Consider the following 57671-nt stretch of genomic DNA (forward strand, 5'->3'; position numbering starts at 1 on the left):
GGTTGTCCAAATCGACACCCCGCCTTGTGCGCCGGGGGGGGCGCAGGTCCATTCGTTTCCCCCCGTACTTACAAGGGTGTACTTTCTGCCGCTTCTACACACCTTCCCGCGCGGCGGAAGCTTGTCGCCGCCACCGGAAGCTCCCGAAGCCCCGGAAGCCCCGGCTGCCCCCGCGGCGCCGAAGATCACGTCGGAGGCTTTGCCGCCGATGCCGCCGGTTTTGCCGGTTTTGTCGGTCGCGGCCGGTGCCTGCGGGATGAGTGCTGCTAGTCCGCGGCCGAGGCCGCCTTTACGCTCTTGTGCCATGGTTATTCCTCGCCCTCGTCAAGTTGTTGGGCCACCTGCGGGCTGACTCCGATGGGCCCCGTGGTGGCGTGTGGTTGGTAGTCGCCGCGTGTTGCCAGTTCGCGGGCGGCGTCGTAGTAGGCCAGCGCTCCGCTGGAGAGTGGGTCGTAGTCGATGACGGTTTGGCCGTAGCCTGGCGCCTCGGAAACCTTCACGGAGCGCGGGATGACGTTGCGCAGCACCACTTCGCCGAACTGGTTGCGCACTTCGCCGGCGACGTCGGCCGCAAGCCGCGTGCGGGCGTCGTACATGGTGAGCACGATCGCGGAGATGTGCAGGTTGTGGTTGAGGTGCTCGCGGATCATGCTGATGTTGCCGAGCAGCTGGCCGACGCCCTCAAGCGCGTAGTACTCGCACTGGATGGGGATCATGACTTCGTCGACGGCGGTCATGGCGTTGATGGTGAGCAACCCGAGTGATGGTGGGCAGTCGATGAAGACGTAGTCGAAGTTGTGTTCTTCGAGGAAGCCGCGCCGGATGGCGTCGTGCAGCCGGTATTCGCGGCGCACCATGGACACCAGCTCGATTTCGGCGCCGGCGAGGTCGATGGTGGCGGGGATGCAGTAGAGGTTCTCGTTGTTGGCGTGCGCCTGCAGTGCTTCCTCGGGCGTTGCTTCGCCGATGAGGACTTCGTAGCTGGAGGTGGTGCCGGAGGTGTGCTCGGCGCCGAGCGCGGTGGAGGCGTTGCCCTGCGGGTCCAGGTCGATGACGAGGACGCGCATGCCTTGGCGGCTGAGTGCCGACGCCATGTTCACCGATGTCGTCGTCTTGCCGACGCCGCCCTTCTGGTTCGCAACGGTGAACACGCGGGCGTGCGCGGGGCGTTGCAGCGTGGCGTTGTCCATGCTGGTGGTGTTCCTTTCCGCTATTTCCGCACGATTCGGATGAGGGTGGTCGGCTGGTCGAGGACGTCGGCGCCAACCTGGAAAATGTTCGGCGTGATCCCCCCGGCTTTCTTAATCGCCCGCGCGTCGCGTTCTAGTTCTTCTGCAACACTAGCGCCTTTCAGCGCCAACATCGAGCCCCCGCGGCGTACCAGTGGAAGACTCCAGCCGGCCAGCTTGCCCAGGGGTGCGACGGCGCGGGAGGTGACCACGTCGAACTGCCCGCCGGGCTGCTCCTCGGCGCGGCCGCGGACGACGGTGACGTTGTCCAGTCCCAACTCGTTTTTGACCTCGGCGAGGTACGTGGAGCGCTTCAGCAGCGGCTCGATGAGGGTAAAGGAGACGTCAGGGCGGGCGATGGCCAGTGGGATGCCGGGCAGCCCTGCGCCGGAGCCGATGTCGGCGACGGTGGTGGCGTCGTCAAGTGCTTCGGAGACCACCGCACAGTTGAGGATGTGCCGTTCCCACAGGCGGCTGACTTCTTTGGGGCCGATGAAGCCGCGCTCGGCGGCGGTTGTGGCGAGCGATTCGTGGTAGGCCTCGGCGAGCGGCAGGCGGTCGCCGAAGATGGTGGCGGCGGCTGTGGGTAGTGCTGACACGGCTGTGTACTCCTTTGAATTTTTAGTCTGGCATCGACTCTAGTAAAAGTAACGCCCCCAGCAAACACTTGCTGGGGGCTGGGGGCTGACTAGGGGGCCAAGCTACTTGCCTTGCTGCTTGCGCTGCTTCTTGCTGCGCTTGTCCACCTTGCGGGCACCGACAACGGGAGCGGAGGCGCGCTTGGCTTCCGCCTTGGCGCGCTCCTCGGCCTCTTCCTCGGCGTCCATCTTGGCAAAGACGATGCGGGTCTGGAAGAAGGTCCACACGTTGTTGGCCAGCATGTAGAACAGCAGGCCGATGTGCCACAGGAAGCCGGACGCGATGATCATGACCGGGAAGACCCAGAGCATCATCTTGTTCATCATCTGCATCTGCTGTTCCATCATGGCGGCGTTGTCACCGGATGGGGAGTTGACCTTGCCGGCGGCGCGACGTGCGGCCTGACGGTTCATGGACATCCGGGCGTTGAGGTGGGTGAACGTCGCGGAGATGAGCACGAGCGGCAGGCACACCATGATGATGTTGGCGCGGGTGAAGTCCAGGCCGGTGAACGCCGCGAAGGCGTCTTCTGGCATGGACATGTACGCGGAGAGCGGCACGCCGAAGAAGTCGGCGTCCAGGAAGGAGCGGACGTCTTCTGGGGAGAACGCGTAGTTGGCCAGGTTGCGGTTTTCTTCAACGCTGAGGCCCAGCTGGTTGGGGCCGGTGCCGGTGCGGTTGAAGGAGCGCAGCACGTGGAACAGGCCGATGAACACGGGCATCTGCGCCAGCGGGACGATGCACGAGGCGAGCGGGTTGGTACCCATCTCCTTGTACAGCTTCTGCGTCTCTTCCGCCATTTTCTGCTGGTCGTTCTTGTATTTTTGGCGGATTTCCTGCATCTTCGGCTGCATTTCCTGCATCTTGCGCATGGACCGCATTTGGTTGACCATGGGCTTGACCAGCAGGGTTCGCAGGGTGAAGGTGAGGAAGACGATGGACAGGATCCATGACAACGCCGAGTCTGGCGAGAGGATGAAGCCGAATACTTTGTGCCAGAACCACAGCACCCAAGAAATCGGCCAGTAGATGAAATTCAGCACTTTGGGGTGTTTCTCCTCGTTGGTTACTTGGTGGTCGTTCCTGTGGACGCGTCCGTACCGCTGCCGGGTACTGGGTCGAACCCGCCGGGGTGCCAGGGCCCACATTTGCAGACGCGGGCAACGCTGAGCAGGGTGCCTTTGATGGCACCGTGTCGCGCGACCGCTTCGAGTGCGTAGGCGCTGCACACTGGCATGAAACGACACGTCGCACCCATCTTAAGGGGTGAGAGGTACTTTTGGTAGCAGCGTACGGCCTTCACGAGTGCCCGCGCGGCCGCGGTTGGTGGTGCGGGGATGCGTTGGCCTAGGAAGTTGTAGTACGCCATTTGTCCAGGGCTTTGCGCAGCGCGGCGTCGTAGTCGTGTGCGAGTTGCGCGCTCGTGGCGGTGGCTGAGGCGGGCAGGGCCCTCACCACGACGTCGTGGTGCAGCTCCAGCTTATCGACGCCCCCTCGCAGCACATGCCGCAGTTTCCGAGACACCGCGTGCCTGGTCACCGCGTTACCGACCTGCTTGGACACGATCAGTCCGAAGCGCGGCCCGCCGTGCAGCGCGATGGTGTCCTCGGCCCGGGAGCGGACGTGGACGATTAAAGTGCGAGACCCCGCGCGCACTCCTTTCCTCATGGTCTGCCGGAAGTCGGCAGAGGAGGAGAGTTTGTGCGGGCGGGGTAACACGATGTCGCTGCGCTTCGGGCGTTTATGCCGTCAGGCTTGCGCGGCCCTTCTTGCGGCGCGCGGAAACGATTGCGCGGCCGGCGCGGGTGCGCATGCGGGCACGGAAGCCGTGCTTGCGTGAACGACGGCGGTTGTTTGGCTGGAAAGTCCGCTTAGACACGGTGGACTCCTTATAAGAGGTCACGACGGCCAGCGGGAACCCGCCGCGGTGTGCGACGCATTCCCTCCCGGGGTAGTAGCCGTCCCGGAATTGCAATGTTCAGGTTGAGATTGCCCGGCCGCGGCGCGTTGTGCGCGTTGACCTGCATGCATCACCTTCGCTGACTCGCCCTGGGTGGGCGGCCCGGTGCACTGCGTAGATGGTGCTCTCAAGCACACCGTGGGCATGTTGCTTCGCGCCCGTAGTGTGACAGACTACGCCAGACTACGCGAAAAACCGCTGGTTGTTCAAATCGACACACCGCCTTTTGCGCCGGGTGGGGCGCAGGTCCATTCGTTTACCCCCGTAATTACAAAGGTGTACTTTCGCGCAGGTGGTTGCATATTTTCGAACACCGGGGGCCGCGCTATCACCGGCCTGACGCGCGATTACTTCCCAACACGCGTACGCAATGTTCGAGATTTCCTGTGAATCACATCCGCGAAACGAGTTATCCACAGGGTTGTGGCGTGCGGGCTGTTAGACATTGCAAGCTCACACCGGGTAACAATGATAAAGCACCACAATTACACACGTTCTTTCTCCACATCGCTGTGGATAACTGTGAACAACAGGTTGAGACTTTGCGGCGTAATTTGTAATTACAGCAGGTCACAGCCGGTAAAAGTTCCGTGAAAAGTTATCCACAGGGGAGGGGAGAGACTGTGGACAACTTACTCACCGAAGTTATCCACAGGTGTGGACAAGTCTGTGGAAGATACTGGTGAGACGCAGGTTTTGGAATTACAAAATCTGTGAAACAGCGGTGGAATGTACGTGAAATTCCACAGCTGTGACGAACGTCACTAAATGACATGTCGGATTAGGAGGAGAGCGGGACGTTGGCAGAGCAAGACATCGAAACGCTATGGCGCACCATCGTCGCTGACCTGCTGGCGCTGTCCACGCAGCCCAGCTCACAAGTCCCGACGCTCACCCCGCAAGAACGCGCGTACCTTCAGCTCGTCCGCCCCGTCATGCTTGTCGACGGCTACGCCATCCTCTCCGCACCCCACGCCGCCGCGAAAACGGTGGTGGAGCAGTCCCTGGCACCGCACATCACAGCGCTGCTGGCCTCCCACCTGGGTAAACACTGCACGCTGGCCGTCTCGATCCAGGCGCCAGAAGCCCCGGCAGCGCCTTCAGCGCCACCAGCCCCCGAGGCCGTCGACCCGGCCCACATGACCCCCGGCGAGCAAATCCCAATGGGCCTCGACGAACTCGCCGAGATGCACGCCCGCCAACAGCAACAACACCAGGCGCCGGCGCACCCGACCGTCCCTAAGCGAATCCCCCGCGAAAAGCCTGCCCACGACCCCGAGCGCGAGACCAGCCTCAACCCGAAGTACACCTTTGAGAACTTCGTCATCGGCTCCTCGAACCGCTTCGCCAACGGCGCCGCCGTCGCCGTCGCCGAGAACCCGGCCCGCGCCTACAACCCCCTGTTCATCTGGGGTGGCTCGGGCCTCGGCAAGACGCACCTGCTGCACGCCGCCGGCAACTACGCGCAGGTCCTGCAGCCGAACCTCCGCATCAAGTACGTCTCCTCCGAGGAGTTCACGAACGACTACATCAACTCCGTACGCGACGACCGCCAAGAAAGCTTCAAGCGCCGCTACCGCAACCTCGACATCCTGATGGTCGACGACATCCAGTTCCTCGAGGGCAAGGAAGGTACCCAGGAGGAGTTCTTCCACACCTTCAACGCGCTGCACCAGGCGAATAAGCAGATCATCCTGTCGTCTGACCGCCCGCCGAAGCAGCTCACCACCCTCGAGGACCGCCTCCGCACCCGCTTCGAAGGCGGCCTGATCACCGACGTCCAGCCACCAGACCTGGAGACCCGCATCGCCATCCTTATGAAGAAGGCGGCCGCCGACGGCACGCAGGTCGACCACCAGGTGCTCGAGCTCATCGCCTCGCAGTTCGAGTCGTCGATCCGCGAGCTCGAAGGCGCCCTCATCAGGGTCTCGGCCTACTCTTCCCTTATCGACGAGCCCATCACCCTCGACGTCGCCCAAGTCGCCCTTCGCGACATCCTTCCCGACGAAGGCGACATCAACATCAACGCCTCCACCATCAAGGAGTACGCCGCCGAATACTTCAACGTCACGATGGACCAGCTCATCGGCGCAGGTAAAACCCGCCAAGTGGCGCACGCCCGCCAGATCGCGATGTACCTGTGCCGCGAACTGACCGAACTCTCCCTCCCCAAGATCGGCGACGAGTTCGGCGGCAAGGACCACACCACCGTGATGTACGCGGACCGCAAGATCCGCAAGGAGATGACGGAGAACCGCGGCACCTACGACGAAATCCAGGAACTGACCCAAATCATCAAGGCCCGCGCCCGCACCCTGCGTTAGTTGTTGCCTCCGTGCGCGGCCTCCCGCACCAAATTCCCTCACGCACCCCCAGCGACCTGGGGAAACACAAGCCCGACTCCCCAAATCCCGGAATTTGGTGCCCCTACCTGGTCTCTCAGTGCCAAAAGACGCACCCACTTTTGCCTAGCCCTTTTTCTGCCAGGCACTTTGAACACCTAGTCCATATCAGATTGCGACATTTGGCACTCCCACCTCCCGCACCCTAAAAATCCATCCACAGACTTATCCACACCTGTGTAATTACACCGCTGTAATTCACATTCAGGGGCAAAACACCTAAGTGACCCGCACCACAAAGAGACCCACATCACACACCACAGGCCTTGTGGATAACGTGTGAATCCCCAGTGGACAACCCTTCCTGAGTTGTGCACAGATCAAATGACAGAGAATCTATCCACAAGCGCTCAGAGTTATCCACATTTCTTCCACAGGCAATTGCACACCCTGTTTTCGCGTTCCGACCACGGCGAATTCGTGTAATTCCACAGATTGCACAGGACTTATTGTTGTTCCCAAGGTTTTTACTTGTAATTCCTAGAGTAGAAAGGGGAGCTGTGCAGAACGGCGCACAAACGACCGACGCCCCAAAAAGCCATGAGCCAGGCGTGTGAAAACTCGAATGACAAAAAGCGTGTCCCCGCCTAAAGTGAGTACGTAATTACAAGAATCTCTACGTACTGCAAGGAGCCCGTGTCACTATGGCGGACATCCAAGACAACTTGAATTCCAACGTTTCCTTCCGCGTGCACAAGGAGGACCTGTCGGACGCGGTGGCGTGGGTTGCTCGGATGTTGCCTACGAAGAACACGCAGCCGATTCTTCGCGCGGTGTTGATTACGGCGTCGGATGAGGGTTTGGAGTTCGCGGGCTTCGATTATGAGGTGTCGTCGCGGGTGCGGATTGCGGCTGAGGTGGATACGCCTGGTCGCGTGGCGGTGGCGGGCAAGTTGTTGTCTGACATTGTTGCGAATATGCCGAATCAGCCGGTTGAGGTTTCTACGAGTGACACAAAGTTGCTTCTCGACGGCGGCTCCGCCCACTTCGAGCTGCCTTTGATGCCGTTGGACGATTATCCGCAGTTGCCGCAGTTGCCTGAGGTGACGGGCACGATCGGTTCGGAGGACCTGAGTGGTGCGGTGATGCAGGTGGCTGCCGCGGCGGGTAAGGATGACACGTTGCCGATGCTGACCGGTATCCACATTGAGGTGGAGGGTTCGACGTTGCACTTGACGGCGACGGACCGTTTCCGGTTGGCGTTGCGTTCGTTGGAGTGGTCGCCTGCTGGTGAGGGGGTGCGGGCGAAGCTGTTGGTGCCGGCGAAGACGTTGTTGGATAACGCTCGGACGCTGGATACACAGTTGGAGGAGCCGGTGCAGATTGCCGTTGGTGGCGTCGATAATGTGGGCGCGGACGGTTTGTTTGGTTTGCATGCGGGTAATCGTGAGACGACGACGCGTATGTTGGATGCGGATTTCCCGAATGTGCAGCCGTTGTTGCCGAAGGCGCATACGTCGATGGCGTCGGTGGAGGTGGCTCCGTTGCTGGAGGCGATTCGTCGTGTGTCGTTGGTGGCGGATCGGAATGCGCAGTTGAGGTTGCATTTTTCGGAGGGTCAGGTGACGTTGTTTGCGTCGGGGGCTGATTCTGGTGAGGCGTCGGAGTCGATTCCTGCTCAGTTTGTGGGGGAGGATGAGCTGCTGATTGCGTTTAATGCTGGTTATTTGCGTGATGGTTTGTCGGTGATTGGGACGGATCGTGCGGTGTTTGGGTTTACGGAGTCGTCGCGTCCGGCGATTATGATTCCGGAGCCGGAGTCGTTGCCGGAGAAGGGTGATGATGGGTTGTTCCCGACGCCGGAGACGAATTTCACGTATTTGTTGATGCCGGTTCGCCTGCCGGGCTAGTTTGCCGCGATGTACGTTTCGGAGCTTGACCTGCGTGATTTCCGTTCGTGGCGGGAGTTGCATGTGGATTTGGAGCCGGGCGTCACGGTGTTTTCGGGCCGCAATGGGCACGGGAAGACGAACATTGTGGAGGCGGTGCGGTATACGTCGATGCTCGGGAGTCACCGGGTGGCCACGGACGCTCCGCTGATCCATTCGGGGGCGAGTGATGCGCGTGTGTCGGCGACGACGGTGAATGAGGGGCGCGCGCTGACTACTCATGTGTTGATTAAGGCGAGTGGGGCGAATCAGGCGCAGATTAATAGGACGCGGTTGAAGTCGGCGCGTGAGTTGCTGGGTGTGTTGCGGACGGTGATGTTTTCGCCGGAGGATTTGCGGTTGGTGAATGGGGAGCCGGGGGATCGTCGCCGGTTTTTGGATGCGTTGGCGGCGGTGCGTACGCCGCGTCATGGTGGGGTGAAGGCGGATTATGACAAGGTGTTGCGCCAGCGTAACGCGTTGTTGCGTTCGCAGAATATGGCGCTGCGCCGCGGTTATGGGGATGCGGCGGGAGCGGGTGCGTTGAGCACGTTGGATGCGTGGGATGCGCAGTTGGCGCGCTATGGGGCGCAGGTGTTGGCGGGCAGGCTTTTGCTTGTCGACGCCCTCTCCGAGCCCATCACGGAGTCGTATGCGTCGGTGGCGCCGGAGTCGCGTGCGGCGTCGGTGGAGTATACGTCGACGTTGGATAGGGCGGTGTTGGAGTTGACGGGGGAGGCGTCGCGGGATCCGCAGGTGTTGGAGGCGGCGATGTTGTCGGAGTTGGGGAGGCGTCGAAAAGAGGAGATTGAGCGTGGCTCAACGCTGGTTGGTCCGCATAGGGATGACCTGGTGTTGATGTTGGGTCAGCAGCCGGCGAAGGGGTATGCGTCGCATGGGGAGACGTGGTCGTTTGCGCTGAGTATGCACTTGGCGGAGTACCGGTTGTTGGCTGGCGAGGGCACGGATCCGGTGCTGATTTTGGATGATGTGTTTGCGGAGTTGGACGCGAAGCGCCGTGAGCGGTTTGTGCACGTGGCGGAGTCGGCGGAGCAGGTGTTGATTACGGCGGCGGTCGGGGATGACTTGCCGGGGAACTTGGATGGGGCGGTGACGGCGCGGTATCACGTGCGGATGGAGGAGGGGGTGTCGCACATTGAGCGAGCGTGACTTGGTGGGCACTACCTTTGACCAGTTGCGGCGCACGGCGAAGCGGCGCGGCGGGAGGTTGCCGGATTTGTCGAAGCAGGGAACGAGCGTGGTGCCGCGCCGCAGCCAGGGCAAGGGCCGTCCGGTGAAGGATATTACGGTGCCGGGGCTGCACTTTGAGCAGGAGGAGCGCAGGCCGTGGCTGGAGCGGGGCCGCCCGACGGGCAAGGATGGCCGGGCGTTGCCGCGGAGTTACAAGGTGAAGTCGTTTTCGTCGCTGCTGGGTAAGGAGATCCGGAAGCGCGATTGGACGGAGAACATGGCGTACGGCTGGGTGATGGGCAACTGGGAGGGCCTGGTCGGCGCCACGATCGCGGAGCATACGAAGGTGGAGATGATTAAGGATGGCGAGGTCTTCATCACCTGCACGACGACGGCGTGGGCGACGCAGCTGAAGTACATGCAGTCGACGGTGCTGCGCGCGATCGCGGAGAAGGTGGGTCCGGATGTGATCCGGAAGCTGCACATTTATGGGCCGCGGGTGAAGAGTTGGCGCTATGGTCCGCTGCACGTGAAGGGGCGGGGTCCGAGGGACACGTACGGGTAGTCGTGGGGTTTGGTGTCCTGTTTTACGTGTAAGATGGGACGGGTTAATGACATTTTTCAGGAGGAGCGTCTTTTCCAGTGGCTGATCAACAACCTCATTATGACGCGTCGTCGATTACTATCCTCGAGGGCCTTGAGGCCGTCCGGAAGCGCCCAGGTATGTACATTGGGTCGACCGGCGAGCGTGGCCTGCACCACTTGGTGTGGGAGGTCGTGGATAACTCGGTCGATGAGGCGATGGCGGGCTATGCCGATCGCGTCGATGTGACTCTGCTCGCGGATGGCGGCGTAGAGGTCGTCGATAATGGTCGTGGTATTCCGGTGGAGATGCACCCGTCTGGTGCGCCGACGGTGCAGGTCGTGATGACGCAGCTGCACGCGGGCGGTAAGTTCGACTCGGAGTCGTACGCGGTGTCGGGTGGCCTGCACGGTGTGGGTATTTCCGTGGTGAACGCGCTGTCCACGCGTGTTGAGGCGGACATTAAGCGCGATGGCAAGCACTGGTACCAGCGGTTTGTGAACGCGCAGCCGGAGCCTCTGGAGGAGGGCGGCAATGCCCGCGGCACGGGTACGGCGATTCGTTTCTGGCCGGACCCGGAGATTTTTGAGACCACGGAGTTCAAGTGGGACACGATCGCGCGTCGTCTGCAGGAGATGGCGTTCCTGAACAAGGGCCTGACCATCACGTTGAAGGATGAGCGCGTCTCCGAGGAGGAGCTTGAGCTCGAGGCGATCGCGGAGGAGGGTGAGACGGCCGCTGCGGTTGGCTCGGACTCGTTTGACGACGCCACCGAGGGTGACACATCTGCAACCCCGAAGAAGCGCGAGAAGAAGGTCACGTACCACTACCCGGACGGCCTGATTGATTACGTCAACTACCTGAATAAGTCGAAGACGGCGATCCACCCGACGATCGTGGGCTTTGACCAGAAGGGTGACGGCCTTGAGGCTGAGGTGGCGATGCAGTGGAACAGCTCCTTCAAGGAGTCTGTACACACGTTCGCGAACACCATTAATACGCATGAGGGCGGTACGCACGAGGAGGGTTTCCGCGCGGCGTTGACCACGCTGATGAACCGCTACGCGCGTGAACATAAGCTGCTGAAGGACAAGGAGCCGAACCTCACTGGTGATGACTGCCGTGAGGGACTCGCGGCCGTGGTGTCTGTCCGCGTGGCGGACCCGCAGTTTGAGGGCCAGACGAAGACGAAGCTCGGCAATACCGAGGTGAAGGGCTTCGTGCAGCGCGCCGTGAACGAGAATCTGTCGGATTGGTTTGATGCCAACCCGGCGGAGGCGAAGGCCATTATTTCGAAGGCTGTGTCGTCGTCGCAGGCGCGTCAGGCGGCGCGCAAGGCGCGTGACTTGGTGCGTCGTAAGTCGGCGACGGACTTGGGTGGCCTGCCGGGTAAGTTGGCGGACTGCCGTTCGAAGGACCCGAAGCTGTCCGAGCTGTTCATTGTTGAGGGCGACTCAGCAGGTGGTTCGGCGAAGCAGGGCCGCGACTCGATGTACCAGGCGATTCTCCCGCTGCGCGGCAAGATCCTGAACGTGGAGAAGGCCCGCATGGACCGCGTGTTGAAGAACGCGGAGGTCCAGGCGATCATCACCGCGCTGGGTACGGGTATTCACGAAGAGTTCGACATTTCGAAGCTGCGCTACCACAAGATTGTGCTGATGGCGGATGCTGACGTCGACGGCCAGCACATCGCGACGCTGCTGCTTACCCTGCTGTTCCGCTTCATGCCGGAGCTCATCGAGGAGGGCCACGTCTACTTGGCGAACCCGCCGCTGTACAAGCTGAAGTGGGCGAAGGGCGAGCCTGGCTACGCCTTCTCCGACGCGGAGCGTGACCAGTTGCTCGCGGAGGGCCTGGAGGCCGGCCGTAAGATCAACACGGATGACGGCATCCAGCGTTACAAGGGTCTGGGTGAGATGAACCCGAGCGAGCTGTGGGAGACCACGCTTGACCGGGATCACCGTATTCTGCGTCGCGTTGATGTGGAGGATGCCCAGCGCGCTGATGAGCTGTTTAGCATCCTGATGGGTGATGATGTCGCGGCTCGCCGTTCCTTCATCACCCGCAAGGCGAAGGACGTCCGCTTCCTGGACGTCTAGCTTTCCATCTGCTTTTCGACGACCTCTCCGATCCGCGGCAGCGCAGGCCCCACAATTTTGGCGGCCTTGCTGCGGAAGGTGGCGTAGATCTTCTGTACGCCGGCTGGCATGGAGTCGCGGAGGTTGTCGCCGAGTGAGACGAGTTCTGTGACCACGTCGTCTTCGTGTTGTGCGAGGTATTCGCCAAAGGCGGCGTGGTCGCTGTTTTTGTAGTCTTCCCAGCGGGGGTTGAGCTGCTCGAGCAGCTGGGGGAGTACGGTGTTGATGCCTTTGTGCAGGATCCGGGCGTCGACTTTCTTTACGCCCGCGATTGCGGAGCGCAGCGCCATGCCGGTGAGTCCGCTTTGGTCTGCGACGGTCTGGTCGACCACTCCGGCGAGCGCGTCGACGATTCCTGGGCGGCGCCCATTGTGCAGCAGTGCGTTGAGTCCTTGTGGTGTTTCCATGCCGTTGATTGTATGACAAATGCGACCTGCCCCCCGGCAGGTCGCATTGTTACGTTGAGCGTTGCGGCTCTTCCGCCACAGCAGTCACACAGGACACTGTAACCACAACAGGAACAAACTTATCATGAGTCACAGCGGTTACATATTTGGGGTGGGGTTTAGACCTTGGGCAGCATCTTCTGCAGCTCGTTGAGGTCGATCTTGGAGAAATCGAAAATGCGGTTACCCTGCGAGGATCCCATCACGCCCGAGAGTCCTGCCTGGCGCGCGAGGTCGTCGACGGCTGCGCGCAGTGGGGGGACGGCGTCGACAATGACTTGGCCAACCAGCAGCGTGAGCAGCGCAGCGATGGTCAGCGAGACCGGCGCCGAGCCCGTGTATGCGCTGCCGAGCGGTGGCTGCTTTGGTGGGGTGACGGTCGGCGTGATCACCGGCGTCGGTTTGGAGGATCCGGAGGACCCCGATGGAGCGGTGGTGGCTTGCGGCGCGACGATCAGCGACGCCGCAAGCCCGCCAGCGAGGACGAGAGCACTCATTTTCTTCATAGTGCTTAGAATATCGTCCCCGCGCGAACGGTGTTAGCGAAGCAGCGCGTTGATGTCGACGTACTGCAGCACATAGTTCGCCGCGCCGGCCAGCAGACCGAGCAGCGCGAGCACGCCAACCACGATGCCGATGGTCGCACCCGTGCTCGAGCCCTCCTCGTTCGAGGAGGAGCTGCTGGAGCCTGAGCTCGAGCCCGTGTCACCACCCTTATCGACGTCCACTCCGCCCTCAACCGTGGCCTTCAGCTTGTAGTCCTTCGTCGACCAGTCGGGGAACGTCGCGGTGACGGTGTAGTCGATGGAAGCGCCAGGCTTCGCGTCCGCCGGAGGAGTGATGGTGACCTCACCTGTGCTCGGGTCAGTGGCGAACTTCCAACCGTCGTACGTACCGTTCGGGCCCGTGAACTTGGTGCCTGCGGGAACGTCGCCGCTCGGGCGCTGCACGATCGTGCCGCCAGCGTTCACCTTCTGGTTTTCAAAGTCGACGTCGGTCTTGTCCGCCTGGGACTCCTTCGGCTTTGCTGGCGTCGTGGTGCTCGTCGGCTGCTCGCTGGTCGGTTGCTCGCTGGTGGACGGCGCCGTGGTGGTGCGCTCTACGTAGACGGTGACTTCGTGAATCTGCCTTGACTTGTCTGGGAAGACCACGGTGACAGGGAAGCTCACAGTGGTACCAACCGTCGCGTCCGCTGGTGCAGTAATTCGAATCTCACCAGTCTGACTGTTCGTGGTGGCGGACCATCCTTGCTGCGACCCGCTCGGCCCGTTGAACTTCGTGCCCGCCGGGAATTCGCCCTTCGGCTTCAGCGTCACCGAGTCACCCGCGTGCACCGGCGTGCGCGCGTATTCGATCCTGGTCGTTTTAGACAGTGGCGTCGAAGGCTTCGTCGAGGTAGTTGGAGTCGTCGGAGTCGCCTCGCTTGTCGACGCCTCTTCGGTTGTCCGCGGGGCGGACTCCTTCGTGGTCGTCGTTGCCTTGGTTGTTGGCGTTGCCTTGGTAGTCGACGTGGCCGGGGTGGTCGTCTCCGGGGTGGTGGACTTCTCGGTTGTCCGCGGCGCGGACGTGGTCGGCTCTGTCGTCTTGTCGGAAGTCGTCGGCGTAGTCGTTGACGGGTCGGTTGTCCGCGGCGCGGACGTGGTCGGCTCTGTCGTCTTGTCGGAAGTCGTCGGCGTAGTCGTTGACGGGTCGGTTGTCCGCGGCGCGGACTCCTCCGAAGTCGGCGTGGACTCCTCAGACGTGGATGGCTCTGTCGTCTTGTCCGAAGTCGTCGGTTTCGTCGTCGTAGCCTCTTCGCTTGTCCGCGGCGTGGACAGTTCCGTGGTTTTTTCCGAAGTCGTCGGGTCGGTTGTCCGCGGCGCGGACTCCTCCGAAGTCGGCGTGGACTCCTTGGTGGAGGTCGTCGGAGTAGTCGTCTCCTTTGCCTTTACGGTGACGTGGAATTTCGTCTCCTGCTTGGAGCCGTCGCGGAAGAAGATCTCGAGGGGAACCGTGAAGTCGAAGTCACGGGCGTGGCTTGGTACTTCAACGGAGACAGCGCCGTCCTTGTCGGTATTGACTTTCACGCCGTTGACGCTCTGGTTCTTCGGGCCGTTGACGGTGGCACCGGTAGGTAGTGCTTCGGTTGGTTTGAACACGCGGTTCTCGCCGGCTTTGACGGTCACGTCCTTGTAGGTCACCTTGAACTTCTCGGCTTCGGGATTGGTTGGTGCCTCGAAGAGGACGACCGCGTTGGTGACGGTGCGGGAACCGTCGGGGAACTCGACGCGGACAGGCACGTTAATCTGGGTGCCTGCGCGGGTGCCCTCTGGGGCGTTGACGGTCACTACACCGGTCGAAGGCGCGATGCCGATCTCCCAACCCGTTGGTGGCGTCGCGTTCATGGCGAACTTGGTGCCCTCCGGCACATCCTTGAGCGCGGGGGTGATGGTGGCGGTTTCATCGGCTGGGGATTTCTCCACCGGGTAGTCGACGCTGGCCTTGCTGGACTGCCACACGGGGTCCTTGGTCACCTCGACCTTGGCCTGTACGAAGTCTTGGGATTCGTCGGAGTAGGTGACGATGACGGGCACATTCGCGACGGCACCGGCAGCGAGCGGCTGCTTTGGTTTCGCGGTGATGGTGCCGGTGGTGGCGTCGATAGACAGGTCCCACAGCTTGGACTCGCCCATGATCTTAAAGTTGGTGCCTTCGGGCAGCTCAGCGGTCTGCTTGAGGGTGGCCGTTTCGTTACCCGCGATCTGCGCTGTGGTGTACTCCGGTGTGTGCTTCGCGGCGAGGCGGTCGGATGGCGGGGTGGTGTTGCCGTGCTGGTCGGCGACGGTGACTTTGGCGTGCTTGACGTCGGAGGAGCCGTCGGGGAACTCTGCGCGAATTGGGATGGAGAGCCAGGAGCCGTAGCCGATGTCCCCTGGTTTGACGGTGACGGCGCCGGTGGCCTCGTCGACGCTTACGTCCCACTTCTCAATCTTGTCACTGTTGAGGTAGAACTTGGTGCCCTGCGTGAACGTGCCCGTGGGGGTAACGGTGACGCTCTGCTTCGGCTGGACCAGCGAGTCCTTGTACTCGATGGTGGAGGTGTTGGCGTTGTTGTTGCCACCAGGAACGACGGTCACTTCGGCGTCGTAGGTGGCCGTGGTTTTGTCAGCGAAGAGAACTAAGACGCGGTAGCGCAGTCCCTGGCCGGGGCGCAGTTTCGGTGCGGCCTCGATCGTCACAGCGCCGGTTTTCTCGTCGGTGGTCAGCTTCCAGCCGTCGATGCTGGTCGGGCCGACTGCCTTGGCGCCCTCTGGGAGTGGGGTGCTGGGTGCAACGGTGGTGGTGCCGCCGGCGGTGATTTCGGCGTCGCGCCACTCGCGCGAATCCTGGGCGTTCGACGCCGAATCTGACGCTGCGGTCGTCTCAGTAGTCTCTTCCGCGCGCAACTGAGGTGCGGCCAGGCCGGCGCCGATCAGTGCTGCGGTGGTCGCCAGTACTGCGGTGTACTTTGAAGCGTTCATTGTTCCTCCACCAAGTGTTCTCTAATGGTCCGTGTAAATAGTTGCCAGTGTAGGAGAAAGTGCGTAATTACGCTTCCTCGACCCACCGCAAATAGGTGGTGCCGGCGACGTCGGCGAAGGCGTCGTTGGCTCCGGTCAGGGGACGCAGGGCCCGGATCGTGTCGGCGAGGCCGCGAGCGGCGGCGTGTGCGGTGTCGTAGACGGGTACGCCGTGGAGGTGGGCGCCGGGGACGGCGGCGCAGGCGCAGAGTGCGCCGAAGGAACGTATTCGCACCTTATATATATGCGCGCATTCGTCGGCGATGGCCAGCAGCTGCTCGCTGCTTAGGCTACGCATCGCGGGCCTGCCGGATGCGGCGTTCGGTGTGGGCGTATTCCTGCAGGGTGGTGCGGGCGAGGTTGGTAATGGTGGCGTCGTCAAGAAGGCGGGAGGCGGCGGTGACGATGGCGCGGCGGGCGGCCTCTTGCTTGGAGCAGCCCCATGCGGAGGCGAGCATGATGAGGGCTGTGTTTTCGTCTGTGCTGAGTCGTAGCGTCATAGCCATGCCGCGATGGTATCAGATTGATACCACGGCGTAGGGGTGTTTCGGCGCACGAGGCGCTAGAATCGGTAGGAACCAATGTTTGACGAAAGGTGAGCAATGAGTGATGACACTCTAGGTGGCGGCGGCTCCGACGCCATCCAGCCCATTGACATCAACGAGGAGATGCAGACGAGCTACATCGATTACGCGATGAGCGTGATCGTCGGCCGTGCGCTCCCGGATGTCCGCGATGGCATGAAGCCGGTACACCGCCGCATCATTTACGCGATGTACGACCACGGCTACCGCCCCGAGCGTTCGTACGTGAAGAGTGCCAAGCCTGTCGCTGACACGATGGGTAACTTCCACCCGCACGGCGACAGCGCCATTTACGACACGCTGGTGCGCATGGCTCAGCCTTGGGCGATGCGCTACCCGCTGGTGGACGGCCAGGGTAACTTCGGTTCCCCGGGTAACGACGGCCCAGCGGCCATGCGTTACACCGAGTGCAAGATGACGCCGCTGGCGATGGAGATGGTCCGCGACATCCGCGAGGACGCCGTGGAGTTCTCCCCGAACTACGACGGCAAGACCCGCGAGCCGGACGTGCTGCCGTCGCGTGTGCCGAACCTGCTGATGAACGGCTCGAACGGTATTGCCGTGGGTATGGCCACCAACATTCCGCCGCACAACTTGAACGAGTTGGCGGAGGCCATCTACTGGATGCTCGACAACTATGACGCGGATGAGCAGGCGGCGCTCGACGCGGTAATGGAGCGAGTGAAGGGCCCGGACTTTCCGACGGCCGGCCTCATCGTCGGCGATCAGGGCATCAAGGACGCCTACACCACAGGCCGCGGTTCCATCCGCATGCGCGGTGTGACCGAGATCGAGGAGATCGGCAACCGCCAGGTCATCACGATTACGGAGCTGCCGTACCAGGTCAACCCGGATAACTTCATCCACAACATTGCGGAGCAGGTTACCGCGGGCAAGATGGTGGGCATCTCCAAGATTGAGGACGAGTCCTCCGACCGCGTGGGCATGCGCATCGTGGTCACGCTGAAGCGCGACGCGGTTCCTCGAGTGGTACTCAATAACCTGTACAAGCACTCGCAGCTGGAGACGAATTTCTCCGCGAACATGCTCTCCATCGTCGACGGCGTGCCGCGCACGTTGCGCCTCGACCAGATGCTGCGCTACTACGTCAAGCACCAGATCGACGTCATCGTTCGCCGCACCAAGTTCCGCTTGGATGAGGCCGAGAAGCGCGCCCACATCCTGCGCGGCCTGGTCAAGGCGCTCGATGCGTTGGACGAGGTCATCGCCCTGATCCGTCGCTCGCCGACCGTTGACGACGCCCGCCAGGGCCTGATCAAGCTTCTCGACGTCGACGAGATCCAGGCCAACGAAATCCTGGCAATGCAGCTGCGCCGCCTGGCAGCGCTGGAGCGCCAGAAGATCGTCGACGACCTGGCCGAGATCGAGCGCAAGATCGCCGACTACAAGGACATCTTGGCCCGCCCGGAGCGCCAACGGGAGATCGTTGGCAACGAGCTGCGTGAGATTGTCGAAAAGTATGGCGACGAGCGCCGCACCCAGATCGTGGCCGCAACCGGCGATGTGACTGAGGAAGACCTCATCGCGCGCGAGAACGTCGTGGTTACCATCACCTCCACCGGATACGCGAAGCGCACGAAGGTGGATGCGTACAAGTCGCAGAAGCGCGGCGGCAAGGGTGTCCGCGGGGCGGAACTGAAGCAGGACGACGTGGTAAAGCACTTCTTCATCTGCTCCACCCACGACTGGATCCTGTTCTTCACCAACTTCGGCCGCGTGTACCGCCTCAAGGCTTACGAGCTGCCGGAGGCAGGCCGCACCGCTCGCGGCCAGCACGTGGCGAACCTGCTGGAGTTCCAGCCGGAGGAGCGCATCGCGCAGGTCATCCAGATCCAGTCCTACGAGGACGCCCCGTACCTGGTGTTGGCCACCCGCGACGGCCGCGTGAAGAAGTCCCGCCTGACCGACTACGAGTCGGCGCGTTCCGCGGGCCTCATCGCGATCAACCTCAACGAGGGCGACGCCCTGATCGGCGCCGCACTTGCTGGCGAGGAAGACGACCTGCTGCTCGTCTCTGAGCAGGGCCAGGCAATCCGCTTCACCGCTGACGACGACCAGCTGCGCCCAATGGGCCGCGCGACCGCCGGAGTGAAGGGCATGCGCTTCCGCGGCGACGACAAGCTGCTCGCGATGACCGTGGTCCAGGACGGCGAGTTCCTGCTCGTCGCCACCGCTGGCGGCTACGGCAAGCGCACCGCGATCGAGGAGTACAACACCCAGGGCCGTGGCGGCATGGGCGTGATGACCTTCAAGTACACCCCGAAGCGCGGCAAGCTGATCGGCGCCCTGGCGGTCGATGAGGAAGATCAGATCTTCGCCATCACCTCCGCCGGCGGCGTGATCCGCACCGAGGTCAACCAGATCCGTCCGTCCTCCCGCGCCACGATGGGCGTCCGCCTCGTCGACCTCGCGGATGACGTTGAGCTGCTGGCCATCGACAAGAACGTCGAGGAGCAGGGCGAAGAGGAGGCAACCGCGGTTGCCAAGGGCGAGAAGACGATTGAGGAAGCCAAGGAGCAGACCTCCTCGTCCATCTCCGCCTCGCCGAAGGATGGGGAGTAAATCATGGCCGCCCGCAAGATAGTGGTGCGGCGCGTGGGTGTCGCCTCCGTGTTTAAGGTGGCGACAATCCTCGCCCTCGTCGGCTTCGTCGCCTGGATGCTGGGCGCGGCCATCGTCTACTACGGCCTCGCGCAGACGGGGGTCATTGACTCCTTGAACTCGCTGGTCAGTGGCGTCGGCGGCGACCAAGTTATCGACGCCACCCTGGTCATGTCCGCGGCCGGCCTCTTCGGGCTCATCGGCGTGGTGTTCATCGCGGTGATGGCCCCGCTGACGGCGTTGCTCTACAACGCCATCGCGGACCTGGTCGGCGGCGTCACCCTGGTGATGTCCAACAGGGCGCGATAGCCGTGAGATACCTACCGCTATAACCACTATAAAAACACCGCTTGTACTGGCGATTTGTCAAAGGTTATAGTGGTAGGTAATCTTACTTCTCGTTCCCAGGGCCTATAGCTCAGTCGGTTAGAGCGCATCGCTGATAACGATGAGGTCGCAAGTTCGATTCTTGCTAGGCCCACAGGAACAAAAGGGGCATTAGCTCAGTTGGTAGAGCACCTGCTTTGCAAGCAGGATGTCAGGAGTTCGATTCTCCTATGCTCCACAGGTTCACCCTGGTCTCCGGTTCGGAGGCCAGGGTTTTTTCGCGTGGTGCTTCATGCGTTGACATGTGTCCCCCCTGTTTGGTGGCAGTGGTGTTTTGAGTGTGATAGATCACGTTTTTGTTGCATACTTTGACAGGTTTTGTGAAGCTGCTGGTCAGGGGGTTTTTGGGGGTTGTGGTGTGTGGTTTTGTGGGTTGTGGTGGTGTTTTTGTGGTGGTGGGGGTGTAGTGGACTACTTTCAGGGAGATTTTTGTGATTGAATAAATGTCTGTCAGTTTGTGGATCCGTGTTCAGATGGTCTTCAGGCTGCTTCGAATATCTCCTACGATTTTTAAGGATTGAGCCGTTGCAAAACGCACATCTTAAGAAGCGAATCATGGCCGGCCTGATTTCAGGCGCAATGATTGCAGGTGGCGCTGTCGTCGTCGCCCCGGACGCAAGCGCAGACGATCGCATTACGGGTACGTACTCCGCACTGCCGAGCGATAAGTACGATGAGGCGCTGCGCTTTAACACTGAGCAGATCAAGATGCTCACGAATCAGAATGATTACCAGGCCATGCTGAAGACCTGGATGCAGGTCACCCCACTCGGCCCAGGCTGGTGCATCGACCTTGAGAAGCCGCAGCCAAACCTGCAGACCCAGGGCTACGAGCTGCGCAAGCTGGACGGCATGTCCGGCCTGTACGGCTTCAACGGCTTTAACGGCGACCTTGGTATTAACGCAGACATCGAGACGGCAGCGATCTCGCTGACGAAGTCGATGCTGAAATCCTGGTACGAGCGCAACTTTGAGGACGTCAAGAAGAAGAACGTCGCGCTGCAGGCCCTGCTGTCGAACAACAAGAGCGTTCTGGATGGCCAGCGTTCCTACATCATGAACGGCCAGACCCAGAACGGTGTTCGCGTGACCAACCAGGAGTTCACCCAGTGGACCGGTTTCCGCATCAGCGCTGTCTTTGGCGGCACCCAGGAGTTCCAGCCGAACTTCGCACTGATCAAGGATGAGGCTGCGTTCAGCCGCGTCTCCAGCACCGTCCGTGCTGGCGAGTACGTCACCATCCTGCTGCCGAAGGATTACAACATCTACCAGGATGGCCGCGAGGCAACCTTCCAGCGCCTGATCCCACCGACCCAGCCGGGCCTGGACGGCTTCTACCCACGCCCAGGTGGCGGCAACGGCGGCGGCACTGTGACCACCACCGTGACGGTGCCTGGTGAAGCTGGTGTTACCTCCACCGTGACCGAGACAGGTCGTCCGACCATCACGAGCACTGTGTACAAGCATGGTGGTGTTGAGCAGGAGACGGTAACTGTTCGTCCGACGGTGACGAAGACCAACCAGCTTCAGGAAGTTCACTACAAGACGGTCGAGGTCGCTCCGGAAACGGAGACCGTGACGCATGAGGTTGAGAAGCCTGCTGTTACCGTCACCGAGTTCGAGCAGGGCGGACCAACGTCCACCGCCACTGAGACCGTCACGGAAGATCCGCGCGTCATTGTCGTGGAGAAGCGCGATCCAGTAACTGTCACTGAGACTGCCAAAGTGAAGCCGACGATCACTGAGACCGACAAGGTCCAGCCCAAGGTCACCGTTACTGAGCCTGTCTACGTCACCGAGACGAAGAATGTCGCGCCGAAGACCGAGACGAAGACGGTCACCGCCGCGCCGAAGACGGAGACGAAGGTGGTTGACACAACCGTCACCCGCGTTTCCGAGAAGCACGAAACGACCACGATTGAGCGTCGTTACTCCCAGTTCAACTACTTCTACGACTTCTCCAACACGAGCGAGTCGAAAGTTATTGAGCCGAAGAACCTGGGTAACTGGACCATCGAGTTTGTCGACGACTCCAACGGCCTGGTCGAGGTCACCAAGGAAAACAACCGCCTCGTTATCACCCCGAAGAAGCAGGGTGAGGGCGACGTCCGCATCATCATCAAGGATGGTGACGGCAACCGCCACGAGTACCGCATCCACGTGGTGAACAAGGATTCCGAGAAGACCACCGAGAAGACTGTTCGCGTGGACAACCACTTCTTCAACGTCGGGGTTACTGGCCTTGACCAGTCCATCACGATCCCAGAGGGCTGGAAGTACGAGGTCACCGAGGGCAAGGACCTGATCACCACCACCCAGGATGGCAACACCCTGAACGTGAACGTCAATGTCGGCGTCATCACTGGCAAGGTGAAGGTCAAGGTCTACGAGGTTGACAAGGACGGCAAGCCAACCGGTAACGAGCAGAACTACGAGTTCAACATCGATACCAAGCCGAACAAGTACAACCAGTCCCGCGTGATCGGTAACATCTCCTCGTACAAGATCGAGGTAGACAACATCGTCGGCGAGCCTGAGATCCTCAAGGGCAAGGACATTGTTCAGTCCCTGGAGAAGAAGGGCGACCAGTGGGTGCTGACCGCGAAGCCCGGCCAGACTGGCACTGTGATTGTCCGCGCGAAGAACGATAAGGGCGAAACCTTCACGTTCACCCTCGAGGTTCGCGACGGCCGCAACGTTCTCGTTGATTCCGAGACGGAAATCATTGCCGTCGGCGGATCTGTGAAGGTCAAGGGTCAGGACGGCGACAAGATCGAGATCGTCCGCGGTAAGGATCTCGTCGACCCAGCTCAGCTTGAGGGCACCGGAGAGTGGACCCTGAAGCCAAGCGCAGACGGCCTGATCGTTGCGCATGTCAAGGATGCCGAGGGCAACCTGGTCGCGGTCTACACGATCATCGTGACGCCACAAGAGGCGAAGCCTGCGACACAGGAAGTCGACTACACGATTTCGAACCGCAACACGGCGATCCTGACCAAGGGTCTGAGCTCTAACGAGTTCGTATTCCCAGAAGGTGAAGATAACTTCAGCTGGGTTCAGGATCAGGACAATCCTGACAAGTACTACCTGATGCCGAACCCTGACTTCGACGGCGACATCAAGGTCGTAGAGAAGTCCAAGGGCGGCCATCCGCTGATCGAGTACACGATCCACGTCAAGCCTGCTAAGGTTCACGAGTTCGATGCCGTCACGGTTCCAGACAACTCGGAGCAGCCTGCGCCTGTGCTGTCCCAGCCTGACACGCAGAAGCTCGTCGTGGTGTCTGGTAAGGACCTGATCGACGGCGACGTCAACGAAGCTGGCGGCGGCAAGATCAAGATCAAGGAAGGCGTTTCCGGAAAGATCGTCCTCGAGGTCCAGAACTCCCGCGGCCTGCCGGTTTCCCGCTACACCTACAATGTTGAGCTGACGAAGCCGAACAAGTCCGAATTCAAGATCACCTCGGATGACAAGTTCACCACCGATCTCAACCCTGGCGACAAGCTCACCGTCGTCGAAGGTGAGGGCCTCGTTGAGCTGACTCAGAACGGTGACGAGTGGACTGTCACGCCGAAGGACGGCGCTGAGGGCAAGGTCGTCCTCGACGTCACCGACAAGGACGGCAAGGTCTACAAGCAGTTCATCTTGGATATCACCAAGGGAACCGGTGGCGCCTCCGACTCCTCCAACAACTCCGTTGTTGAGCACAAGATCACGGAGCAGGGCACCTTCGACGTCACCATTGTCAACAACAACAAGTACGAGGTTGTTGAGGGCCAGGAATACGTCACCGTCGTCAACGACACTGACAAGCGCTTCGAGCTTCGCATCAACGAGAACACCGAAGGCAAGAAGGTTGTTGTCGTTGAGAAGAACAACGGCAAGGTTGTGAAGACGCACAACATCACCATCACCAAGAGCGGTGGCGTGCTGAAGTTCGTCGAGGAGCGTCGTGTCTACCAGCCGAAGCTGACCGACAAGATCACCACGGGCGAAGGCAACACCTTCCGTGTCCTTCGCGGTAAGGACCTCATCGAGGAGATCCCGACCCACCCAGGCAGCTTCAACGTGAAGCCTCTGCCACAGAAGTCTGGTCGCGTCCTCATCGAGGAGGTTGACGGTGCTGGCAACCCGGTTCGTATTATTGAGATCGACGTCCCGGCTACGTCCGAGGGCAACATCATCGGCAAGCCAGGCAACCACGATGTCAGCCCGAACCCAGATGGTTCCTGGAAGATTGTCGTCCCTGGCGGCGGCGCAACCGACATTGAGATTTGCTCTGGTTCGAACTGCAAGCCGGTGGATCCGGACATGGTTGTTCCGAACCCGGACGGGTCCATCACGATCAAGCCTGGTAAGGGCGGCATCGAGAAGGGCACGACCCACATCACGTTCATCCCTCAGGTGAACGGTCAGCCGCAGAAGCGAGTTCGAATCAATGTCGAGCTCACGAGTAAGGATGTGGCTACTTCTTCCGACGGCAAGTGCATCGCATCCCTCGTGGGCATCGCTTCGCCGCTGCTGCTCCTGATCCCGCTGGGTATCCTGTCCCAGGTTCGCGTTCCGGGCCTTGAAGGCGTCCAGGGCAAGCTGAACGCCGCTGTCCGCGAGGCAAACGACCGCATCCAGCGTGGCCTGGGCATCTACGACCGCGACCGCGCAGAGCGCGCTGCGGGCCTCCAGGCCTCATTCAACGTAGCCAACCCAGAGATGGTCGGCCTCGCAGCCGGTGCTCTCGGAACGATTACTGTGGGTCTGCTCATCGCGGACGCTGTGCTCCGCTCCTGTGGCCAGGGCGACAAGACCTCGTCCTACCAGATTGGTAAGGCAACGGGTAACGACACCCTCATTTACGGTTCTTCGAAGAAGAACGACGTAATCAGGACCGCAACCCCGGTCCCTACTACTGAGGCAAATGCTCCGGCGAAGCCTGAGAAGTAATTTCGCCTAGCAAAAGGCCCCTTCCACTTTCGGAAGGGGCCTTTTGGCGTTCATCGAGGTGAGCACGATGACACGTGTCCCCCCTGTTTGGTGGCAGTGGTGTTTTGAGTGTGATAGATCACGTTTTTGTTGCATACTTTGACAGGTTTTGTGAAGCTGCTGGTCAGGGGGTTTTTGGGGGTTGTGGTGTGTGGTTTTGTGGGTTGTGGTGGTGTTTTTGTGGTGGTGGGGGTGTAGTGGACTACTTTCAGGGAGATTTTTGTGATTGAATAAATGTCTGTCAGTTTGTGGATCCGTGTTCAGATGGTCTTCAGGCTGCTTCGAATATCTCCTACGATTTTTAAGGATTGAGCCGTTGCAAAACGCACATCTTAAGAAGCGAATCATGGCCGGCCTGATTACAGGCGTCATGGCCGTTAGCACCGTGCACGTTGCTGCGCCGAACGCAAGCGCAGACATTGCTGTTACAAGCCAGTACGATCAGCTCTCCCAGGAGGAGCTGCAGAAGGTCTTTGAAGGCCAGCAGATCTGGAAAGAGAAGATCCCGAAGGGCCAGAACGCTCTCGGTCTGCTGGCTACCCAGTACGGCCCGGGCTGGTGCATCGACTGGGGCGTCGATAACCCGTGGAACAACCCGAAGGGTTACTCCTTCCGTAAGCTGACCGGCCAGTCCGGCCGCTACGGCGTTGGCAACCGTATCAACCCGGATGTTGAGAAGGGCGCCATCAACCTGATGAAGGCCGTTCTCGAGGACCAGGAGAAGGGCAACATCGAGGGCGTTAAGCGCAAGATGATGTACATGCAGGCGTTGGTGTCCAACAACCTTGCATACCTCAACGAGGTTCGTCCAAACTTGATGGGTGATGCGATGTTCACCCAGCTGACTGGTTTCGAGATTCGCTACAAGCGCGTTGATCGGGCAAACCCGGGGCCGAACTACTACCTCGTCGTCAACGAGCAGGCGATGCAGAAGATTCGTAGCTCCGTCAAGAAGAGCGAGTACATCGTTGTTCTGATGCCGAACAACTACAACCTGAACTTCAGCTGGAGGCGTGAGTACACTTCCCAGCGTCTGATCACGCCGTACCAGCCAGGTCTGGAGAAGCCGAAGCCGCCACAGCCGCAGGAGCCTCACTACACGAACACGACAGTGACGCTGCCGAAGAGCACGGTGACTACCGTCGTGACGGTCCCAGAGGCGACCGAGACCCGCTGGGAGCAAATCCCGCCGACCACGAAGGTAACGACCGTAACCAAGCCGGCGGAGACGAAGACCACCACTATTACTCACGAGCCGTCGACAGTGACGACGACCAAGCGTGAAAGCGGCAAGGACGTCACGGTCACGGAAACGATCACGCCGGAGCCATCGATTGTTGAGACGGTTGTCCCAGGCTCGACGGTCACCAACACGACGACCGTTACTGAGCGCCCAGTCGTGACCACGGTCAAGGAGCACGTCACCCCGACGACGGAGACTCACTACACGACCGTTCCAACGACGGTTGAGGTCACCCCGGACGACGTGACCGAGACGACAACTGAGCAGTCTACGGTTACGACGACTTCCACGAACGTCAACGTTCAGGAGATCATCAAGGAGTACTACACCCGGATCGAGAAGGAAGTCTACGAGATCCACAACACGATCGACATCCGTCACAAGGACGAAAAGAAGATCCTTGACATGGGCGATCTGAAGAAGCAGGGCTACTCCTGGCGCATCACGAAGGGCGAGGACCTTGTGATCGTGGATCGCGATAAGGACAACAACCTGATCATCAAGCCGAAGGATGACTTCAAGGGATCCGGTGTTGTTGAGATCGTCGTTACCGATGAGAACGGCAACGAGTACATCTACGAGCTGCAGATCAATGATCGCACTGGTGAGGTCGAGCACCTCAACAAGATCGTGAACAACTACTTCTACAACATCAACCAGGGTGGCTCTGATCGCACCAAGATCATCACGCTGGACAAGGGTGACAAGGTAGAGGTTCTCGAGGGTGGCGACATCGCGACCGTGAAGGACGATGGTGCTGGCAAGCTCATCATCACTCCGAAGGACAAGGATGTTCACGGTGAGGTGATCGTCAAGATCACGTCGAAGAATGGTGAAGAGAAGCAGAACATCATCACCATTGAGAACATCAACTCCACCTACAAGGTGACCCGCGAGATCCTCAACACCTCCGTGGGCTTCGTTGAGCGTCGTGGTGGTACCAAGTTCGAGATCACCTCCGACGAGAACAAGGTCATCAAGGAGATCGTCGAGGACGGCGACAACTGGAAGATCGTTCCGAATGAGGGCGCTGAAGGCGAAGCAAAGGTCACCTTCACCGACAAGGACGGCCGCACCTACGAATTCACGTTCATCGTCAAGAAGGACGTGAATGCTGGCCCGGACATCCGTGACGTTCTCATCAACCACGATGGCAAGGTCGAGATCGAGCGCCGCGACAACTACACCATCAAGATTGTCAGCGGTGAAGACTACGCGAAGATCATTGAAGAGAATGGCAAGTGGGTCGTGAAGCCGACCGACGCAGCTGCCAATAACCTTCAGGGCAGCCAGGTCGTCGTTCAGGTGAACGACGACAATGGTGAGCTGAGCAACATCTGGAACATTCAGATTAACCCTGCTCTCAACCAAGACACCTTCGAGAAGCGCGTGATGCAGCGTGAGGCGGTTGATCGTTCCTACATGACGATTAACGCTGGCAACGCCACGAACAACAACCTCACCATCACTGAGGGTGAGGACTTGGTCGTCAAGGATGAGAAGAATACGAAGACCAACGACAACGGTGACACCACCGATTTGCGCTTCCGCTTCAAGCCGGGCACGAAGGGCCAGGTCAAGATCCAGGAGACGATGCGTTGGCTCGACGTAGAGGATATTCCTGAGGGTTCCACCGTCGCTGACGAGAGCCTGCTCGACCCGAACAATGATAACCCGAAGAAGCCGAAGATCATTGTTGATAAGGCTCCGAAGAACAAGGACGGCAAGCGGTACGTTGACCTTGTCATCACCGAGTGGGTTGTTGATGTCGAGCCGGGTCACGTCCAGGAGCTGAACCACGAGTTCACCACTGACAACGACCTGACGATTCAGGGCACCGACCTCAAGCTCATCAAGGGCGAGGAGCTCCTGAAGTCGAAGCCTGAAGAAGGTTCCATCATGAAGCTGGAGCCGAAGCGTGAGGCAGAAGGCACCGTTGTCGTCGAGAACCGCACGAACGACGGCTACGTCTTCGAGCGCTACACCATCAACTTCAAGCCTGGTCGTGACTTGAACAAGGTCATCAAGCGCGTGATCACGACGGATAGCACCGCGAAGTTGGCCCGCTACGAGAACGATAAGGTCTTCAAGGTCCTCGAGGGTACCCTTGCAGATGGTAAGGACATCACCAGCGAGTTCAAGAAGTACTTCAAGTACTCCGAGGAGACGAACGAGTTCCAGCTCGTGCCGCTCGAGGCAGCAATCGGCAAGGTCTTCACCTTCCAGATCGCTGACGATCGTGGCGTGTACGCGAACTACGAGTTCACCGTCGGCGCTGGCGAGAACAAGAGCAACCGAACCTTCGAGATCCCAGAATCGTCCGAGTTCCGCGTGCTGCAGGTCAACCCGAACACCATGGTGTGGGTCAGTGGTTCCGAGAACTTCACGACTAACGTCCAGGACAGCGGTTCTGTCGACGGCAAGAGCAACAAGATCTCTGAGTGGGTTGCAAAGCCTGTGAAGGATTCGGCTGGCAAGTCCGGCATCGTGCAGGAAGTCGACCCAGAGGGCAACGTTGTTAACCGTTACACGCTGAACATCACGGCACCGAAGGTCCGCAAGTTCGATGAGGTTCAGAAGGGCGCTCTTGTTGGTGAGACCCTGACCATCGAGAAGAAGGACAAGGACAACACCTTGGCCATCGTCAAGGGCCGCGATCTTCTCACCGACATCAGCGCTGATAACTCCGTCTTCACTCCGACGGACAAGGCTGCAAACCAGTCTGTGGTTGTTGAGGAGTACAACGCCAACGGTGACCTGGTGACTCGGTACACCATCTCCGTGCTGCCAAAGGGCTGGTCCACCTCCGAGGGTGCAAACATTGCCGACCCGAACAAGCTCTTCATCATTAAGAAGAACGAGAAGACCGGCGTCATCACCATCGAGCTCAACCCTGACTCTGGTGTGAAGCTTGACCTGAGCAAGGTCGACTTCGACATTGTCGGCGGTAAGGCGACGAAGGAGTTCAAGGACGGCAAGTGGATCATCACTCCGGAGAAGAATGGCAACCTCACCATCGTGCCGATCTTCCCGAACTCTGCTCAGGGTGCTCCAGTCGATGTTGAGGTAAATATCACCGTTACGAAGGAAACCAAGGGTTCCTCGAACGCGAACTTCAAGGACCCGAAGTGCATCGCTGGTCTGGTCGGCATGGCGTCGCCACTGCTGCTGTTGATCCCGCTGGGCATCCTCTCCCAGGTCCACGTTCCGGGCCTCGAGAGCCTGCGCGCAGAGGTCAACGCAGCCATCAAGCGCGCTAACGATGACATCCAGCGTGGCCTGGGTATCTACGACCGCGACCGCGCAGAGCGCGCAGCCGGCCTGCAGGGTGCGTTCCAGGTAGCGAACCCACAGATGATCGGCCTCGCAGGTGGCGCCCTCGGTGCCATCACCGCCGGCCTGATCATCATGGACGTTGTCCTGCGTAGCTGTGGTGTGGACGAAGCAACGTCCTCCTACCAGCTGGGCAAGGCAACCGGCAACCAGACCCTGATTGACGGTTCCTCCAAGAAGGATGATCAGGGCACCGAGGAAGCAAAGCCTGCCGAGGACAAGCCAGCGGAGAACAACTAACGTTGACTCCGTCTCAGGCTGAGGTCAGGGCATAACAAAACCCGGCCCGCACACCACACGGTGCGCGGGCCGGGTTTTCTCTTGCAGTAAAGGGAATCGGCTACTTCCGCTTCTTCGGCAACGCCATCAGCGCCGCACCCATCGAAACCAGCCACGAATCCTTCGCCAGGGAAAGGCCATCGTGGGAAGGACGGATGCCGTCGTCCTCGGTCATGGCGTCGTTGTTGAAGTACATCGTCAACATGCCAGCGCCAAACGAGCCAAGGGCCGCACCGGCGAGACGGTTGCTCACAAAGGGGGCGAGCAGCGCGCCGGCCACCGCTGCCTCAGAGACAGCGAGACCCTTGCCGAACTGCTCCGGATCCAACTTGCCAAGCGCAGGGATGCCCGTGGCAGCCATGCCTTGGAGGCCCTCGGCGGCCTCGCGGTTGAGGCCGAACTTGCCCAGGGCAGAGTTCAAAATGAAAAGCCCCGTCGGGACGCGCAGGGCAACGGATGCAAGCTTTGCGGATGTAGACATAGTGTGCTCCTTCGTTATTGGTAGATCGCAATGCGTGTTGACGCATCAACAATGTTGCGAGTCTACCAGTCGTAGAAGTCACCTGCAGAAGGGGGAGCGCACCAAATTCGTGATTTTCCGAAGGTCGCACACGTGTTTTCCCAGGTCACTAAACGCGCCGCTCTGTGTCAAGTGGTTGTGGGCCAGATTCATGGTTAACAATGCATCATCAATGCACGCGGCGTCGGCGCCGTCTTACTCGTTGTGCGGATAATCGTGACTTTCTCAGGCAACCCAATCGGTGTTTTCGGTATCGCGGTAATTAGCCCATCGGCAAGTGCTTGCTCGACGGCACTTCGCCGGTTGGCCTCCATCTGTTGCCACGTGCCGTCTAGCACGCTTTGCGGTGTGTAGCCATTAATCCCTCTGTGGGGCCGTTGGTTATACAAGTGTGTAAACTCATCAACCCAGCTCGCCGCGTGCTTGATGCTGGCAAAAGCCCTCGGGTAGTAGGCCATACCTTTCATGGTGTGAAACAACGACTCCATATGCGGATTATCGTTACTGATCGACGGCCTGCTGAAGGAGCGTTTGACCTGGTGGGCATCAAAAAGTTCGCCAAGGCTGCGACTGGTCATCGCTGCCCCGTTATCGGAGTGCACCGTGTCGACATCAGGGTGTGCGGCAAAGATTTCTTCAAACATATGTCGTGCCACGCGGGAATCTTCGTGGTGGGCAACGACTGCGCCAACAACAGCACGGGAATACAGATCGATTGCGGTATGGCAGGCGTAGTACTGGTTGGTGTACTTGCCTGGAAGGTAGGTGATATCCCAGCACAGCACTTGACCTGGCCGGTGTGCTTCAACATGTGGGGGCTGGTTGTTGCCGCGTGCACGCCGTGGGCGTGTTCTGCGTGTGCCGTGGCGTTGTGATAAGAGTTTGCCGTGTGCTTTGGCGACCCGGTAGAAGCTACGCAAGCTGGCGATATAGCACCCATTGTTCAATGCGTGGTAGAAGACATCATCCACACTCGAATACGGATTGGCATCCAACAAGGCCAAAATGTCGTTGACTTGCGCATCGGTTAAGCGTTTGATGTTGCGTTTGTGATGCGGGATCGGATCTTGCTTCTTCGGGCGGGGATTGTCCTGGTAATACCGTCTAGAGCGCGCCACGCCTAACACATTGCAGGCTTTCCTCATTGAGTGCCCGATACCAACGAGTGCTTCGATTAGCTCGTTTTCTTGTTGTAGGCCTGCCTCATAGCGTTGTGTTTGTTCGCCTGTGAGGATTTTCCCGCCGCGTTTGAGTCCCCGCCATGCTTCTTTGGCAGAGACGCTATAGCTTTTCCCAGTACATCACTGGTGTCCTTCCACAGCTTGTTTTCTTTGCGCAGCTTGGCGTTTTCTCGTTGTAGTGCGTTGTATTCCTTGCGGGTAATGGTGACCATGTCGTTGTTGGTGGTCTTGGGGGTGTTCAAGGGTTCTGCCTTTCTTGTGTGCGTGTAGTGGGCAATCGTGCCGTTTGCGACTTTCTCGATCCAGCCATGCATCGCTGACTGCAAGATACCGTGTTTATCCAGCAAGGCTTGTTTTGTCCCATGCGGGGCAGCCACATACTGGTGGACAAGTGAGATGATTGCTTCAGCGTCTAACACCACCGGTACAGGGGTAGTTGCCCCGGTATAGACTGCGGCGCGTTGTTGCTGGGTAAACGTGCCAAGATCAAACCGCTTCATCCACCGAATCACTCGTGATGCGTCCATGTCGTGACGGGCCAGCCAAACCTGCTTCGTCCCGTACGGTAGTTGGTGATAGATCCTGACCATCTGCTGTTTCTGAGTATCGCTATAGGTGACAATCCCGCGATCTTCAGTGTTGGGGATAAACACGACTGCCACAGCATCCGGCATGACCAACTCACTATCGGAAAGCGTGGCACCGGGTGCAAGGGTGACAGTCGGCAACGCCAGCACATCGCGTGCAGATGGCAGGCTTGCACGCCGACGTTTACGAGTTCTGCCGGGGTCGGGGTCGGTGTTGTAATCTGCCCAATCCTTCTCCGGTGGCTTGGGGATCAGCGGGGGAATATCGTGCGGGGACATGGGTGCGGACCTCCTTCAGGTTCTGGCCCACAACCAGCCTGCCACCTAGGGCCAGTGAGGGAATTTGGTGCGCAGGCCAAGCATCACGACACCACATTCCCGAATCTCGAAAAGGCGACGCGACGTTTCCCCAGGTCGTCAACTCCACGAGGAGGAATTTGGTGCACTCCCCCTCACCTCAGTGCCAAAGCACGCAACTCTCTCTTCACGAGCTGGGTTTTTACCCCTTCCCCCAACAAGAATTGCGTCTTTTGGCACTGGCATCTCCCGATGGGACACCACATTCCCTCCCCGACCCCCATCGACCTGGGCTTTTCCAAACCCGGCTGCCAAAATCCAGGAATTTGGTGCGCGCATCCCCTGCCCAGACACCAAATTCCCGAATCTCCCGAAAAGGCGCCGCAGCGTTTCCCCAGGTTGCCGAACCCGCATATAGGAATGTGGTGCCAGGGACCAGGCCCCAGCGCCCACACACCCCCTACAACGCCAGCTCTGGGTGGATGTCCTTGTCGTTGAGGATGCGGCGCTTCCACATGCCCCACGCGCTGATCAACCACGCGGCCACTGCGAGCAGTGTGAGGACCACGATGGCGCGCAGCAGGCGCGGGTCTTCGGCGTGGTTGCCGAAGAAGGCGACGCGGATCATATCCACGGTAAAGCGCATCGGGTCCCAGTCGTGGACCCACTGGATGAACCCTGGCTGCACTTCGGGCGGGTAGAGGCCGTTGGATGCCACCAGCTGGAGGGACATGAGCGCCATGGTGACCAGTCTGCCGGTGGCGGGGCCGAAGACCATGTTGATGGCGAGGATCAGCGACATGAACACCCAGGAGCCGAACCACAGCACGCCGAACAGGCCGAGTGGGTGCTTCGGCTCGACGCCGATCGCGACGACCTGCACGAGCCACAGCAGCACGGCCTGCACGAAGCCGACGATGAGGGCCGGTAGCAGGGTGTGGGCGACCATGCGGAAGGGGTTGGTGCCGGAGTCGATGACGCGGCGCGAGAACGGCGCGAGGATCATGTAGAGCACCAGCCCGCCGATCCACAGGGAGAGGGACAGGAAGAAGGGGGAGAGGCCCTTGCCGAAGAAGGTGAGTTCGTCGCCGGTGTTGTTGTGCACGACGGGGTTGCCGGCGGCCTCGGTGGCTTTCTCGAGGCGGTCGCCTTCCCACGTCGGGGCTTTGTCGGCGCCTTCGTTGAGTTTGAGGCTGAGTTCGCCGGTGCCGTCGCTGAGGGTGACGAGGCCGTCGTTCAGGTCGTTGAGGCCGACGACGAGCTGGTTGGAGCCACCCGCGAGTTTGGAGGTGCCTTCGGCTGCGGAGTTCGCTCCCACGACGAGGCGGGAGGAGCCGTCCTTCAGCTTGCCGACGCCCACTACGAGCGTGCCGGAGCCGTCCTGCAGCATACGCAGACCCTGCGCCAGTGTCTGCGCACCGGCTGCGGCTTGGTCCATGCCGGAGCGGTACTTGGCGGTGGGGTCGTTGAGCTGGGTGGACAGTTCTTGGGCGCCGTTGCGCAACCTGGTCAGGTCGTTGATCATCTGCGGGTTCATGGCGACGAACTGGTCGCCGTTGAGCTGAGCTTTCAGGCCGCGGGCCTGATTGGCCAGGTCGGCCGCGCCGGGGACTGGGGTGGCGTCGAGTTGGCGGATGGCCTGGTCCAGGGTGGCGTTGATGCTGTTGAAGGTGTTCTGGGCGACGTTGAGCTGGTCCGTGATGGAGGTCAGCTTGCCTACGCCGCCGGCGATGGCGGCTGCTCCGGCGCCCAGCTGGTTGGTGCCGTCTTGGAGGGCGGAGAGGCCGTCGGCAAGCTTGTTGGCGCCTTGGGAGGCTTCGCCGAGCTTCTCGTTGAGGGTGTTAGCGCCCTGCTGGAGTTCGCCGATGCCGGAGTCGAGTTGCTGCGCGCCGTCGGCGAGCTTCTTGATGCCGTTGTCAAGCTCCCCGACGCCGCCGTTGAGCTTGCCGGCGCCGTCCTTCAGCTTGCCGCTACCGTCCTTGGCTTTGTGCGCGCCGTCATCGAGTTTGCCCGCGCCGTCGGCGGCTTTCACCATGCCGTCGTGGATGGTGTTGAAGCCGACGAAGAGCTGGTTGACCACCTCTTTACTCACGCTCTCTGAGATGACGGAGCTCATGATCAGGGTCACCTGGTTGCCCAGCATGGTGGGAATGAACCCGTTGGTCTCATTAAGGGAGATGTTGAGTTTCGCCTGGTGGGGGTTGTCGGAGTTGACGGATTCGGCGGCTTCGGAGAAGTCGCTGGGGATCTCTACGCCGAGGTAATAGGTGCCGTCGGCAACGCCCTTTTGGGCTTCCTCCGCGCTGACCAGGCGGAAGTCCATGGGTTGCTCGTCCATGAGCTCTTCCACGACGGTCAGGCCGTGCTCACCCTCGTCTGAGTTGACCAGGGCGACGGGCATCTTGTGCAGGTTGCCCAGCGGGTCGTAGTAGGACCAGACAAACAGCCCGCCGAAGAGCAGCGGGATGAGCGTGATGGCAATCATGGCCAGCGGCGGCAGTTTGCCGTGACCGAACTTTCGGAAGTTGCTGCCGATGTGCAGCCCTGCGATCATAGCTCCTCCTTGTTCACGCTGTTGACCAGCACTGGTTTGAGTTCTGCGACGTCGCGCAAGTTGTCGATGAATTCTTGGCGTAGCTCAAAGTTACGCAGCTGGTCTGGGTCGTCGACGATAATGAGCGGCGCGTCCGGTCGCGCGATGAGCGCGAGTAGTACACGCAGCCGCATCCGGTCGACGATGCTGAGGTCGCCGATGCCGAGCTTGAGTTTGTCCTCGTCCAGGTCGAATTGGAGGGGTTCCAGCCAGGGTTCGACAAGTTCGTGGCCGAGCAGGTCACGCGGGATGCGCCGGAAGAACGGCAGCTCCCAGGAGATCTGCTCCCGGATGATTTCCTTGGTGGGTACGGAACGCTCGACGGAGTCGATGAGCGGGATGCCCGCCAGGGCAATCTCGGGGAAGCGTTGGCGGGCGGTGGTGGGCTCGTCGAAAAGCTCGATGGTGCCGCTGTGTGGTTCGTAGCGGCCGGCGAGCGCCATACTCAGTGTGGACGCGCCGGACTCGCGCGGCGAGGTGACCAGCGTGAACCCTTCGCCAACCTCGAGGTTGACCGGGTTGTTCCCTGGGCGCACGACGACGTCGACGGCTCGTAGGATGCAGTCCATTGAACACCTACTTTGGTTGATTTTCGTTGCAGAATGGTGCTAAGCGTAGGATTGACTATCAGTTAATGTCAAGCGGAAAGGAAGCACCATGCGAGCCGATGCGAGACAGAAGCGCGAACAGCTGATCCGGGCGGCGGTGGAGAACTTCCGCACCCGCCCGAACTCGGAGGTCACGCTTGGCGAGATCGCGGAGCACGCTGGGGTGGGCATCGCCACGCTGTACAGGCACTTTCCGACGCGCGCCGACCTGCGCCAGGCGTGCGCCCTCGAGTTCATTGACGTGCTCGACGCGAAGCTGGGGGACACGCTGGCCAAGTTTGACAGCGCCCCGGAGGAGCAGTGGCGCGCTTTCATTTGGGCGTGCGCCGACTCGGGTATCGGCATGCTGGTGGCGGCCCTGGCGGACGAGCCGCCGCACGCCCTGGAGCCCACGGTGCGGCAGCGCCGCGACGAGTTCTTCGCGCACGCCCAAGAGCTGCTGGACCTCGCCGCCGCTCACGGCCTGGTGGACCCAGCGCTGACTCCCTCCGAGATCGCCGCCGAGCTCATCGTGGTGACCCGCCCCATGAGTGCGAATCTGCGCAACCTTTTCCCAGACGTGAAGACCCGCCTGGTCAACCACCTGTTGCTGGCGTGGCGGGTGGACGCCAGCTAGCAACTACCTAGCAGCTACTTCGTAGCGCGGCGCTGGTCCTCGTCGAGGGCGTCGAGGGTGCTGAACTGGTCGTCGGCGGAATCGGTGGAATACACCAGCGTGGCCGTGCCTTCAGTCGCGTCTTCCCGCAGCGCGTGCTTCGGCTCGTGGTTGCGCTCCTCGAGTTTTTCGCGCAGGTAGAACTCCCACAGCGCCCAGCCGCCGGCCGCGAGCGCGCAAGCACCGAGGGAGGCGAACAGGACCTTCGAGCCGGTCCCACGCTTGCGCGCTTCCTTCTTCAGCGCGATCTGGCGGGCCTTGCGGTCAGGGGCGGTCGCGGCGTGGAGGGCGCGGCGGGGGGCGGTTAGCGCGGGGGCGGGGCCTGCTTTTTTTTAACCCCCGATGTGTTTAAAAGACAAGAACCTTTGTTTTTTGGTTTCGCTTTTGGTGACAAATCCCCGACCTTCAGTGGTTGGGGTTAAAACCAATGGCCCAGCATCCCGCGATAACAAACCACTAACGGGAAGCGGCTACGCGCGTGGCTGGCGCGGGTGACTTTGCCGGCCTGCTGGCGCGCGGCGTCGTAGATCCCCTCGAGCTGTGGCACGTCGGCGAGGTCGTGGAGGTCGTCGATGTTGTCGTCCTTGATGGCTTCGGTGAGTGCTTCGTAGACGTCACGCTGCTGCTTGCTGTTGAGTTCGCGGAAGTAGTTCCAGGCGCCGCTGATGCCGCGCAGTGCGAGTCGTGCAGTGGTGAGGTTCATGTGTGCTCCTTCGTTGTGTTCTTTCCCAACCACCCTAGCGGGCTGCACCGACATGTGCCCCCACAGTCCGCACAAAGTAGACCAAGCGGTTCAGTTTTGGGAAATATTATTCACATTTCGCAGGTCGCTGACCTGTGGCAATACATCGCGATACGCAAAAGTAGTTGTGCACCCTTGCGGCCAGTCTTAAATTTCATTGCACCCCATCAACAGGAAGCAACAGAAGGCAGGTGAGTCAGGTGCGGCAGGCAACGTTGGAAACGCGGATCTCGGCGTCGGCACCGTTGGACGGCATCGAGGAGGAGCTCGCACCACGCCCGCAGCGGGCACGCACGGCACTCAGCTTCGAGGTGATCCCACCGCGTCACAGCGCCGACTCCGCCAAGCTCGACGCCCTCATCCAAGGGCTCGCCGCCTACCAGCCCGACTACGTGTCGGTCACCAGCTCGCACCGCAGCGACTGGCTGGAAGGCACTGCCCGCCTCATCGAGCGCATCGCGCAGACCACGAGCATGCGCCCCATCGCGCACCTCGCCTGCACCGCCGGCACGCCCGACGAGCTGCGGCAGTGGATCACCCAGCTTATCGACGCCGGCGTCCGCGGATTCCTCGCCCTTCGCGGCGACATCCCGGCCGGACTCGACCGCCTGCCGGACACACACCTGCAGCACGCAACGGACCTGCTCAACCTGATCCAGGACGTTGCCGACGCCCAGGCCTACCGCCTCGCGGCGGGCAAGCTCGCGCTGTCGGTGGCCTGCTACCCGCGGGGACACGCGGAGAGCACCAGCGACGACCAAGACCTGGACGTGTTGCTGGCGAAGCAGCGCCTCGGTGCCGACTTCGCCATCACGCAGCTGTTCTTCGACGCGCAGGACTATCTCAGCTTCGCGGAGCGTGCCCGGCTCGCCGGGGTGCGCATCCCGCTGATCCCCGGCATCATGCCGATGACCAGCGTGAACCGGGTGCGCAGGATGGGTGAGTTGTCCGGTGTGGCACCCCCGGTGGACGTCATCAAGCAGCTTGAAGCGGCGCGGACACCGGAGGAAGAGCACCAGATTGGCATGCGACTCACCGTTGCATTAGCGCGCACGATTCTGCAGGCCGGCGCCGGTGGCCTGCATGTTTACACACATAACGACTTAGCAGTAACACGTGAACTATTGAAAGGACTCAACCTGTGAGCACCGTAGCATTCCCCACCACGACCATCGAGGGCTACCCGAGGATCGGCGCGCAACGCGAACTGAAGCGCGCCCTGGAGTCCTACTGGTCCGGGCAGATCGACGCGGACACGTTCCGCTCCACGACGCGCGCCCTGCGCATCGATACGTACAACCACCTGCGTGACCTCGGTCTCTCCGAGCCCTACGCCATCCCGGCGGACGTCGCCCTCTACGACCACGTCCTGGAGACCGCGCTGACCGTCGGCCTCGTCGCCGGCGGCACCGACCTGGATGAGGAGTTCGCGCTCGCCCGCGGCACCGCCACCCGCGTGCCGCTGGAGATGACGAAGTGGTTCGACACCAACTACCACTACCTCGTGCCCGAGGTTGCCGCCGGTCAGGAGATTACGCCGGTGCCGGAGCGCATCGTGCGCATCGTGGAGGAGGCCCGCGAGGCCGGCCACCAGGTGCGCCCGTACCTCGTCGGCCCAGTCACGCTGCTCGCGCTGTCGAAGCCGGTGGAATGGTCCCTGCTCCCGGCCCTCGTCGACGCGTACGCCCAGGTCTTCACCGCGCTGCGCCAGGCCGGTGTGGAGTGGGTCCAGGTCGCCGAGCCGATTGTCGTCGCTGACGTTGACACCCCGGACACCGATATCGCGCGCTACCTGGGTGAGGCATGGTCGACACTCCTCGGCGCCGACGCTCGCCCGAACGTCTACCTGACCACCCCATACGGCGCCGCCGACGCCGCCCTGCCCGTCCTCGGCGAACTCAAGCCCGAAGCCCTCCACGTCGACCTGTCCCCGTGGACCCTGCAGGCCACCCCTGACTACGTCGAGCAGGTCCGCACCCACGTCGCGCCCGAGACACACCTCGTCGCCGGACTTATCGACGGCCGCAACGTCTGGGCCGCCGACCTCGCCGAACGCACCGAAATCCTCACCACCCTCGGCGCCACATCGGTGACCACGTCCACCTCGCTGCAGCACGTGCCGCACACCCTCAAGGCCGAGCGCAACCTGCCCGTGGACGTCGCCACCTGGCTCGCCTTCGCCGACGAGAAGATCGCCGAAGCCCTCGCCCTGAGCGCCGGCCCGCAGGTGGCTCGAATAGCCTACTAGATGGGTCTAAGAGCCAGGGACTTGGCGGCGGGGTCGTTGGGCTGGGNACTGCGTGCGCCAAGTAGCAAGCAAGAACAGAAGGAGATTCGAGCTGCAAGGGCTGCGTTGGAGCAGTGGAAGCGTGACCAACCCTCTTGATCTTATGTGCTGTAACACATAAGATCAGGGGTATTGAATCAGCAGATGAAAGGTGTGGGAATGGGGACTACAGCATTTGAAGAATTCGTAAAACCGTATCGGGAAGCAGCTTCACCAGCTGCTGAGATCGTGCGAGATGCTGCTGCTCGTGCGTTTGCTTCCGAGATTGCAGACCGAAGGGCAGTGGGTGCTGCCCTGATGGCAGCGAGGAAAGAACGTGACGCAACGCAGCAAGAAATCAAGCAGGTCATCGAACTGCAAGAAGAAATCGGCATCGACGTCCTCGTCCACGGCGAAGCCGAACGCAACGACATGGTCCAGTACTTCGCCGAACTCCTCGACGGCTTCGTCGTCACCGAAAACGGCTGGGTCCAGTCCTACGGCTCCCGCTGCACCCGCCCACCAATCGTTTACGGCGACGTCTCCCGACCAGCCCCAATGACCGTCGAATGGGCCACCTACGCCCAATCCCTCTCCAACAAGCCAGTCAAGGGCATGCTCACCGGCCCTGTCACCATCCTGGCCTGGTCCTTCAAACGCGACGACGTCCCCCTGTCCGTCTCCGCCGACCAAATCGGCGCCGCCCTCGCCGACGAAGTCCGCGACCTCGAGGAAGCCGGCATCAGCATCATCCAAATCGACGAGCCCGCCCTGCGCGAACTCCTCCCACTCCGAGCAAAGGATCGCCCGTCCTACCTCGACTGGGCCGTCCGCTCCTTCCGACTCGTCTCCTTGAACGCCACACCGACCACCCAGATCCACACCCACCTCTGCTACTCAGAGTTCGGCCAGATCATCGACGCAGTCGCCGGCCTCGACGCCGACGTCACCTCCATCGAAGCCGCCCGCTCTCGCATGGAACTGCTTGCCGACATCGACGACTCCTTCCACTCCGAAATCGGCCCCGGCGTCTGGGACATCCACTCACCACGCGTCCCTTCCGTCGAGGAAATCGTCGAACTGCTCCAAGCAGCACTGCGTCACGTCCCAGCCGAACACCTCTGGGTCAACCCCGACTGCGGCCTGAAGACGCGCAAGTATGAGGAAGTGGTGCCGTCGCTACGCAACCTGGTTGCCGCACGCGACGCGGTGCTCGCCCAGCGCTAACACCGGACGAGGGGCGTGGAGGGTCGTGTACGCTGTACACCATGACTCAAAAGACGCAGACAATGACGTTCCATACCAACCACGGCGACATCAAAGTCGACCTGTTTGGCAACCACGCCCCACACACCGTTGACACCATCACCGGCCTGGCGAAGGGCACCCTCGACTACTCCACCAAGAACGCCTCCGGCACCACCGAAGGCCCCTTCTACGACGGCGCCATCTTCCACCGCATCATCCCCGACTTCATGATCCAGGGCGGCGACCCAACCGGCACCGGCACCGGCGGCCCAGGCTTCCAGTTCGCCGACGAGTTCCACCCAGAACTCCAGTTTGACCGCCCATACCTGCTGGCCATGGCAAACGCCGGCCCAGGCACCAACGGTTCCCAGTTCTTCATCACCGTCGCCGAGACGCCGTGGCTGAACAACCGCCACACCATCTTCGGCGAGGTCACCGATGAGGCTTCCCGCAAGGTCGTCGACGAGCTTGCCAACGTCCCGACCGGCCGCATGGACCGCCCCGTCGAGGACGTTGTGATCAACTCCGTCACCGTGGAGTAGCTTTATTTTTTGTCTTAGGCCCCGCCTTTTTGGTGGGGCCTTTGGCGTTCTTAGGTCTCGAGTGCCGTGAGTGCCAAAGGACGCACCCCTAAACATCCAGCCCATTGCTGACCAGGCACTATGTCGGTGCTACTTTTCGGAATTGCGTCCTTTGGCACTCAAGTGCCCGGGACGCGCACCACATTCCCATCTTGCCGAATCGCGACCTGGGAAAACGCCGAGCGCCCCGCGAAAACGCTTTATGTCAAGTGGTTGTGAACATGGTTGGGTGTTAGATCGTGATGGGTTGTGGGGGCGGGGCGGTTTGGGTAGTGGTGCGGATGATGCTGACTTCTGCCGGAATGCCTGTGCCAGCTGCGGNAACGCTTTATGTCAAGTGGTTGTGAACATGGTTGGGTGTTAGATCGTGATGGGTTGTGGGGGCGGGGCGGTTTGGGTAGTGGTGCGGATGATGCTGACTTCTGCCGGAATGCCTGTGCCAGCTGCGGTGTTCGGAAGTTGAGTGATGATGCCTTCGCGTAGCGCGTTTCGCATCCCCTCCTCGCGTTGGTGTTGCAGTTTGTCCCAGGTGCCGTCGAGGATTGCTTGTGGTGGGTAGTAGTTGATTCCACTGTGGGGAGTGGCGTTATAGACCGGCACCCATTCGTTGAGCCAGTTTTTGGCGTGGCCGAGTGTGGCAAACGTTTTCGGGTAGTAGGTCCTGCCTTTCATGGTGTGGAATACCGACTCGGTATGCGGATTGTCGTTGCTGGTGTGAGGCCGGTTAAATGAGCGGGCCACACCGTGTTTGGCGAAGAGTTTGCCGAGGCGTTTGCTTGTCATCGCACTGCCGTTATCAGAGTGCACGGTTTTCACGTGGGGAAAACGAGTCAGGATGTCGTCAAACATTGCTGCTGCTACGTGGCTGTTTTCGCGTTCTGCTACGACGCAGCCAACGATTGCGCGGGAGTACAGGTCAATGACCGTGTGGCATGCAAAGTTTTGTCCGACGTATTGTCCAGGCAAGAAGGTAATGTCCCAGCACAGTACCTGGCCAGGTGCTGTGGCGCGTACATGTGGCGGGGAGGCGTTTCGTTTGCGTTGAGCTTGCTTGGCTTTGGTGTTGTGTCGTTGGTAGAGCAATCGTCCATGTTTTTTGGCAACTCGGTAGAAACTGCGCAGGCTTGCCAGGTAAATCCCGTTGTTTAACGCGGCGTAAAATACCTGGTCCACCCCGGAATGTGGATTGGCGTCTAACAATTCCAAGATGCGCTCGACAGTGGTATCGGACAGTCGGTTGATCCGTCGTTTGTCGTAGGCAATTGGATCGGCAACACGTGGGCGTGGCTTCGTTTGATAGAACACGCGGCTGCGTGAGACTCCGATGATGCGCATTGCGTGAGTTTTCGAATAGCCACAGTCAACTAACTGGTCAATCAGTGTTTCTTCTGCGTGTTGTCCTTGGTCGTAGAGGCGTTGTTGGTCTTGAGTGAGGACTCTTCCGCCACGTTTGAGTCCACGCCATGTTGCCCTGGCATGGTCGCTAAAGCTTTTCCCAACACATCAGTGGCTAATTCAGCCCGCTCTGCTCTTTCTGTTGCCTTATCCAGGGCACGCTGCATAGCTTCCTCCCGACGCTTCGCATCGAGTTCGAGCTTGCGCTTTTGCTGCATCAACGCGGAGACTTCCTTGCGTAACTGCTGGATTTCAACGCACTCATCCATCGTCAACGTTCCAATCCTCCTTGGTGTAGTACGCGTGGTGAGATCACCATCGGCAACCATTGCTGTCCAGCGTCGCACGGTGTGGTCAGCAAGTCCATGTTCAATCAACCACGCTTCTTTCTGGCCATACGGCACCAGCTGATATTCAATGACCATCTCACGGATGTAGTCAGGTGAATACCTTCCCCGATATGCTTCATCAACGCTGCGTTTGGCTCGTTGAATACCATCTAAACCATCAGTGGTGGACTTTGATAACTGTAATGCGCGGGCCCAGCGCTTGATATCGCAAGACTGGATTGCCTGTCGGGTGCACCATGGGCCTTTCGTGCCGTACGGCAACCGGTTATAAATCGTGATCATTTGTCGCTGCTGTGCTGGATGAAACCACCTGCCAGAGCCAGTAGTGCGGTACGGGGAGAACACGACTGCTACTGCTTGAAGTGAGGCCAACGTGTCTTCATCGAGTACTTGCCCCGCTGCCAGCACACGCGGTGGCATTGCTAGGATCTCTTTGACTTCCTCGCGTGATGTTTTAGTCTTGCCCCCGTGGGTCCTTACCGGGGTTGCAACGGTCGGTGGTGACGTCAACGCTGACGGCACCAACTCAGGCAACTGTGGGTCGGTCATGAACAAAACCTCCTATGGATTGACGTTCACAACCATCCTGACACTAAGGGANTCCTTACCGGGGTTGCAACGGTCGGTGGTGACGTCAACGCTGACGGCACCAACTCAGGCAACTGTGGGTCGGTCATGAACAAAACCTCCTATGGATTGACGTTCACAACCATCCTGACACTAAGGGAAAACCAGGAATTTGGTGCGCAGGGAAGAGGTGCCTGCACCACATTCCCTCGCTTTGAGTTGGCCAAGTTGTAAAAGCCTAGCTCGGTGACGGCTAGTCAGCCAGCGGGAGTGAAAATGTTCGGGCAGAGCAAACAATTGTGTGCAAAAATATTTGCATTTATCCTGCAAGGAAACACTACTCATACTAGGAGAAGCCCCGTGAAACGTTTTAGAACCGCTGCTTGTGGTTGTGTTTGATGGTCGCATGGATCACACTCGGTCTTTTAACCTATGTGTGGAGCCCTCCGGGCAACACCATCTATATCGGATAAATGCCTAGAATCCGCTGCCATAAGGGCCGGTTCTGACGTGCTTCGAGTTTCTTGGCATACTCTTGCAAATCACGGCTAGCTTTCGCCTGTGTCATTGGCAACTGCTCGATCATTCGTTTATGGGACTCGGTCAGTGGATACTTCCGCTCTGCCATTGCCTGATTAGTCATCAGCAGACTCCTTCCTATCCCTGTTATGACCTAGTACGGATAATAGTAACAAAATCTCTAGGTCTGAAACCCAGTTCTTCGAAGTAGTACCCGGCGAAAAGGTTGAATTCGTCGGGTTAAATTTATTGTCGTATTCAAGAATTGCCCGAGTAAACCCGATATCTTCTGAAGACTTCAACCCTGACTCCAGCATTGGGGTCAAAAAATGCCAAACTGCATTTTGCTGAGCGGGATTTTCTGCAAGTGTCATATCGATTGCCCACTGAACACGTTCGTAGTACGCAGAGCGGTCATCAGCATTTGATTTCTGCGACAGTGACTTGGTGGCGATACCTAGCGTAAGTACGGCAGCTGCGGCAGCAGGTATCGCTCCTCGATATGAAAATATCGTCGCAAGCGATTCCTGCCAGGGCTTTTCCCAGAAGAGCACCAACCCCCAGTGCACCATGGCAAGGAATAACACGAAAGCAACGAGCAGAGCGGCAATGACTTGCGCGTTATTCCATTCGGCCCTGAAATTAATGTTCATTTTTCGCACGAGAATAAGGCTATCACTCAGATTCCTCCTGCTCAGATGGATTCCACAGTCCTCAAATTTACAAGATTTCAAGATCTGTCCCGGACTGGTTGAGAGGTGAGACTGGGGTGGAACTCCCCGAAGATACGGCCAATAGCCCTGGAAAACAGCTAGACCCCCAAATTCCGCATGTGCGGTGGAGGTCTGCAACGTCAATGTAGCATCAATCTGCGTTCTGATGTTTTTATGGCCGGGGCCTGCACCACATTCCAGCTTTTCAGCAGCCCAATCTGCAAAAGCCCAGGTCGTCGAGCGCGCGTGAGGGAATTTGGTGCAGGACCAACTCCTAGAAACTCCCCGACCCGCCAGCGGCCGTGAACCCCGAGCTGAACGTCGTGTTCACACCCGAAGAGGAGGAAGAAGCAGCCGAGTTCGCGGCGGCGACGTTGGTGTTGTGCCAGGACTGCATCGCAACGAATGGGATGTAGGTGGGGTACCAGTAGTCCTTGTCGTAGATGGCTGGGGTGGTGAGTTTGTGGCGGTCTTTGACGTCGCTGAACTCTTTGTCTTTGACGGCGTCGAGGATGATGCGGTAGTCGGAGAGGAGGTGGAGGTAGTCGTCGAGGAAGGTGGGGCTGGCGGGGTCCGCATCCAGCTGCCGGACGCGCTCCTCCAAGGAGACGAGTTCTTGGCGGAGGGTGGCGTCGTTAATTGAGGTGCGTGCTTTGGTGATGTCCCTGCTGAGGCGGGCGAGGTCGGTGCGGCGGGCGGTGGTGTCGCCTTGTTCGATGTTGAAGAGGCGGTTGATGTTGTCTTCGGCGTGGCTGGTGTGGGTGAGGGTTTCGGCGGCGTCGGCGAGTTGTTTGCGGGCGCGGTAGGCAGCGGCGTCGTCGGAGATGGGGATGCTGCTGATGCCGCCGGCGCCGGAGACGGTGTCGTGGAGTTTGAGGAAGCGGTCGCGGATGTCGCCCCATTGACGACGCAGCTCCGCATCAGCAAACGCGCTGGTGAGGGAGTTGGCGCGGACGTCGATGCCGTCGAGGCGCCCGGCGAGGTCGGCGTATTCTTTGGTCACGAGCGAGTAGTCCGCCCGCGCCTGCTCGATCAATCGGCGGCGCCGGTTGCGTAGCGCGACGCCTGTGCCGCCAACAACGCCTGCCAACACGCCGGATCCCACACCGGCGCCGATGCCACCCCCGATCCGGTCGTCGACTGCGGACTCGTAACGCTCCTGCTGCAGGCCGACGGTGTCCATGGCCAGGCTCGCGCCGGCGAACAGGGCGGCGGGGACGTTGTTGCTTTGTAGGCCGGGAACCATGGCGTCGATAACTGAGGAGACGCGCGATGATTCGCTGTGGAGGTCGAGGACGTCGGCGACGTCGTCGGCGGCGAAGATGGCGTGGTGGCGGTGCGCCATGTCGACGGCGAGGATGAGCGTGCCGTCGCGGAAGCCGTGTTTGTCCAGGATTTCGTCGGGGTAGTGGGCGCGGAAGTACTCCTCGATGGTGTCGTTGATGTTGTCGCGCGTGTTTTCGGCGTTGTTGAACGCGAGGATGTGGATGGTGCGCACGACTTCGGGGTGGTCGATGCGCTGCAGGTTCTGCTCGAGTTGTGCCTGGTCAGATGGGGTGAGCAGGCCGTCGGGGTTGGTCAGTTGCAGGCGTGGCGCCTCGGCGGTGGTGGCGATGGCGTAGTGCGCCGGGTCGGGCTCGTCGATGGCTGCGTAGGTACCCGCGCCGACGCCGCCGCCGATCAGCAGTGTCGCTGCGCCAATGCCAAGGATTTGTGACCATTTGCTCATGCGCCTGATTTTATCGAAGCTACCCCGCGCTCGGCAGGGCGGTGTTGTTGAGCTGCTCGAGGCTGTCGCGCAGCTGCAAAACAACGCCGACGTTTTCGTGGAAGATGTCCATGATGGAGCCGTTTTCGTCGAAGGGCGGTTGGGTGAGTTCGTGCGCTTCGACGACGCCGTTGCGGGTCACTTCACTGACCACGGTGTTGAGGAACGCGCGTTGTACTGAGTTCAGGTCGGTGGAGTGCAGCAGTTCCTTGAAGTGTGATTCAACGGCGGAGGCGTCCATTCCGACGAGTTCGCGCAGGAAGAGGCCGAGTTTGGCTTGGTGGGTGTCGGCGAGTTCGGCGGCGCCGTCGACGTGGGCGTTGAGGAGCAGCTCGCGTAGCTCGTCGAGGTCGTGTGTGCTGAGTTGTTGCGCGTTGCGGAGTTTGCGCAGCGCCAGGCTGGTGGTGTTGCCTTCGAGTGCGCGGCGGAGTTCTTCTTCGACGACGGAGCTTTCGCGTTGGGTGCCGCCGGTGGCTTGGAGGGTGCTTTGTTCGAGTTCGCCGAGTTCGTCTTCGATGTCGGTGATCACCACGGCGCGTTGCGCTTTGTCGAGGAAGACGGTGAGCCCGCGGACTGTTTTGCGGGCGAGTTCGAGGTCCTTGTAGGTTACGCCGTCCCACCATTGTGGGCCGGCGAGCGCTTCGAGAAGGGCCGCGTTGTTGGCAACGGTGGGAATGTTGGTTTTCTGCAGTAGCGCCGCGGCGATGGTCGAGACTTTCTCCGCGAGCGCGTCCCAGTCGCCGCGTTCTTCGAATAGTCCGAGTTCGAGCTGGTACATGAGGTAGTCGAAGCGTCGGGCTTGTTCTTTGTCGCCGGTCGCGGCGAAGGGCAGGGGCGCGAGTGCGGTCACGGCTTGTTGGTGGGTGTCGGCGTCGGCGGTGAGCCAGGGGGCGGCGTCGCTAAATCGTTCGAGGTAGGCGCGTGCTTCGGTGGGCACGAGGATGCTGCGGTGGGGCACGCTGCGCACGGCGTCCGAAAGATGCTTTGCGACGTCCCCTCGCACCTCATCCGTGGCCGTCAGCAGCAGGCGCGCGCGGGTGGTGAAGCTGCGCTGCGACAGCGAGATCTGGTGCGAGCCTTCCGTGGTGTTGGTGGTGCCGCTGAATTGGCGCACGTTGTCGCAGTAATCGAAAATGTAGAAACAGGTCTTATCGACGCCGGGGCCGAACAGGTTGGGGCGCAGGCGGGTCCCGCGGCCGACCATCTGCCAGAACTTGGTGGGGGAGTAGACGGGCTTGAAGAACACCAGGTTGACCACCTCGGGGACGTCTATACCTGTGTCGAGCATGTCCACGCTGATGGCGATGTCCAGGCCGGAGTCGGGCTGCTTGAACTCGGCGATGAGTGCTTCCGCGTTGTACACGCCGTGGGTGATCACCTCGGCGCGGGTGGCGGTGGTGGGGAAGATGGCCCGGTATTCGTCGGCGATGAGGTCGGCGTGGGCTTGGTTGCGGGCGAAGATGATGGTCTTGCCCAGCCGGTCCGCACCGTCGACCTTCAACCCCTTGCCGATGACCTGGCGCAACACCTTCCGGATCGTGTCCCGGTTGAGCAGTTTCGCGTTGATCTCGGCGGCGTTGACTTCCTGGGGTGCGGAAAGTGGGTCGCCGTGTTCGTCGACACCCCATTCGGCGTTCTCCCACTCCAGCTGCTGCTCGGGGGTGAGTTCGCCGTAGGAGATGCCCCGGCGCATGAAGGCGGTGCTGCCAGAGAACACCTCGTAGGGCACAAGGTTGCCCTCCTCGATGGCGTGGCTCAGGCTGTAGTAGCCGGTCGGGGTGTCGGGCTCGCAGCCGAAGAAGGTGTAGGTGTCGTGGGAGAGGTTGCTGCGCGGGGTGGCAGTCAGCCCGACGACGAGGGCGTCCAGGTAGTCGAAGATGCGTCGATAGCGCTGGTAGATGGATCGGTGGGCCTCGTCGACAATGATGAGGTCGAAGTCGAAAGAGTTGAAGCGTTGGCCTTCGCCGATCATGCCGATCATGGTCTGGTACGTGTTCACGTACACCTGGCCCTCGCCGGCGGGGTTGGTGGTCAGGTTGACGGGCACCGCCTCTGCGAGGTGCTCGTTGAACGCCGCGTGCGCCTGCGTGACCAGCGCTTTGCGGTCGGCGAGGAAGAGCACGTTGCGGATCCAGCCGGCCTCCAACAGCATGGACACGGTGGCGATGGAGACGCGCGTCTTGCCCGTACCAGTCGCCATGACCAACAGCGCGCGGCGCTTACCCTTGCCGAACGCCTCCGCCACGGACTGGATCATCTCCAGCTGGTAGGGCCTGCCGGCGATCTCGGTGATGGCGGCGCTGTGCGCGCTGAGCGGTTGGCGCTTGTCGCGCCGGGCGATGAGCGCCTCCATCGCGCGCACTGTTGGGTAGGACTCAATAGTGCGGGTTTCGTAGCCGGCACCGCCCGGCAGGTCGGCGTCCCTGTCCCAAAAGCGCACCTCGTACCCGGTGGTGTAGAAGATCAGCGGTACACGTCCCGTCGCGTTGCCGATGGCGTCGGCGTAGATCGCGGCCTGCTGGCGGCCGTCGTTAATGCTGCGGCTGGCCTTCTTCGCCTCCACAACGGCGATGGGCACACCCTGTGTATCCAGCAGCACATAGTCCACCTTCATGCCCGCCACCGGGTATTCCTCGATGAGCGTGCGGCCGCGGACAAACCCGGCATCCTCCAGCATCGGCGTGATGATGTCACGTCGCGTCTGCGCCTCATCCACCGCCAACTGCGGCGCCGGCGGCGTTAGCTTCTCCTGCTGCTTGCGGATCTGCTCCCGCAGCTTCGCGATCTCCTCCTCATACCCCGCAGCCTGCTCCAGCTCCCGCTGCTGCGCCTCATCCAGCTGCAGTTTGTACAGGTCAGCCTGCTCCCTCGCGGACTTCTCCTTCGCCGCCAGCGCCATCATCTGCCGCTGGTTCAACGCCGCCTGCCGCGGTGCCTGCTTCAAGATCTCGACGTCAAACGGCGCAATCCCCCGAATCGTCTTCCCCGAGAAGTGCGTAGTTGCGAACACCATCACGTCATACAGGTGCTTCAGCGCCTGCAGCGCCTCATCGCTGGTGATGTGCGCTTCGCTGTGCACCGCGGTGTTGCCGGCCTTGCGCAGGATGTGCATCTTGGAACGGATCGTCTCCGACAGCAGGCGCGAGAAGTCCGGGTTGGTCAGTGTATCGAAGATGTTGGACTGTTTCTCCAGCCCATTCAGCGCCGCGATATGCCCAATGACCTGCTCTAACACGAACCGGGATTGGAACATCGACGCGCGCGGGTTGGTCAGCGCGGCATCCTCCGCATTGCGACACTCAATAATGAGCTGGGGCCATGCTTGCCCAACGAAGCCAAAGTTGGACGGACGTGGAGTGATGCTCACCTGATCGCCTTTCTTCCCGGTGCGCTCGTTCGCCTGCGCGTTATTCTATACCGTTGCGTTGTGGCTCGAAACCTACTCGAAACATGCTCGAAACGGATTTACATGTTTTGACCTGGGTATATCACCCTACTCGAAATCGTTTCGAGTAGAGTGATCCACATGAATACTGCGGTAAAGGTTGATGAGTTACTTACGCGCCCCGAAGATCAGTGGTTTGAGCGGAAATCGTTTCGTATTAAACCGAAGGATCTTGCGAAGGCGATTATCGCGTTTGCCAACGCCGAGGGCGGGGTCATCGCTGTCGGTATCACTGATCGACAATTCGATGGGTTGCCTAGCGCACGGCAGGACAACGACTTACGACAATCGGCGTTTGATCACACCGATCCAACGGTTCGAGTCGAGATCGAGAGCCTTCGCATTGATGACGCCACTTCTGTATACCTATTCCATATTTTGCCTAGTGAGCGTGTACATTATTCCAATTCGGGGGAGTGCTTCCTGCGCATCGGGGATGAAACGAAGCAGCTGGGCCCCGACGGCATTTTAGAGTTGCGGTATTTGAAGGGGGAGCAGCAGTTTGATGCAATTGTTCCACCACGTGCTGAGCCTGGAGACCTCGATATGGCGCAGGTCGAGCGGTATGCGGAGGCGATTGGTTCGGCCTCGGCCCAAGATGCGTTGAGGGCGCGAAACTTGGTAGATAGGGTCGGCAACCCGCGGACAGCAGCATTGTTGCTTTTCGGAAAACATCCGCAGGAGTTCTTTCCAAACGCTCATGTTCGTGTGGTCCAGTTCAATGACATAGATCGGTTGCCGGGTCATGGTCAGCAAATTCTTTACGACGAACGCTTCGACGGCACCCTGCCAGAACAGATTCAGCAGGCCAGAACTGCGATTAGCAAGATTCTTCCAAAAGTGCGCCGTCTTGTGGGCAGTGGGCTTTTTGAAGAGGAGGATTTGATCCCGCCGGATGTGTGGCTAGAGGGTTTGGTGAATGCGGTGATCCACAGGTCTTACAGTATGGCTGGGGATCACGTCAGGTTCGAGATCTATCCTGATCGGGTTGAGGTGTCTAGCCCTGGCAGGTTCCCTGGCTTGGTGGACCCGTCGAAACCCGAAGCAATTGCGAGGTTTGCAAGAAACCCGTTGATTGCGCGTGGGACTGCTGAGTTGCGGATTGGGCAGGAGTTGGGGGAAGGGATTCGACGAATGATCGCTGGTATGCGAAAGGCGAGTTTTGCAGACCCAGTGTACCGGCAGACAAGTGGCAGTGTTGTCTTGACATTGAAGGCAGTGCAACGCCTCGACGAGTCGCTTCGTGCGGACTTGCCGCGCTACTCAACAGAGGTGCTTGCAGCCTTGCAGGCAAGCCCACATCCCTTATCGACGGGCCAAGTGGCCAACGCCCTTCACCTCTCGAACCCTCCCGTCCGCCGTGCTCTGCAAGCACTCCGGGACGCTGGACTCGTGCAGTGGAACGGAAGCGGTTTGAGGGATCCTCGCGCAACATGGTCAGCGGTCAGCCCGCTGCGTTACTGATACATGACCAACGAACAAAAGTTCCCCACGGGTGCGTGGGGAGGTTTGTGTGGCCCTCTAGTTAGTCATTACTTTTGCATCGCTTCTATAAGGTACGGGATTGAAGATGACGGGCATGGCCCTTTTGCATTGGTGCATTGGGGCGCATTTCGGTCCAGTGGCGTTTTGCGCGTGCCGTTGCCTCAGGGTATCTCTCGACTGGGAACGTTACCCCGAGTTCTTTCGCATTGCGGCCTGTGAGATAGCGTTCCTTTTGCAGTACATCGGTCATTTTCTTCGCGTCGCTCCCGCCGTCGTAGAGGTGCCAATACAGCCACTGCTCAAATTGAGGGTTCGTTACTGCGACTGAGATATTGCTCTTTTGTGCGAGCTGAAGAACATCACCCAGGGTGGTGTGTTGGTCACAATCGACGACTAGGAACGCGCGGTCAAAGTTGTCGGACTTCAGATGGTTCTCGCATGTATCAAGAACTCGCTTGGGTTCTCCCTTACTAGGTACAACCTTGATGTCCGTGGCCACGTCGTTGGAACGCAGAATTTGTGCGAGCCTTTGGAAGTAAACTTGCTCAGACTTTCCTTTGTCGCCTTCTACAACAATCAGAAGCCGACTTTTCAGCTTCCGCTTTGCCCTGCTCTTGGGCTTTCTGGGTGTACCTTTACGCGCTGCCACGTTCCCCATTTTCTTGCCCCCGTCGTGTAGGTGATAGTTCTTCAACAGCACTTCGCATTAAACCTGGTAATAGATACGGTAGCGCGCCGAATCGGCCTTCCAGGTATTGCTTTGCAAGATTTGATGCCGGTTTCAAATCGCGGAAGTCCTGCAAGTTATAGAGCGTACTTGCACCAGAGCTGTCTTTTTCGGTGAACCAGACTTGCTCTTTCGTCAGGTTCGCAGAAGACTGCGGCTGGAGCAGGGTTACGTCATGTGACGTGAAGATCAGTTGGGCCCCGTGTGGGTTTGTATCTTGATCTTGGAACAGTGCGACGATTGCTTCGGCGAGAATGGGGTGGAGGCTGGTATCCAGCTCGTCGACGCAAAAAATTGTGCCGTCGCGGAGCGCTTCTAAGATGGGAACGGCCATGGCGAGCCATGCCAACGTTCCGGATGATTCATCGCGCATGAGAAAGCCGGCGTCGGCGGATTCGTTGCCATGGTGATAAAACCGCAGTGTTCTGTTTACGAAGTCGTGGTCGATCAGACTTTGGCCTGATAGAGCTTTCCCGGTCGCCTTCAGGCCCCGTGCCGCAGATCGCTCGAGAATCTTGCGTATTTCCGGGGGTAACTCTCGTTCATCTACATCAATTCGCGTGATTCCGATATCCGCTACTGCTGCGAGTGTGGTGAGTACGTTCAACGGAATTCGTTCATCGGCGATATCCGCCGCAATTCGGTCGAGGCGTTGCCGCCGGGCACTGTCGCTGATGTCGTAGAAATCGACGCCAGCGATAATGCTTCCCACAAACGACTGCAGTTTGTCGTGACCTGCAACGTAGCCACGGGAGAGCACAAGTTCTCGCGGGGCTGGAGATATACGTGGTCCCAGATACTTATGCCAGCTGGTTATGCCTTGTTCGGCGTCTCTTTCCAGAAGTCGTGTTGGGCGGGAGGAGAAATAACCAAGCAGCAGCTCGTGTTCAATGCGGTTCGCGGAAATGGAGAATTCGTAGTGATATCGAATTTCTCGGGCCGCAAGCTCCGGGCCGCCAATGCCACCGGTTAACGTGAAATCGAGTGCAAAGAAGCTGGGGGAACGTACAGAGTCCTCATCTAGCTTGAATGGAGATCGACGATTTTTCTGAAATTCAAGCCATCTGCTTGCAGAGCATTGGATTGCCTCCATTGCATAGCGCATTGCGTCGAGTACCGCCGTCTTTCCTGACGCGTTGGGTCCAAAGATGGCTGCAACCGGTAGAACGGCATCGGCCCAACTCTCACCTTGACGAGGAACTGCGGTGCGCCAGGAGCTGCGCGTCATTTCCAGCGCAAACTCATCACGGAAGCTACGGTGATTCTCCGCAATAAAGCTAAGCAGTCTCATGGAAGTAAGTTTAGGTGAGAAAAGCTCATTACGGGAAAAAATTTCCCCAGAAAGGCTTAATAAAGAAAATGATGCGGTTTTACTAACTCACCGATTGCACAATCCTGTACACCGTTGCTCGGTCGCCTTGGCCACCTTCCATGGTGACGATGCCCTCGCGAAGCAGTGGCGCGAGTCCGTAGCGCACTTGGCCTGTGGAAAGTCCGGTATTGGCTGCCAGTACGTTCACGGTGATACCGCTACCTGTCGCGGAGAGTGCCTGGTAGATCCGGGGTACGTTCTTGCCCAAGGCTTGGAGGTTGACCAGTAGGAGTAGGTCTTCCTCGGTCGGGGAGAGTCGGGTATTGGAGCCTATGTCTTCCAGCCGGGCATCGTGTTCTGCGCTGGAGCGGGAGCCTCGTGGGAACAGTACGGTGAATTGGACGCTGGTGTTGATGAAGCGGGGCGTCGCTACGCGTGATTCGCGGCAGGAGGTGATCGCTTCGCGGGTGCCGCCGCCTTCGTCAGCGTGGTTGTCCGCGCGGCGGAACCCCGCGACAGCTTGTGCGCCCCGCGGACAGTTCGACCTGTAGGCAGAGGCCGCCCGGGGTGTCCGCCCCGCCGTCCGCGGAACTTTGTGACAACCCGACACTCCGTTTCATGTGAAACATAACTGGTCTGGGAGCAAGCAACAGTTTTACACTTTAACAGTATGGTTTTTGAAGTTTCACACTTTGATGACCTGCATGTTTAGCAGTTTGAATAGTGGGAAGCCCTCCTCAGTGCAAGCCCGTTGCCACAACATCCAGGAGTCCAATTGTTTCATGCCGATTTAGAGCACTACTTAGCCATTGTTGAGCGGGTTTATGTTGCGGTGCAGCGGAGTGGAAGGCATAAACGAGAATGTTGACATCAGGAATGATCATCGAGTACCGCCCACACAGCTTCTTTGTTGCTGAGATCAACTAGAGCCGGTCCGCCGCAATCGAAGGAGGGCAGGTTAACGGGGGTGTCTTCGGTACTGATGCGGGCTTCCTTCTTGAGGGCAGCGCGGACCGCCTCTTCGACGTATGAGCTCAAAGTGACATTGTTGGCTTTGGCTTGGACCTTCGTTTCTTCAAGGAGTTTCGGCGGGAGGTTTATCGTCGTGCGCATACCTTTAGGGTAGAAAGCATCAAGTCATCATTCAAGAGGTGCAATGATGTATCTGCCTTCAGGAAGCCGTGAAAGGTTGACTGGTGTCTTAATTCAGTGCGAGCGTCAGGATCAGTACTCCGATGGAGAATGCGAGCATGCCTAAGCAGTTGATCCAGAATGCGCTACCGAGGAAGTGGGCGCGGACATGGGCTGCTGCGGCCGCGCAGAAATAGGCGATGACTCCAATCATGGCTGTGATTCCTACGCCGGGGAACCAGAGGCCGGCAATGAGTCCTACGGCGGCGAGGCACTTGATGACAATGAGCGCCCACCACCAGTCCTTGGGGAGTTTGACGCCGCTGAGGCAGGCTTCGATGAAGGGGACTGGTTTGAGGGAGAGGGCGGCGTCGCCAAGCAGAATGGCTGCTAGTAGAAGGGAGGGCCAGGCTGGGGAAGATTCTAGGATCATTGGGTTACTCCGAATGCGGTGTTGAGGCGTTCGATCGATGAGGCGGCTTGGGATGTGAGGTGCTCGGTGTCGTAGATTCCGGCGGCCCAGCCGATGAGTAAGCCGAGGTAGACGTTGTACAGCAGGTCGGCGTACTCGGCCGCATCGGCGCTGCTGAGCCTGGTGCCGAGTCGCAGGGTGATTTCATCGGTCAGGAGCGTTTTGAGTGCGGTGAGCGCTTCGCCTTGATTGCCTTGTTGGATGAGTGCTGCGCCAAAGGCGCGGGAGAGCTCTTCGTGGCCGGTAAACATCTGGAGGAAAGGTCTCAGGACATCGAGAAGGCTATCGGATTGTCCCCGGATGTCATCGTGGAGTTCTGAAATGTGTTGGCCAATGGTGCGGATGAGCAGCGTTTGTTTGTCGCCGACTCCCATGACGGTTCCCACGCTAACGCCAGCTTCGGATGCGATAGTCCGGATGCTGGTGGTGGCGTAGCCCTGAGTGAGGAAGAGTTCGTAGGCGGTGGCTAGGACCTTGCTGACGGTGCCAGCTTTGGCGGCCGAGCGCGATGAGTGAACGTGTTCAGTGAACATGTTCAAAAGGGTAGCTCTTGATGGTTTCGAGGTCAATGACGCCGAAGTGTTGACAGTTGGCGCTAGGCCAGCGTGGGGAAGACGCGGTCGCGCAGCAGGTGTGCAAGCTCGCGGTCGGGGGCTGCTGGGTTGACCCAGGCGGTGTCGCCGATTTCGGCGGCGGCATGGGGTTCGTCGGCGGTGACGGTGCGGGTGTAGGTGAAGATGGTGCCGACGACGACCTCGCCCGGTTCGTTGGCGGCGGGAGCGTCGAAGGTGCCGAGTTTGTTGAGGCTCTCGGCGTCGAGGGTGAGGCCTACTTCTTCGGCAACTTCGCGCAGGGCGGCGTCGACAAGCGCCTCGCCCGCCTCGGGCTTGCCGCCGGGCAGTTGGTACTTGGTGGAGGACTTCTTGCGCACGGTAAGCACGTGGCCTTGTGGGTTGCGGATGACGACGGCTGCTACTTCAATCATGGCTGCTGATTGTAGGCGGCCTAGAGCAGCGGCAGGAGCACGAGGGCGAGATTGAGTGCGATGACCAGCGCGGCAAGCGTCCAGCCCACGGCCATAGACCAGGGTTTCGCGGCGAACTCACCCATGACGTCCCGGGAGCCGGCATAGCGGAAAAGCGGGATGATGGCGAAGGGGATGCCCAGGGAAAGAAGTGCCTGGCTGACCACCAGTGCCATAGTGGGGTCGACCCCGCAGCCGATGATGACCAGCGCCGGGATGAGCGTGACCAGGCGGCGGACTAGTAGGGGGACCTTGATGTGAAGCAGGCCGTCCATGATTTCGGAGCCGGCGTAGGCGCCCACTGACGTCGAGGCGAGGCCGCTGGCCAGCAGGCCGATGGCGAAGAGAACGCCGGCCAGCGGGCCGAGGTGGCTGGCAATCGCCGTGTGGGCCCCGGAGATGGTCTCTGTGCCGTCCACGCCGTAGAGGGCCGAGCCCGCCAGGACCAGCAGGCCCACGTTGACGAGCCCGGCGATGGACAGCGCCACGGCGATGTCCGCGCGGGTGCCGGCCAGCACGTGGGGGATTTCCAGGTCGGGGTAGCGCTGCTTGGTCAGGGAGGAGTGTAGGTAAATGGCGTGCGGCATGACGGTGGCGCCCAACATGGAGGCGGCCAGCAGGATGCTGTCCTTGCCCTCTAGGCGGGGGATGAGGCCGCCGGCCACGTCGGCGGGGTCGGGCGGGGCGATGGCGAGGCCGGCAAGGAAGCCGATGCAGATGACCAGGAGCAGGCCGATGACAAGCCCCTCGAACCACTGGTTCTTCTTCTGGAAGATGAGGAGAATGATGGAGACCGTGCCGATGATGAGCGCGCCCGCGAACAGGGGGAGGTTGAAGAGGAGTTGCAGGGCAATGGCGCCGCCGATGACTTCGGCGAGGTCGGTGGCCGCGGCGATGAGCTCGGCCTGGGCCCACATGCCTAGGCGCGCGCGGCGGGAGAGACGCTCGCCCATGATTTCCGGCAGGGAGCGGTGGGTGACTAGGCCCAGTTTGGCGGAGTGGTACTGGATGAACATGGCCATGAGGTTGGCCACGACGAGTACCCACACCAGGAGGTAGCCGTAGTGGGAGCCGGCGCTGATGTTGGCGGCTACGTTGCCGGGGTCGACGTAAGCCACTGCAGCAACGAAGGCGGGGCCGGTGAGGCTGATTAAGGTCTTACGCATAGGCATCTCCATACCAAAAGTTCAACTACTTGAAGTCTAGTTTTCATCGCCATATGTTCAAGCCAGGGGGGCAAAAAGTTTTGCACTTTCACACTTTGGTTTTGCACTTTGGCAATGTGCGTTTGGTGCAGTTGGTTGAGGAAGAGTGAACACCCTCAAGCGGATATCCGGCGCTGGCTATTGTGTCCAGGAAAGTGTTGCGCTGTTCCAGGTTGTGGTCAACGTATGGAGTTCATTGTTCAGAACGGGGTCAATGAGGAGTGCAGCAACCCGAAGGGCTTCATCTAGAATCAAGAATTCTTTTCGTATTTCGTTGCCAAATTTCTTTGCGGCTTTCGGGTACCGATCTGCCCACGTTGCATCAGGGATATTGAGATTTGTTGGGAGAGTAACGCCTCGGATTTGTTGCTGTGAGTTGAGAGCGTCGCGGAGTTCAGCAGCATTGAGCTGTGTTGTTGGCGGAAGCTCTGAAGCTAATAGCGCAATGTCGTAGAGATCGTGATAGCGTGTCGACGCTTTGCCCGGAGGTGTGTCGCCGTGTATCTCATACATTGCGCAGACTTTATCTGCGATCTGGTTTGCGATGGGGTACGACGTGACTTGGAAATGTTCTGGAAGATAAGGTGTCTGGACGTCGTAACTTGAAGCTACGGTGACTGATTCCACTTCACTAGTGACCTCAAGGTCACCACTGACGTCGATGGAAAACTCAATGAAGCGGTTGCTGCTACCTAAGCCGTAAGTGACTGTAACTTTGAGGCGTTTGCTGTCTATCGTGCCGATTCGTTCCGCCTTGCCATTGCTCTTTTCCACTTGAAATGTATAAGGGCCTACTCGGTGCTTGTTCATTGTCGCGATGAGGCTGTCAGCGGCTTTTAAGGCTGAGGTAGGGGCAT

At 60.0% G+C, this 57671-nt stretch carries 45 protein-coding genes, 2 tRNA genes and 2 pseudogenes (1 of these 49 only partly in view); 16 read left to right on the forward strand and 33 right to left on the reverse strand.

Annotated elements, in window-relative coordinates:
- The 7 genes and pseudogenes from BQ4436_RS12425 to rpmH all read right to left on the reverse strand — a co-directional run.
- Window positions 1–306, reverse strand: a pseudogene (locus tag BQ4436_RS12425) (hypothetical protein); the annotation flags it as partial.
- 2 nt (window positions 307–308) lie between these two features.
- The gene (locus tag BQ4436_RS02795; RefSeq protein ID WP_070975454.1) at window positions 309–1190 is read right to left on the reverse strand and encodes a ParA family protein; all 882 of its coding nucleotides are present in this window, start codon (window positions 1188–1190) and stop codon (window positions 309–311) included.
- 20 nt (window positions 1191–1210) lie between these two features.
- Window positions 1211–1828: a 16S rRNA (guanine(527)-N(7))-methyltransferase RsmG gene (gene rsmG / locus BQ4436_RS02800; RefSeq protein ID WP_070975455.1), complete on the reverse strand. Its 618-nt coding sequence runs from the start codon at window positions 1826–1828 to the stop codon at window positions 1211–1213.
- Window positions 1829–1930: 102 nt separating this feature from the next.
- On the reverse strand, window positions 1931–2911 hold the full coding sequence (gene yidC / locus BQ4436_RS02805) for a membrane protein insertase YidC (RefSeq protein ID WP_070363380.1): 981 nt from the start codon (window positions 2909–2911) through the stop codon (window positions 1931–1933).
- A gap of 23 nt (window positions 2912–2934) precedes the next feature.
- Entirely contained in the window at window positions 2935–3237 is a 303-nt protein-coding gene (yidD, locus tag BQ4436_RS11530; protein WP_071573183.1) for a membrane protein insertion efficiency factor YidD, read from the reverse strand.
- The gene (gene rnpA, locus BQ4436_RS02810) at window positions 3216–3587 is read right to left on the reverse strand and encodes a ribonuclease P protein component (protein ID WP_070975456.1); all 372 of its coding nucleotides are present in this window, start codon (window positions 3585–3587) and stop codon (window positions 3216–3218) included. Before rnpA ends, yidD begins: the two co-directional genes overlap by 22 nt.
- Window positions 3588–3609: 22 nt before the next feature.
- Window positions 3610–3747 carry a 50S ribosomal protein L34 gene (gene rpmH, locus BQ4436_RS02815; RefSeq protein ID WP_070478313.1) on the reverse strand — a complete coding sequence of 46 codons (138 nt, stop codon included), beginning with the start codon at window positions 3745–3747 and terminating at the stop codon, window positions 3610–3612.
- A gap of 881 nt (window positions 3748–4628) precedes the next feature.
- Here rpmH and dnaA point away from each other — a divergent pair.
- The 5 genes from dnaA (at window position 4629) to gyrB (ending at window position 11971) form a co-directional block, all read left to right on the forward strand.
- Window positions 4629–6152 carry a chromosomal replication initiator protein DnaA gene (dnaA, locus tag BQ4436_RS02820; protein ID WP_070975457.1) on the forward strand — a complete coding sequence of 508 codons (1524 nt, stop codon included), beginning with the start codon at window positions 4629–4631 and terminating at the stop codon, window positions 6150–6152.
- 722 nt (window positions 6153–6874) lie between these two features.
- The gene (gene dnaN, locus BQ4436_RS02825; RefSeq protein ID WP_176754797.1) at window positions 6875–8080 is read left to right on the forward strand and encodes a DNA polymerase III subunit beta; all 1206 of its coding nucleotides are present in this window, start codon (window positions 6875–6877) and stop codon (window positions 8078–8080) included.
- Between the two features lie 9 nt (window positions 8081–8089).
- The gene (gene recF, locus BQ4436_RS02830) at window positions 8090–9268 is read left to right on the forward strand and encodes a DNA replication/repair protein RecF (RefSeq protein WP_070975458.1); all 1179 of its coding nucleotides are present in this window, start codon (window positions 8090–8092) and stop codon (window positions 9266–9268) included.
- Window positions 9255–9854 carry a DciA family protein gene (locus BQ4436_RS02835; protein ID WP_070363376.1) on the forward strand — a complete coding sequence of 200 codons (600 nt, stop codon included), beginning with the start codon at window positions 9255–9257 and terminating at the stop codon, window positions 9852–9854. The genes recF and BQ4436_RS02835 overlap by 14 nt, the downstream gene beginning before the upstream one ends.
- A 77-nt stretch (window positions 9855–9931) precedes the next feature.
- Entirely contained in the window at window positions 9932–11971 is a 2040-nt protein-coding gene (gyrB, locus tag BQ4436_RS02840; protein WP_070363375.1) for a DNA topoisomerase (ATP-hydrolyzing) subunit B, read from the forward strand.
- Here gyrB and BQ4436_RS02845 read toward each other — a convergent pair.
- The 5 genes from BQ4436_RS02845 to BQ4436_RS02865 all read right to left on the reverse strand — a co-directional run bounded on the left by BQ4436_RS02845 (window position 11968) and on the right by BQ4436_RS02865 (window position 16501).
- Complete coding sequence (locus BQ4436_RS02845) at window positions 11968–12417, reverse strand: DUF6918 family protein (protein WP_070363374.1); 450 nt, start codon at window positions 12415–12417, stop codon at window positions 11968–11970. The two genes, gyrB and BQ4436_RS02845, sit on opposite strands and share 4 nt — an antisense overlap.
- A gap of 158 nt (window positions 12418–12575) precedes the next feature.
- Window positions 12576–12962, reverse strand: coding sequence for a hypothetical protein (locus BQ4436_RS02850; RefSeq protein WP_070975459.1), 387 nt, complete (start codon window positions 12960–12962; stop codon window positions 12576–12578).
- 33 nt (window positions 12963–12995) lie between these two features.
- Window positions 12996–15956: a Rib/alpha-like domain-containing protein gene (locus tag BQ4436_RS02855; RefSeq protein ID WP_070975460.1), complete on the reverse strand. Its 2961-nt coding sequence runs from the start codon at window positions 15954–15956 to the stop codon at window positions 12996–12998.
- Between the two features lie 67 nt (window positions 15957–16023).
- Window positions 16024–16293: a TetR family transcriptional regulator gene (locus BQ4436_RS02860; RefSeq protein WP_070975461.1), complete on the reverse strand. Its 270-nt coding sequence runs from the start codon at window positions 16291–16293 to the stop codon at window positions 16024–16026.
- Entirely contained in the window at window positions 16286–16501 is a 216-nt protein-coding gene (locus BQ4436_RS02865) for a CopG family transcriptional regulator (protein WP_070975462.1), read from the reverse strand. The genes BQ4436_RS02860 and BQ4436_RS02865 overlap by 8 nt, the downstream gene beginning before the upstream one ends.
- Before the next feature lie 96 nt (window positions 16502–16597).
- Here BQ4436_RS02865 and gyrA point away from each other — a divergent pair, with 96 nt between their 5' ends.
- From gyrA to BQ4436_RS02895, 6 genes are all read left to right on the forward strand, one after another.
- Entirely contained in the window at window positions 16598–19162 is a 2565-nt protein-coding gene (gene gyrA, locus BQ4436_RS02870) for a DNA gyrase subunit A (protein WP_070975463.1), read from the forward strand.
- A 3-nt stretch (window positions 19163–19165) separates the two neighbouring features.
- A complete protein-coding gene (locus tag BQ4436_RS02875; protein WP_070478297.1) occupies window positions 19166–19510 on the forward strand; it encodes a DUF3566 domain-containing protein in 345 nt (114 codons plus the stop codon).
- 98 nt (window positions 19511–19608) lie between these two features.
- Window positions 19609–19682 (forward strand) — tRNA-Ile (locus BQ4436_RS02880).
- Window positions 19683–19693: 11 nt separating this feature from the next.
- Window positions 19694–19766 (forward strand) — tRNA-Ala (locus tag BQ4436_RS02885).
- A gap of 377 nt (window positions 19767–20143) precedes the next feature.
- Complete coding sequence (locus BQ4436_RS02890) at window positions 20144–24529, forward strand: hypothetical protein (RefSeq protein WP_070975464.1); 4386 nt, start codon at window positions 20144–20146, stop codon at window positions 24527–24529.
- 385 nt (window positions 24530–24914) lie between these two features.
- Window positions 24915–29384 (forward strand): hypothetical protein, encoded by a 4470-nt coding sequence (locus BQ4436_RS02895; RefSeq protein WP_070975465.1) that lies wholly within the window; start codon window positions 24915–24917, stop codon window positions 29382–29384.
- Window positions 29385–29484: 100 nt separating this feature from the next.
- Here the strand turns inward: BQ4436_RS02895 and BQ4436_RS02900 are convergent, their stop codons facing one another.
- From BQ4436_RS02900 to BQ4436_RS02925, 5 genes are all read right to left on the reverse strand, one after another.
- Window positions 29485–29904 carry a hypothetical protein gene (locus BQ4436_RS02900; protein ID WP_070363365.1) on the reverse strand — a complete coding sequence of 140 codons (420 nt, stop codon included), beginning with the start codon at window positions 29902–29904 and terminating at the stop codon, window positions 29485–29487.
- A gap of 194 nt (window positions 29905–30098) precedes the next feature.
- Window positions 30099–31088: a DDE-type integrase/transposase/recombinase gene (locus tag BQ4436_RS11535; RefSeq protein ID WP_083329404.1), complete on the reverse strand. Its 990-nt coding sequence runs from the start codon at window positions 31086–31088 to the stop codon at window positions 30099–30101.
- A gap of 29 nt (window positions 31089–31117) precedes the next feature.
- Entirely contained in the window at window positions 31118–31990 is an 873-nt protein-coding gene (locus BQ4436_RS12430; protein WP_255366072.1) for a hypothetical protein, read from the reverse strand.
- A gap of 478 nt (window positions 31991–32468) precedes the next feature.
- Window positions 32469–34562 carry a YhgE/Pip domain-containing protein gene (locus tag BQ4436_RS02920; RefSeq protein ID WP_070975466.1) on the reverse strand — a complete coding sequence of 698 codons (2094 nt, stop codon included), beginning with the start codon at window positions 34560–34562 and terminating at the stop codon, window positions 32469–32471.
- A complete protein-coding gene (locus BQ4436_RS02925; protein WP_070975467.1) occupies window positions 34559–35170 on the reverse strand; it encodes a P-loop NTPase family protein in 612 nt (203 codons plus the stop codon). Before BQ4436_RS02925 ends, BQ4436_RS02920 begins: the two co-directional genes overlap by 4 nt.
- A gap of 88 nt (window positions 35171–35258) precedes the next feature.
- Here BQ4436_RS02925 and BQ4436_RS02930 point away from each other — a divergent pair, with 88 nt between their 5' ends.
- Complete coding sequence (locus tag BQ4436_RS02930; RefSeq protein WP_070975468.1) at window positions 35259–35825, forward strand: TetR/AcrR family transcriptional regulator; 567 nt, start codon at window positions 35259–35261, stop codon at window positions 35823–35825.
- Between the two features lie 457 nt (window positions 35826–36282).
- Here the strand turns inward: BQ4436_RS02930 and BQ4436_RS02940 are convergent, their stop codons facing one another.
- Window positions 36283–36567, reverse strand: coding sequence for a hypothetical protein (locus BQ4436_RS02940; RefSeq protein WP_070975470.1), 285 nt, complete (start codon window positions 36565–36567; stop codon window positions 36283–36285).
- Between the two features lie 239 nt (window positions 36568–36806).
- Here BQ4436_RS02940 and BQ4436_RS02945 point away from each other — a divergent pair, with 239 nt between their 5' ends.
- From BQ4436_RS02945 to BQ4436_RS02955, 3 genes and pseudogenes are all read left to right on the forward strand, one after another.
- Entirely contained in the window at window positions 36807–37751 is a 945-nt protein-coding gene (locus BQ4436_RS02945; RefSeq protein WP_369822023.1) for a methylenetetrahydrofolate reductase, read from the forward strand.
- Window positions 37748–40099 (forward strand): annotated as a pseudogene (locus BQ4436_RS12605) (5-methyltetrahydropteroyltriglutamate--homocysteine S-methyltransferase). The gene BQ4436_RS02945 and the pseudogene BQ4436_RS12605 overlap by 4 nt, the downstream one beginning before the upstream one ends.
- A 41-nt stretch (window positions 40100–40140) precedes the next feature.
- A complete protein-coding gene (locus BQ4436_RS02955; protein WP_070363359.1) occupies window positions 40141–40662 on the forward strand; it encodes a peptidylprolyl isomerase in 522 nt (173 codons plus the stop codon).
- A 399-nt stretch (window positions 40663–41061) separates the two neighbouring features.
- Here the strand turns inward: BQ4436_RS02955 and BQ4436_RS02960 are convergent, their stop codons facing one another.
- The 6 genes from BQ4436_RS02960 to BQ4436_RS02985 form a co-directional block, all read right to left on the reverse strand.
- Window positions 41062–42036 (reverse strand): IS3 family transposase, encoded by a 975-nt coding sequence (locus BQ4436_RS02960; RefSeq protein ID WP_070975143.1) that lies wholly within the window; start codon window positions 42034–42036, stop codon window positions 41062–41064.
- A gap of 41 nt (window positions 42037–42077) precedes the next feature.
- On the reverse strand, window positions 42078–42995 hold the full coding sequence (locus BQ4436_RS11890; protein ID WP_143000740.1) for a hypothetical protein: 918 nt from the start codon (window positions 42993–42995) through the stop codon (window positions 42078–42080).
- A gap of 478 nt (window positions 42996–43473) precedes the next feature.
- A complete protein-coding gene (locus BQ4436_RS02970; protein ID WP_070363358.1) occupies window positions 43474–43656 on the reverse strand; it encodes a hypothetical protein in 183 nt (60 codons plus the stop codon).
- The gene (locus BQ4436_RS02975; protein ID WP_143000781.1) at window positions 43649–44194 is read right to left on the reverse strand and encodes a hypothetical protein; all 546 of its coding nucleotides are present in this window, start codon (window positions 44192–44194) and stop codon (window positions 43649–43651) included. The genes BQ4436_RS02970 and BQ4436_RS02975 overlap by 8 nt, the downstream gene beginning before the upstream one ends.
- Before the next feature lie 325 nt (window positions 44195–44519).
- A complete protein-coding gene (locus BQ4436_RS02980) occupies window positions 44520–45974 on the reverse strand; it encodes a DUF5129 domain-containing protein (protein WP_070975472.1) in 1455 nt (484 codons plus the stop codon).
- Window positions 45975–45993: 19 nt separating this feature from the next.
- Window positions 45994–49380, reverse strand: a complete 3387-nt coding sequence (locus tag BQ4436_RS02985; RefSeq protein ID WP_070975473.1) for a DEAD/DEAH box helicase family protein — start codon at window positions 49378–49380, stop codon at window positions 45994–45996.
- A gap of 159 nt (window positions 49381–49539) precedes the next feature.
- Between BQ4436_RS02985 and BQ4436_RS02990 the strand changes: the two genes are divergently transcribed.
- Entirely contained in the window at window positions 49540–50922 is a 1383-nt protein-coding gene (locus BQ4436_RS02990; protein WP_070363638.1) for an RNA-binding domain-containing protein, read from the forward strand.
- An 85-nt stretch (window positions 50923–51007) separates the two neighbouring features.
- On the opposite strand, the gene BQ4436_RS02995 is transcribed toward BQ4436_RS02990, so the two are convergent.
- From BQ4436_RS02995 to BQ4436_RS03035, 9 genes are all read right to left on the reverse strand, one after another.
- Complete coding sequence (locus tag BQ4436_RS02995) at window positions 51008–51592, reverse strand: RloB family protein (RefSeq protein WP_168156208.1); 585 nt, start codon at window positions 51590–51592, stop codon at window positions 51008–51010.
- The gene (locus BQ4436_RS03000; RefSeq protein ID WP_070975474.1) at window positions 51579–52961 is read right to left on the reverse strand and encodes an AAA family ATPase; all 1383 of its coding nucleotides are present in this window, start codon (window positions 52959–52961) and stop codon (window positions 51579–51581) included. The genes BQ4436_RS02995 and BQ4436_RS03000 overlap by 14 nt, the downstream gene beginning before the upstream one ends.
- Window positions 52962–53043: 82 nt before the next feature.
- Window positions 53044–53592 (reverse strand): winged helix-turn-helix domain-containing protein, encoded by a 549-nt coding sequence (locus tag BQ4436_RS03005; RefSeq protein WP_070975475.1) that lies wholly within the window; start codon window positions 53590–53592, stop codon window positions 53044–53046.
- A gap of 260 nt (window positions 53593–53852) precedes the next feature.
- Window positions 53853–54095 (reverse strand): YlcI/YnfO family protein, encoded by a 243-nt coding sequence (locus BQ4436_RS03010; RefSeq protein WP_005292604.1) that lies wholly within the window; start codon window positions 54093–54095, stop codon window positions 53853–53855.
- A gap of 88 nt (window positions 54096–54183) precedes the next feature.
- On the reverse strand, window positions 54184–54546 hold the full coding sequence (locus BQ4436_RS03015) for a DoxX family protein (protein ID WP_005292602.1): 363 nt from the start codon (window positions 54544–54546) through the stop codon (window positions 54184–54186).
- Complete coding sequence (locus BQ4436_RS03020) at window positions 54543–55118, reverse strand: TetR/AcrR family transcriptional regulator (RefSeq protein WP_005292598.1); 576 nt, start codon at window positions 55116–55118, stop codon at window positions 54543–54545. The genes BQ4436_RS03015 and BQ4436_RS03020 overlap by 4 nt, the downstream gene beginning before the upstream one ends.
- A 62-nt stretch (window positions 55119–55180) precedes the next feature.
- On the reverse strand, window positions 55181–55570 hold the full coding sequence (locus BQ4436_RS03025) for an NUDIX hydrolase (RefSeq protein WP_005292595.1): 390 nt from the start codon (window positions 55568–55570) through the stop codon (window positions 55181–55183).
- 20 nt (window positions 55571–55590) lie between these two features.
- Window positions 55591–56775 carry an Nramp family divalent metal transporter gene (locus BQ4436_RS03030; RefSeq protein ID WP_070363637.1) on the reverse strand — a complete coding sequence of 395 codons (1185 nt, stop codon included), beginning with the start codon at window positions 56773–56775 and terminating at the stop codon, window positions 55591–55593.
- Between the two features lie 177 nt (window positions 56776–56952).
- On the reverse strand, window positions 56953–57671 hold the 3' portion of the coding sequence (locus tag BQ4436_RS03035) for a nucleotidyl transferase AbiEii/AbiGii toxin family protein (RefSeq protein WP_246814950.1). 235 nt of this gene lie beyond the right edge of the window; the window shows 719 of its 954 coding nt (coding positions 236–954); its start codon lies off the right edge, out of view; its stop codon occupies window positions 56953–56955.

Source organism: Corynebacterium sp. MC3 (genome assembly GCF_900099485.1).
Classification (GTDB): Bacteria; Actinomycetota; Actinomycetes; order Mycobacteriales; family Mycobacteriaceae; genus Corynebacterium; species Corynebacterium pseudogenitalium.

Coding starts and splice junctions, on each gene's coding strand:
- BQ4436_RS02920 (WP_070975466.1), bottom strand. CDS start 34,562: ATGATCGCAGGGCTGCACATCGGCAGCAACTTCCGAAAGTTCGGTCAC.
- BQ4436_RS02955 (WP_070363359.1), top strand. CDS start 40,141: ATGACTCAAAAGACGCAGACAATGACGTTCCATACCAACCACGGCGAC.
- BQ4436_RS02865 (WP_070975462.1), bottom strand. CDS start 16,501: ATGGCTATGACGCTACGACTCAGCACAGACGAAAACACAGCCCTCATC.
- BQ4436_RS02930 (WP_070975468.1), top strand. CDS start 35,259: ATGCGAGCCGATGCGAGACAGAAGCGCGAACAGCTGATCCGGGCGGCG.
- BQ4436_RS02895 (WP_070975465.1), top strand. CDS start 24,915: ATGGCCGGCCTGATTACAGGCGTCATGGCCGTTAGCACCGTGCACGTT.
- BQ4436_RS02940 (WP_070975470.1), bottom strand. CDS start 36,567: ATGAACCTCACCACTGCACGACTCGCACTGCGCGGCATCAGCGGCGCC.
- BQ4436_RS02855 (WP_070975460.1), bottom strand. CDS start 15,956: ATGAACGCTTCAAAGTACACCGCAGTACTGGCGACCACCGCAGCACTG.
- BQ4436_RS03000 (WP_070975474.1), bottom strand. CDS start 52,961: ATGAGACTGCTTAGCTTTATTGCGGAGAATCACCGTAGCTTCCGTGAT.
- BQ4436_RS03015 (WP_005292602.1), bottom strand. CDS start 54,546: ATGATCCTAGAATCTTCCCCAGCCTGGCCCTCCCTTCTACTAGCAGCC.
- BQ4436_RS11535 (WP_083329404.1), bottom strand. CDS start 31,088: ATGAGGAAAGCCTGCAATGTGTTAGGCGTGGCGCGCTCTAGACGGTAT.
- BQ4436_RS02980 (WP_070975472.1), bottom strand. CDS start 45,974: ATGAGCAAATGGTCACAAATCCTTGGCATTGGCGCAGCGACACTGCTG.
- BQ4436_RS03010 (WP_005292604.1), bottom strand. CDS start 54,095: ATGCGCACGACGATAAACCTCCCGCCGAAACTCCTTGAAGAAACGAAG.
- BQ4436_RS02890 (WP_070975464.1), top strand. CDS start 20,144: ATGGCCGGCCTGATTTCAGGCGCAATGATTGCAGGTGGCGCTGTCGTC.
- gyrA (WP_070975463.1), top strand. CDS start 16,598: ATGAGTGATGACACTCTAGGTGGCGGCGGCTCCGACGCCATCCAGCCC.
- dnaN (WP_176754797.1), top strand. CDS start 6,875: ATGGCGGACATCCAAGACAACTTGAATTCCAACGTTTCCTTCCGCGTG.
- BQ4436_RS02845 (WP_070363374.1), bottom strand. CDS start 12,417: ATGGAAACACCACAAGGACTCAACGCACTGCTGCACAATGGGCGCCGC.
- BQ4436_RS03020 (WP_005292598.1), bottom strand. CDS start 55,118: ATGTTCACTGAACACGTTCACTCATCGCGCTCGGCCGCCAAAGCTGGC.
- BQ4436_RS03025 (WP_005292595.1), bottom strand. CDS start 55,570: ATGATTGAAGTAGCAGCCGTCGTCATCCGCAACCCACAAGGCCACGTG.
- BQ4436_RS03030 (WP_070363637.1), bottom strand. CDS start 56,775: ATGCGTAAGACCTTAATCAGCCTCACCGGCCCCGCCTTCGTTGCTGCA.
- recF (WP_070975458.1), top strand. CDS start 8,090: ATGTACGTTTCGGAGCTTGACCTGCGTGATTTCCGTTCGTGGCGGGAG.
- BQ4436_RS12430 (WP_255366072.1), bottom strand. CDS start 31,990: ATGTCCCCGCACGATATTCCCCCGCTGATCCCCAAGCCACCGGAGAAG.
- yidD (WP_071573183.1), bottom strand. CDS start 3,237: ATGGCGTACTACAACTTCCTAGGCCAACGCATCCCCGCACCACCAACC.
- BQ4436_RS02960 (WP_070975143.1), bottom strand. CDS start 42,036: ATGCGCATCATCGGAGTCTCACGCAGCCGCGTGTTCTATCAAACGAAG.
- BQ4436_RS02850 (WP_070975459.1), bottom strand. CDS start 12,962: ATGAAGAAAATGAGTGCTCTCGTCCTCGCTGGCGGGCTTGCGGCGTCG.
- BQ4436_RS02970 (WP_070363358.1), bottom strand. CDS start 43,656: ATGACTAATCAGGCAATGGCAGAGCGGAAGTATCCACTGACCGAGTCC.
- BQ4436_RS02795 (WP_070975454.1), bottom strand. CDS start 1,190: ATGGACAACGCCACGCTGCAACGCCCCGCGCACGCCCGCGTGTTCACC.
- BQ4436_RS02925 (WP_070975467.1), bottom strand. CDS start 35,170: ATGGACTGCATCCTACGAGCCGTCGACGTCGTCGTGCGCCCAGGGAAC.
- BQ4436_RS02875 (WP_070478297.1), top strand. CDS start 19,166: ATGGCCGCCCGCAAGATAGTGGTGCGGCGCGTGGGTGTCGCCTCCGTG.
- BQ4436_RS02900 (WP_070363365.1), bottom strand. CDS start 29,904: ATGTCTACATCCGCAAAGCTTGCATCCGTTGCCCTGCGCGTCCCGACG.
- BQ4436_RS02860 (WP_070975461.1), bottom strand. CDS start 16,293: ATGCGTAGCCTAAGCAGCGAGCAGCTGCTGGCCATCGCCGACGAATGC.
- BQ4436_RS11890 (WP_143000740.1), bottom strand. CDS start 42,995: ATGACCGACCCACAGTTGCCTGAGTTGGTGCCGTCAGCGTTGACGTCA.
- BQ4436_RS02990 (WP_070363638.1), top strand. CDS start 49,540: ATGAATACTGCGGTAAAGGTTGATGAGTTACTTACGCGCCCCGAAGAT.